The sequence below is a fragment of the Streptomyces sp. NPDC048590 genome (genome assembly GCF_043199535.1).
GTDB lineage: Bacteria > Actinomycetota > Actinomycetes > Streptomycetales > Streptomycetaceae > Streptomyces.
The window spans coordinates 458,883-515,662 of record NZ_JBICWC010000003.1 but is presented as its reverse complement, the minus strand read 5'-3'; the positions used below and the strand labels follow the sequence as shown (position 1 = coordinate 515,662).

49 protein-coding genes and 1 pseudogene (1 of these 50 only partly in view) are annotated in these 56,780 nt (G+C 71.7%); 32 read left to right on the top strand and 18 right to left on the bottom strand.

The features are described 5' to 3' along the window. Positions 1-21 precede the first annotated feature (21 nt). The 3 genes from ACGFNN_RS10600 to ACGFNN_RS10590 all read right to left on the bottom strand — a co-directional run bounded on the left by ACGFNN_RS10600 (position 22) and on the right by ACGFNN_RS10590 (position 2,335). On the bottom strand, positions 22-951 hold the full coding sequence (locus tag ACGFNN_RS10600; protein WP_393554638.1) for an MBL fold metallo-hydrolase: 930 nt from the start codon (positions 949-951) through the stop codon (positions 22-24). Then, positions 948-1,487, bottom strand: a complete 540-nt coding sequence (locus ACGFNN_RS10595; protein WP_362555531.1) for a flavin reductase family protein — start codon at positions 1,485-1,487, stop codon at positions 948-950. Before ACGFNN_RS10595 ends, ACGFNN_RS10600 begins: the two co-directional genes overlap by 4 nt. A 62-nt stretch (positions 1,488-1,549) precedes the next feature. Then, the gene (locus tag ACGFNN_RS10590; RefSeq protein ID WP_393554636.1) at positions 1,550-2,335 is read right to left on the bottom strand and encodes an SDR family NAD(P)-dependent oxidoreductase; all 786 of its coding nucleotides are present in this window, start codon (positions 2,333-2,335) and stop codon (positions 1,550-1,552) included. Between the two features lie 203 nt (positions 2,336-2,538). On the opposite strand from ACGFNN_RS10590, the gene ACGFNN_RS10585 reads away from it, so the two are divergent. From ACGFNN_RS10585 to ACGFNN_RS10575, 3 genes are all read left to right on the top strand, one after another. Continuing rightward, positions 2,539-3,030, top strand: a complete 492-nt coding sequence (locus ACGFNN_RS10585) for an SRPBCC family protein (RefSeq protein ID WP_362555535.1) — start codon at positions 2,539-2,541, stop codon at positions 3,028-3,030. Continuing rightward, positions 3,027-4,163 carry a hydrolase gene (locus ACGFNN_RS10580; RefSeq protein ID WP_393554634.1) on the top strand — a complete coding sequence of 379 codons (1,137 nt, stop codon included), beginning with the start codon at positions 3,027-3,029 and terminating at the stop codon, positions 4,161-4,163. The genes ACGFNN_RS10585 and ACGFNN_RS10580 overlap by 4 nt, the downstream gene beginning before the upstream one ends. A gap of 170 nt (positions 4,164-4,333) precedes the next feature. After that, a complete protein-coding gene (locus ACGFNN_RS10575) occupies positions 4,334-5,599 on the top strand; it encodes a cytochrome P450 (RefSeq protein ID WP_362555539.1) in 1,266 nt (421 codons plus the stop codon). 178 nt (positions 5,600-5,777) lie between these two features. Here the strand turns inward: ACGFNN_RS10575 and ACGFNN_RS10570 are convergent, their stop codons facing one another. Genes ACGFNN_RS10570 through ACGFNN_RS10560 form a run of 3 tightly spaced genes read right to left on the bottom strand, consistent with a single transcriptional unit; the run spans position 5,778 to position 7,949 of the window. Continuing rightward, positions 5,778-6,347, bottom strand: coding sequence for a hypothetical protein (locus ACGFNN_RS10570; RefSeq protein WP_393554632.1), 570 nt, complete (start codon positions 6,345-6,347; stop codon positions 5,778-5,780). Further along, entirely contained in the window at positions 6,340-7,626 is a 1,287-nt protein-coding gene (locus tag ACGFNN_RS10565; RefSeq protein ID WP_393554630.1) for an NAD(P)/FAD-dependent oxidoreductase, read from the bottom strand. The genes ACGFNN_RS10570 and ACGFNN_RS10565 overlap by 8 nt, the downstream gene beginning before the upstream one ends. Continuing rightward, complete coding sequence (locus ACGFNN_RS10560) at positions 7,626-7,949, bottom strand: 2Fe-2S iron-sulfur cluster-binding protein (RefSeq protein ID WP_362555545.1); 324 nt, start codon at positions 7,947-7,949, stop codon at positions 7,626-7,628. The genes ACGFNN_RS10565 and ACGFNN_RS10560 overlap by 1 nt, the downstream gene beginning before the upstream one ends. 202 nt (positions 7,950-8,151) lie before the next feature. On the opposite strand from ACGFNN_RS10560, the gene ACGFNN_RS10555 reads away from it, so the two are divergent. The 3 genes from ACGFNN_RS10555 (at position 8,152) to ACGFNN_RS10545 (ending at position 12,420) form a co-directional block, all read left to right on the top strand. Continuing rightward, positions 8,152-9,639, top strand: coding sequence for an MFS transporter (locus ACGFNN_RS10555; RefSeq protein WP_393554628.1), 1,488 nt, complete (start codon positions 8,152-8,154; stop codon positions 9,637-9,639). A gap of 21 nt (positions 9,640-9,660) precedes the next feature. Then, positions 9,661-11,088 (top strand): alpha/beta fold hydrolase, encoded by a 1,428-nt coding sequence (locus tag ACGFNN_RS10550; RefSeq protein ID WP_393554626.1) that lies wholly within the window; start codon positions 9,661-9,663, stop codon positions 11,086-11,088. 84 nt (positions 11,089-11,172) lie between these two features. Continuing rightward, the gene (locus ACGFNN_RS10545; protein ID WP_393554624.1) at positions 11,173-12,420 is read left to right on the top strand and encodes a cytochrome P450; all 1,248 of its coding nucleotides are present in this window, start codon (positions 11,173-11,175) and stop codon (positions 12,418-12,420) included. Positions 12,421-12,484: 64 nt separating this feature from the next. On the opposite strand, the gene ACGFNN_RS10540 is transcribed toward ACGFNN_RS10545, so the two are convergent. From ACGFNN_RS10540 to ACGFNN_RS10530, 3 genes are read right to left on the bottom strand one after another with little or no spacing between them, the layout of a single operon-like run. After that, on the bottom strand, positions 12,485-13,027 hold the full coding sequence (locus tag ACGFNN_RS10540; protein ID WP_393554622.1) for a VOC family protein: 543 nt from the start codon (positions 13,025-13,027) through the stop codon (positions 12,485-12,487). Between the two features lie 52 nt (positions 13,028-13,079). Further along, the gene (locus tag ACGFNN_RS10535) at positions 13,080-13,853 is read right to left on the bottom strand and encodes an SDR family oxidoreductase (protein ID WP_362556048.1); all 774 of its coding nucleotides are present in this window, start codon (positions 13,851-13,853) and stop codon (positions 13,080-13,082) included. A 54-nt stretch (positions 13,854-13,907) separates the two neighbouring features. After that, a complete protein-coding gene (locus ACGFNN_RS10530; protein WP_393554620.1) occupies positions 13,908-15,422 on the bottom strand; it encodes an amino acid adenylation domain-containing protein in 1,515 nt (504 codons plus the stop codon). A gap of 205 nt (positions 15,423-15,627) precedes the next feature. Here ACGFNN_RS10530 and ACGFNN_RS10525 point away from each other — a divergent pair, with 205 nt between their 5' ends. From ACGFNN_RS10525 to ACGFNN_RS10510, 4 genes are all read left to right on the top strand, one after another. Further along, the gene (locus ACGFNN_RS10525) at positions 15,628-16,473 is read left to right on the top strand and encodes an SDR family oxidoreductase (protein ID WP_393554618.1); all 846 of its coding nucleotides are present in this window, start codon (positions 15,628-15,630) and stop codon (positions 16,471-16,473) included. A gap of 125 nt (positions 16,474-16,598) precedes the next feature. Then, positions 16,599-17,798, top strand: coding sequence for an NAD(P)/FAD-dependent oxidoreductase (locus ACGFNN_RS10520; RefSeq protein WP_393554616.1), 1,200 nt, complete (start codon positions 16,599-16,601; stop codon positions 17,796-17,798). A gap of 47 nt (positions 17,799-17,845) precedes the next feature. After that, positions 17,846-18,073, top strand: a complete 228-nt coding sequence (locus ACGFNN_RS10515; protein WP_362556057.1) for a phosphopantetheine-binding protein — start codon at positions 17,846-17,848, stop codon at positions 18,071-18,073. Between the two features lie 13 nt (positions 18,074-18,086). Next, on the top strand, positions 18,087-19,130 hold the full coding sequence (locus ACGFNN_RS10510) for a ketoacyl-ACP synthase III family protein (RefSeq protein WP_393554614.1): 1,044 nt from the start codon (positions 18,087-18,089) through the stop codon (positions 19,128-19,130). Positions 19,131-19,199: 69 nt separating this feature from the next. On the opposite strand, the gene ACGFNN_RS10505 is transcribed toward ACGFNN_RS10510, so the two are convergent. From ACGFNN_RS10505 to ACGFNN_RS10485, 5 genes are all read right to left on the bottom strand, one after another. After that, positions 19,200-20,306: a winged helix DNA-binding domain-containing protein gene (locus ACGFNN_RS10505; protein ID WP_393554612.1), complete on the bottom strand. Its 1,107-nt coding sequence runs from the start codon at positions 20,304-20,306 to the stop codon at positions 19,200-19,202. Positions 20,307-20,397: 91 nt separating this feature from the next. Further along, complete coding sequence (locus tag ACGFNN_RS10500) at positions 20,398-21,420, bottom strand: zinc-binding dehydrogenase (protein ID WP_393554610.1); 1,023 nt, start codon at positions 21,418-21,420, stop codon at positions 20,398-20,400. Continuing rightward, a complete protein-coding gene (locus ACGFNN_RS10495; RefSeq protein ID WP_393554607.1) occupies positions 21,417-22,661 on the bottom strand; it encodes a cytochrome P450 in 1,245 nt (414 codons plus the stop codon). The genes ACGFNN_RS10500 and ACGFNN_RS10495 overlap by 4 nt, the downstream gene beginning before the upstream one ends. A 33-nt stretch (positions 22,662-22,694) precedes the next feature. Further along, the gene (locus ACGFNN_RS10490) at positions 22,695-23,816 is read right to left on the bottom strand and encodes an epoxide hydrolase family protein (RefSeq protein WP_393554605.1); all 1,122 of its coding nucleotides are present in this window, start codon (positions 23,814-23,816) and stop codon (positions 22,695-22,697) included. Positions 23,817-23,892: 76 nt separating this feature from the next. Then, a complete protein-coding gene (locus ACGFNN_RS10485) occupies positions 23,893-25,119 on the bottom strand; it encodes a cytochrome P450 (protein WP_362556069.1) in 1,227 nt (408 codons plus the stop codon). Positions 25,120-25,302: 183 nt separating this feature from the next. On the opposite strand from ACGFNN_RS10485, the gene ACGFNN_RS10480 reads away from it, so the two are divergent. The 11 genes and pseudogenes from ACGFNN_RS10480 to ACGFNN_RS10430 form a co-directional block, all read left to right on the top strand. Next, positions 25,303-26,349, top strand: coding sequence for a CaiB/BaiF CoA transferase family protein (locus ACGFNN_RS10480; protein ID WP_393554602.1), 1,047 nt, complete (start codon positions 25,303-25,305; stop codon positions 26,347-26,349). A 185-nt stretch (positions 26,350-26,534) separates the two neighbouring features. Next, complete coding sequence (locus ACGFNN_RS10475) at positions 26,535-28,217, top strand: MFS transporter (protein WP_393554600.1); 1,683 nt, start codon at positions 26,535-26,537, stop codon at positions 28,215-28,217. A 189-nt stretch (positions 28,218-28,406) separates the two neighbouring features. Beyond that, complete coding sequence (gene cimA / locus ACGFNN_RS10470) at positions 28,407-30,032, top strand: citramalate synthase (RefSeq protein ID WP_393554598.1); 1,626 nt, start codon at positions 28,407-28,409, stop codon at positions 30,030-30,032. Between the two features lie 29 nt (positions 30,033-30,061). Continuing rightward, positions 30,062-31,096 (top strand): ketoacyl-ACP synthase III family protein, encoded by a 1,035-nt coding sequence (locus ACGFNN_RS10465; RefSeq protein WP_393554596.1) that lies wholly within the window; start codon positions 30,062-30,064, stop codon positions 31,094-31,096. A gap of 90 nt (positions 31,097-31,186) precedes the next feature. Beyond that, positions 31,187-32,173 (top strand): aromatase/cyclase, encoded by a 987-nt coding sequence (locus ACGFNN_RS10460; RefSeq protein ID WP_362556080.1) that lies wholly within the window; start codon positions 31,187-31,189, stop codon positions 32,171-32,173. Then, positions 32,160-32,789, top strand: a complete 630-nt coding sequence (locus ACGFNN_RS10455) for a hypothetical protein (RefSeq protein ID WP_393554594.1) — start codon at positions 32,160-32,162, stop codon at positions 32,787-32,789. The genes ACGFNN_RS10460 and ACGFNN_RS10455 overlap by 14 nt, the downstream gene beginning before the upstream one ends. 106 nt (positions 32,790-32,895) lie before the next feature. Beyond that, entirely contained in the window at positions 32,896-33,087 is a 192-nt protein-coding gene (locus ACGFNN_RS10450) for an acyl-CoA carboxylase subunit epsilon (protein ID WP_362556155.1), read from the top strand. Between the two features lie 127 nt (positions 33,088-33,214). After that, positions 33,215-34,960: a fatty acyl-AMP ligase gene (locus ACGFNN_RS10445; protein ID WP_393554592.1), complete on the top strand. Its 1,746-nt coding sequence runs from the start codon at positions 33,215-33,217 to the stop codon at positions 34,958-34,960. Continuing rightward, positions 34,960-36,693 (top strand): acyl-CoA dehydrogenase family protein, encoded by a 1,734-nt coding sequence (locus ACGFNN_RS10440; protein WP_393554590.1) that lies wholly within the window; start codon positions 34,960-34,962, stop codon positions 36,691-36,693. The genes ACGFNN_RS10445 and ACGFNN_RS10440 overlap by 1 nt, the downstream gene beginning before the upstream one ends. A 74-nt stretch (positions 36,694-36,767) precedes the next feature. After that, entirely contained in the window at positions 36,768-38,018 is a 1,251-nt protein-coding gene (locus ACGFNN_RS10435) for an acyltransferase domain-containing protein (protein ID WP_393554588.1), read from the top strand. Between the two features lie 109 nt (positions 38,019-38,127). Further along, positions 38,128-38,733, top strand: a pseudogene (locus ACGFNN_RS10430) (4'-phosphopantetheinyl transferase family protein); the annotation flags it as partial. A gap of 132 nt (positions 38,734-38,865) precedes the next feature. On the opposite strand, the gene ACGFNN_RS10425 reads toward ACGFNN_RS10430, so the two are convergent. The 4 genes from ACGFNN_RS10425 to ACGFNN_RS10410 form a co-directional block, all read right to left on the bottom strand. Beyond that, positions 38,866-39,480, bottom strand: coding sequence for a response regulator transcription factor (locus ACGFNN_RS10425; RefSeq protein ID WP_362556147.1), 615 nt, complete (start codon positions 39,478-39,480; stop codon positions 38,866-38,868). A 27-nt stretch (positions 39,481-39,507) separates the two neighbouring features. Continuing rightward, positions 39,508-40,716, bottom strand: a complete 1,209-nt coding sequence (locus ACGFNN_RS10420; RefSeq protein ID WP_393554586.1) for a sensor histidine kinase — start codon at positions 40,714-40,716, stop codon at positions 39,508-39,510. Between the two features lie 90 nt (positions 40,717-40,806). After that, the gene (locus ACGFNN_RS10415; protein ID WP_393554584.1) at positions 40,807-43,080 is read right to left on the bottom strand and encodes a TOMM precursor leader peptide-binding protein; all 2,274 of its coding nucleotides are present in this window, start codon (positions 43,078-43,080) and stop codon (positions 40,807-40,809) included. Next, positions 43,077-43,418, bottom strand: coding sequence for a hypothetical protein (locus tag ACGFNN_RS10410; RefSeq protein ID WP_365528576.1), 342 nt, complete (start codon positions 43,416-43,418; stop codon positions 43,077-43,079). The genes ACGFNN_RS10415 and ACGFNN_RS10410 overlap by 4 nt, the downstream gene beginning before the upstream one ends. 263 nt (positions 43,419-43,681) lie before the next feature. On the opposite strand from ACGFNN_RS10410, the gene ACGFNN_RS10405 reads away from it, so the two are divergent. From ACGFNN_RS10405 to ACGFNN_RS10355, 11 genes are all read left to right on the top strand, one after another. Continuing rightward, complete coding sequence (locus ACGFNN_RS10405; protein ID WP_362556139.1) at positions 43,682-44,476, top strand: AfsR/SARP family transcriptional regulator; 795 nt, start codon at positions 43,682-43,684, stop codon at positions 44,474-44,476. 79 nt (positions 44,477-44,555) lie between these two features. Then, positions 44,556-46,190 carry an acyl-CoA carboxylase subunit beta gene (locus ACGFNN_RS10400; protein WP_393554581.1) on the top strand — a complete coding sequence of 545 codons (1,635 nt, stop codon included), beginning with the start codon at positions 44,556-44,558 and terminating at the stop codon, positions 46,188-46,190. 264 nt (positions 46,191-46,454) lie between these two features. Continuing rightward, complete coding sequence (locus ACGFNN_RS10395; RefSeq protein WP_362556135.1) at positions 46,455-47,720, top strand: beta-ketoacyl-[acyl-carrier-protein] synthase family protein; 1,266 nt, start codon at positions 46,455-46,457, stop codon at positions 47,718-47,720. Then, positions 47,717-48,931, top strand: a complete 1,215-nt coding sequence (locus tag ACGFNN_RS10390; protein ID WP_393554579.1) for a ketosynthase chain-length factor — start codon at positions 47,717-47,719, stop codon at positions 48,929-48,931. Before ACGFNN_RS10395 ends, ACGFNN_RS10390 begins: the two co-directional genes overlap by 4 nt. Positions 48,932-49,226: 295 nt before the next feature. Then, positions 49,227-49,496, top strand: a complete 270-nt coding sequence (locus tag ACGFNN_RS10385; RefSeq protein ID WP_362556131.1) for an acyl carrier protein — start codon at positions 49,227-49,229, stop codon at positions 49,494-49,496. A 229-nt stretch (positions 49,497-49,725) separates the two neighbouring features. Next, positions 49,726-51,510: an acyltransferase domain-containing protein gene (locus ACGFNN_RS10380; protein ID WP_393554577.1), complete on the top strand. Its 1,785-nt coding sequence runs from the start codon at positions 49,726-49,728 to the stop codon at positions 51,508-51,510. After that, the gene (locus ACGFNN_RS10375; protein ID WP_393554575.1) at positions 51,507-51,746 is read left to right on the top strand and encodes a DUF6059 family protein; all 240 of its coding nucleotides are present in this window, start codon (positions 51,507-51,509) and stop codon (positions 51,744-51,746) included. The genes ACGFNN_RS10380 and ACGFNN_RS10375 overlap by 4 nt, the downstream gene beginning before the upstream one ends. Continuing rightward, positions 51,725-53,596, top strand: coding sequence for a 2-oxoacid:acceptor oxidoreductase subunit alpha (locus tag ACGFNN_RS10370; RefSeq protein ID WP_393555099.1), 1,872 nt, complete (start codon positions 51,725-51,727; stop codon positions 53,594-53,596). Before ACGFNN_RS10375 ends, ACGFNN_RS10370 begins: the two co-directional genes overlap by 22 nt. A gap of 100 nt (positions 53,597-53,696) precedes the next feature. Beyond that, complete coding sequence (locus ACGFNN_RS10365; RefSeq protein WP_393555098.1) at positions 53,697-54,701, top strand: 2-oxoacid:ferredoxin oxidoreductase subunit beta; 1,005 nt, start codon at positions 53,697-53,699, stop codon at positions 54,699-54,701. A 70-nt stretch (positions 54,702-54,771) separates the two neighbouring features. Then, entirely contained in the window at positions 54,772-55,503 is a 732-nt protein-coding gene (locus ACGFNN_RS10360; protein WP_393554573.1) for a hypothetical protein, read from the top strand. Positions 55,504-56,033: 530 nt separating this feature from the next. Beyond that, positions 56,034-56,780: the 5' portion of a hypothetical protein gene (locus ACGFNN_RS10355; RefSeq protein WP_393554571.1), read on the top strand. 108 nt of this gene lie beyond the right edge of the window; the window shows 747 of its 855 coding nt (coding positions 1-747); it begins with the start codon at positions 56,034-56,036; the stop codon falls past the right edge of the window.

Below are 56,780 nucleotides of genomic sequence, written 5' to 3'. Positions count from 1 at the left end.
GGATGTGCGAAGGACGTGAGGTCAGGCGTGGCAGGCCGGCAGCCCCCCGTGGAAGGCGACCATCTCCTTGAACGAGGCCGCCACGTCGATGCGGGCCCCAGGGGCGAGGCCGTCGAGTTCGGCGTACGCGCGATGCAGGTTCCCCACCAGCCGCTCGGCGTCCAGGAATCCGGCGAACGCGCCGATGTCCGCCTCGCGGGCCGCCCGCAGCGGGCTCAGGCCGCGCCGCAGGCCGTCCTCCGCGAGCCCCCGGAGCAACTGGAGGTACGCCTCCGTCTCGTCGATGAGCTCCGGACCACCGACCGGGCCGTGCCCCGGAACCACGACCGAGGGACCGAGCGACCGCAGCCGCTCCAGCGCCCGCAGCGAACCGGAGACCGAACCCATCAGGATGTACGGCGTCACGCCCGACCAGACGACGTCACCTGTGAAGAGGACCCCGCGCTCGGGCACCCAGGCCACGACGTCGTTCGCCGTGTGGGCGGGTCCCACATGGAGGAGCTCGGTGCACGGCCCGTCACCGCGCAGGACGAGTTCGTCCCGGAAGGTGAGCGTGGGGAGCGTCAGAGGGGTCTCGCCCCACTCCACGTCCGGCCACAGATGCCGCAGGCCGAGCCCCGCCTCCTCGGTGTCGGAGCGGGTGCCCTCGTGGGCCACGATCACCGCACGGGGCGCGAACCGGCCGTTGCCGAACGTGTGGTCGCCGTGGAAGTGGGTGTTGACGACGTAGTCGGGGCCGTCGGGCACGATCCGGGCGACCTCCTGCTGCAGCCGGCGGGTGCGCGCCTCGGTCGCCGCCGTGTCCACCAGGACGGAGCGCCCCGCACCGGCGATCAGGCCGGCGTTGTTGAGGCACCAGCCGCCCTCGGGCTGGACGAAGGCGTACACATCCTCGGCGACCGGGAGCAGACGTCCGGGCGGCGCCACCCGGGGGGCATGTGCCGTCGTCACTCCTGGCCCTCCCCCGCGGAGGTCAGCCGGCCGAAGCGGCCCTGGTGGAAGAGGAGCGGGTCGGCACCGGGGCGGCCCGCGGACAGGGCCACCACCCTGCCGATCAGCAGCGTGTGGTCCCCGGCGGCGTACTCGGCGTCCAGCACACACTCCACATAGGTCTCCGCCCCGGGCAGCACCGCGTTCTTGGTGACCCCCTCCTCGGCGCCGAGCCGCCGCATCGCCGCCGCGCCCTCGGGCCGGTCGGGGCGGCAGAACAGCTGGGCCAGGTCGCGCTGCGCCTCGGTCAGCACGTTCACCGCGAAGCTCCCGGCCGCGGAGATCCGGGGCCGCATCCGGCCGTCGGCCTTCACGGACACCAGGATCAGCATCGGGTCGAGCGACACCGAGGTCAGGCTGTTGAGCGTCATCACGATCGTGTCGTCGCCGCTGCCCTGCGTGAGCAGGGTGACACCGGTGGGGAACCTCCCCATCGCGGTACGGAAGGCGGTCACGTCGGGTTCGGCCAGCAGTGCGCCGGCGGTCACAGCAGGCATGTCAGGTACTCCGATTCTGCTCGTGCCCTCAGGGCCATGGGTTACGCGGGGATGTGCACGGCTCAGTAGTTGCCCAGCCCGCCGCAGACGTTCAGGGCCTGCGCGGTGATCGATCCGGCGGTGTCGGAGGCCAGGTAACCGACCAGACCGGCCACCTCCTCCGGGGTGGAGTAACGGCCCAGCGGGATCTTGCCGTTGAACTTCTCCTGGATGGCCTCCTCACTCACCCCGTAGTGGCTCGCGTAGCCCTGGCGAACGCGCTGCGCCATGGGCGTCTCCACATAGCCGGGGCAGACCGCGTTCACGGTGATGCCGGTCGGGGCGAGCTCCTTGCCGACGGCCTTGGTGAACCCGATGACGCCGTGCTTGGAGGCCGAGTAGGGCGCGGCGAGCTCGACGCCCTGCTTGCCGCCGGTGGAGGCGATGTTGATGATCCGGCCCCAGTCGCCGTCCCGCATCAGGCCGGCCTTGAGCACCTCCCGGGTCACCCGGAACGTGCCGTTCAGATTCGTCTCGATCACGTCGTCCCACAGCGAGTCCTCGATCTCGGCCGTCACGCCGCCGCCGCCGCGCCCCGCGTTGTTCACCAGGATGTCGATCCGCCCGTACTCGGCCACCGCCTCCCGCACGGCCGCCACGATCTGCTCCGGGGAGGTCACGTCGCAGACCGTCCCGGCCACTTCGAGACCCTCCTCGCGGAGCTCCTTGACCATGGTGCGTACGCTCTCCGCGCCGCGCGCCACACCGAACACCGCGACCCCTCGCCGGGCGAGCAGCTCGGTCACGGCCAGGCCGATCCCGCTGGTCGCACCGGTGACGAAGGCGACCCGTCGTCCTGCGTCTGTCATCGTGCTCTCCCCATCTCGTGCCGATCCGGTCGGAGGCTCGACGGTGGGCCCGTCTCCTTGCGGCGTTCTCGGGTGCCGGTGGAACCCCGGTCGAGCCCCTGCCTCCAGCCGGACTCGACAGGGGGCCTAGCGCGGAGGGCCAGCGTGGACGCCAATTCGATGCGGCGACCGGGCGGACACCCGGCTGGAGCGAGGAGGCCCCCGTGCCCGAGCAGACGCAGACCCTGCCCGACGTGAGGAAGTCGGTGACCGTGGCGGCGACGCCCGAGCACTGCTTCGAGGTGTTCACCGAGCGCCCCGCCGACTGGTGGCCGCCGAGCCACATCCTGGTGCGCAAGGAGCGGGCCGGCCTGGCCTTCGAGGCCGGCGTGGGCGGGCGCTACTACGAGTGGGACGTGGAGGGAACCGAGATCGCCTGGGGACAGGTGCTGGCCTGGGAGCCCGGCCGGCGGCTCGTCATGACCTGGCGGATCGACCCCAACTGGCAGTCCATCCCCACCGACGACGGCGCCAGCCGGATCGAGGTGGACTTCGAGGCCGTGGACGAGGGGCACACCAAGGTGTCGCTCGCCCACGTCGAGCTGGACCGGCACGGTCCGGGCGCCGAGCGGATCTTCAAGGCGCTGGACGGGCCGAGCCCCGGCGAGACCCTCGAGCGCTTCGCCCGGGCCGTGGCGAAGGGAGCCGCGGCATGAGCGTCGACACGGGCGCGATCGAGGCCACGGCCCCCACGGGAGCGGGTCTGGCGGAGGCGGCCGACCGGCTGCGTCTGCTGGCCGCCCTGCACGCCGGCGACGCGGACACCGGTCGCGCGCTGTCCCACGAGGTCACCGACGCGATACGGGAGGCCGGCTTCGCCCGGCACTTCGTCGCCGCCCGCTTCGGCGGCGCCGAGGGCTCCTTCGCCGAGCTGACCCGCGCCGTCGTCTCCGTCGGGCAGGGCTGCGCGGCCGCGGCATGGTGCGCCTCGCTCGCCGCCTACTCCGCCCGCTTCGCCGCGCATCTGCCCGAGGAAGGGCACCAGGCCCTGTGGGGCGCGAGCCCCGACACCGTCGTGGCGACGGGGCTGATGCCCGCCGGACGGGCCAGGCCCGAGGACGGCGGTTGGCGCGTCACCGGGAAGTGGGCCTACGTCAGCGGCGTCGACTTCGCGGACTGGGTCATGCTCTGCGCCGCCGTCGGGGGCGGTGAGGGACCGCCGCAGCTGCGCTTCTTCACGCTGCCCAGGCGCTCGTACACCGTGCAGGAGACCTGGGACAGCGTCGGGATGCGGGCCACCGGGAGCCACACCGTCGTCGTCGACGACGTGTTCGTACCGGCCCATCTCTCCTTCGACCGGACCGACATGCTCACCGGGCGGAACGCCACGTCCGGCCTGCCCGCGCACAACGTGCCCTTCCAGGCGGTCGGCGGGCTCACCTTCATCGCCCCGGTCGTCGGCGCGGCCGCCGGGGCCATGGAGGCCGCCGCCGGATCGGTCACCGGCAGGCGGCGCGGCCAGAGCGCCGAGCTCACCTTCGTCCGCGCCTCGGGCCGGATCGACGCCGCGCGGGCTCTCGTCGAGCAGAACGCCCGGGTGCTGGACGAGCGGCTGTTCACCCCCGAGCACATGGCGCGCAACGAACGCAACGCCACCTACGCCGCGGAGACCCTCCGCGAGGCGGTCGCCCTCCTGGTCGGCGCGGCCGGCACCGGCGGTCTCGGCGAGCGCCACGCGTTGCAGCGGTTCTGGCGGGACATCACCTCCGCGACCAGCCATGTCGCGCTCCAGTACGACACGGCGGCGCGGAAGAACTACTCGGCGGTGCTGCTCGGCCCGGCCGAGTGAGCCGAGCCGCCGTCGCGCGGGAGGGGGCGTCCGGGAATCTCCGGGCGCCCCCTCCCGCGTGTGAGGGGCGGCCGGCTCGTCCAGGCCGGTCCACTTCGGTGCGACTTGGCCTCCATCGGAGTTCCCTACGTTGAGGCCCGACCCGTAACGCCCCAAGCGGAGGTTTCGTCGTGACAGTCACCCAGGAGACAGCCACCCAGGAGACGGCGCCCCAGGGCACCGGCTGCCCGGTGGCCGGCACGTTCCCCTTCACCGGATCCAGCTACCGCGGCCCGGCTCCCGCCTACGGCCGGCTGCGCACCGAGCAGCCGGTGGTGAAGGTGCCCACCGCGGGAGGTGTGGACGCCTGGCTGATCACCCGTTACGAGGACGTGCGCCGGCTCTCCGCGGACCCCCGGCTCAGCCGCGCCCAGGCCTGCGGCGAGGGTGCCCCCAGAGTGGGCGGCACGATGCACACCACTCCCGAGATGATCATCTCGCTGGACGCACCCGAGCACTCCCGGCTGCGCAAGCTGGTGGCAGGCGCCTTCACCATGCGCCGGGTGGAGCGGATGCGGGAGAACGTCCAGCGGGTCACGGACGAGCTGCTGGACGACATGGAGGCCAAGGGCGGGACCGTCGACCTCGTCCAGCAGCTCGCGGTGCCGCTCCCGCTGACCGTCATCGGTGAGCTGCTGGGCGTACCCGCCGAGGACCTCAGGGAGTTCGAGCAGTGGGCGCGCGCCTTCGCCACCGTCGACGACCGGGCCGGCGGCGAGGCGTCGCTGCACGCGCTGGGCAAGCTCAGCGAGTACATCGTGGGGCTCATCGCGGAGAAGCGCGCCAACCCCTCCGACGACATGCTGTCCGAGCTGATCGCGGCCCGCGACGACGACGACCGCCTCAGCGAGCCGGAACTCGTGACCTTCGGATTCACCCTGATCGGCGCGGGCTTCGACACCACGGCCAACCAGCTGGCCAACTCGGTGCTCGCCCTGCTGGTCGACCACCAGGAGCAGTGGCGCTACCTGGTCGAGGACCACTCCCGCATCCCCAAGGCCGTCGAGGAGCTCCTGCGGCACGTGAACCTCTTCGCCACCGACACCTCGGGCTTCCCGCGCATCGCGGCCGAGGACATCGAGGTCGGCGACGTGACGATCCCCAAGGGCGACGCGGTCCTGCTGTCCCTGGCGTCCGCCAACCGCGACCCCGAGGTCTTCGACGAGCCGGACCGGCTCGACCTCGGCCGCGAGCGCAACCCGCACATCTCCTTCGGCCACGGGATGCACTACTGCCTCGGCAAGCACCTGGGGCGCATGGAGATGGAGATCGCCATCGAGGGCCTCGTGCGGCGTTTCCCGGACCTGAAGCTCGCGGTGCCGGAGAGCGAACTCCCGTGGCACACCGGCGAGATCAACCACACGCTGACCAGCCTTCCGGTCGTCCGCGGCGCCTGAGCCGTCACACGCGCAGGGCCCCGGTTCCTCCCTTCTCCCGCCGTACGGGGAAGCAGGAGCCGGGGCCCTGCGCGTGCGCCCGGGAGGGGCCGGGGAAAGGGCCGCGCCCGCCTCCCGCTCGTGGGAGCGGGAGGCGGGCGCGTGGCGGGCGTCGCGGGGCCTTCCGGCGCCCGCCCGGTCAGGAGGCCGGCAGCGCGGAGACGCGGGTGGCGGTGGAGTCGACGTCGACCGGCCCGACCAGCGGCTGGTCCGGGGCGACCGTGACGAACGCGTAGGCGGTCGTGTGGAAGGTCCTGCCGGATATCCGGCCCATGTGGACGGCCTGGACGTCGCCCGGGATGGCGCCGCCCTCGGCCCCTCCGTGGTTGATGTAGAAGGCGATCGTGCCGTTCGCCTTCTCCGTCCAGAAGCCCCGCGCGGAGTACAGCGGCTGGCCGTTCTCGTCCGGCGGGCCCTCGGCCGTCAGCTGGTGGTCCGCGCGGAAGACGAAGCGCGGGGTGGTCGTCGACACACCGTCGGGTGCGTGGACGTTCACCGTGAGGTCCCAGACCCCGGCCAGGGACACCTTGGCGGCACGCGGGTGACGGCCCGTCTCGCCGGCGGTCGCCGACGCGGTGCCGAAGCCGGCCAGCAGCGTCAGCACGGCCAGCCAGACACCGAGGACGCGCAGGGGTACCGGAAGGGCGCGCCGGGAGGGCGCGGGGGCGGGAAGCGTCGCGCCCGCGGGCGCCGACGTGGTTTCAGGCATGGACGGTGAGCCTTTCCTGGGTGGTGGTACGGGAAGGTCGGACTGTGGGGGTGCGGGGGAGTGTCTTGAGGTCGAAGCCCGGCTGCCGCACGGTCGCGGGCGACAGATCGGTCCCGGCCGTCAGCAGCCGCCGGGCGATGCCGTGGTCGGCGGGACGGTTCACCGACTCGACGCCGACGAGGCGGCCGGCACGGAAGCAGAAGACGGAGAACCTACCTTCGGCGGGGTCGCCCACGGTGACCGTCTCGTCGTGGCCCGCCGTCAGCCCCGCGATCTGCAGCCGCAGCGCGTACTGCTGGGACCAGAACCAGGGGAGGGCCGTGTAGGCGTACGGCTCACCGCAGATCGCCGCGGCCACGCACTTCGCCTGGTCCGAGGCGTTCTGGACGGACTCCAGACGGATGTGACGGCCCGCGTGCGGGCTGGGGAAGCGGGCGCAGTCGCCGACGGCGAAGACATCGGGGTCGCTGGTGCGCAGCCGCGCGTCGACGACCACGCCGTCCCCGACGAGGAGGTCAGCCGCGAGCGCCAGTTCCTGGTTGGGCAGGACGCCCACGCCGACCACGACGAGGTCGGCCGCGATCCGTTCGCCGCCGTCCAGTTCCACCACCTGTACCCGGCCCTCGCCGTCACCGCGGAACGCGGTCACCTCGCGGCCCGTCAGGACACGCACGCCCCGCGCACGGTGCTCGGCCACGAAGCGGTCCGACACCTCGGGGGTGAGCGCGCGGGCGAGGACGCGGGACTGTGCCTCCACGACCGTCACCGCGTGGCCGAGCCCGCGGGCGGTCGCCGCAACCTCCATGCCGATGAAGCCGGCGCCCACCACGACCAGGCTGCGGGGCGGCCCGCTCAGCCGCAGCCGCAGCTCCTCGGCGTCCGCCAGGCCGCGCAGCGACATGACCCCGGTCAGCGAGGCGCCCGGCACGGGCAGGGTGCGGGGCCGCGAACCGGTGGCGAGGACCAGGCTGCCGTACGGGAGCCGGAGCCCGGACGCCAGCAGGACGGTACGCCGCTCGCGGTCGACGGAGGCCACCCGGTCACCGTTCAGGAGCTGGATGTCCTGTTCGGCGTAGAAGGACCGCGGGCGCAGCGCGATCGCCTCGGCCGGGACCGTGCCCTCCAGGTAGCCCTTCGACAAGGGGGGCCGGTCGCAGGGACCGGGGGCCTCGTCGCCGACGAGAGTGATCCGGCCCTCGAAGCCCCGGCCGCGCAGGGCGCAGGCCGTGTCGAAACCCGCCTGGCCCGCGCCGACCACGACGACCGCGTGCGCGGCCATCAGCTCTGCGCCTCGGGCAGGTGGACCAGCAGCCCGTCGATCTCGTCACCGACGGGCAGCTGGCAGCTCAGCCGGCTGAAATCGGTGCGCTCGCAGGCCGTGCCGTAGAGCACGTCGTCCTCGACGGAGTCCATCTCGGGCAGCGGCAGCGTGTTCGCCTCGTCGATGTACACGTGGCAGGTGCCGCACTGGGCGGAGCCGCCGCACTGGGCCTCGATGCCCTCGACGTTGTTGAGCTTCGCACCGCGCATGACCGTGTTGGGCGCCTGGACGTCGACGACGGTGACGGTACCGTTCGGATGCTTGTAGGTGATCTTGGCCATGACGAGCTCTCCTCGTGGAATGTCGGCCAGCCGTGCGGAACTGAGGCACCGGACTGTCGGACAGGCCCCTGCAGCCCCGGTGGAGCCCGTCTCGACCCGCGCCCGCCCGGCAGGCCGGAGCGCGGCCCCGGCCGGCCGGCGCTCCACCGGTCCTCGACACGCGGTCAGGCGGCTGTCGACGCGGCCGGTCCAGCGTGCCCGCATGACTGTGACCGATCGGACGCCGAAGACGCCCGCCCCGCCCGGCAGGGCCGCTCCACGGACCGGGCTGGTGCTCGTCGCCTGCTGCCTGGGCCAGTTCATGAACGTGCTCGACGCCTCGGTGGTGAACGTGGCGCTGCCCGTCATCGCCGGCGACCTGGACTTCGACCGGCACAACCTCCAGCTCGTCAACAACGCCTACACCGTGGTGGTCTGCGGCTTCCTCCTGCTGGGCGGCCGGCTCGCGGACCTGTTCGGCCAGCGGAGGATCTTCCTGTGCGGGGCCGCCCTGTTCACGCTCGCCAGCGCCGTGGGCGGAGCGGCCGGCGCCCCGGGGACCCTGATCCTCGCCCGCGCCTTCCAGGGGCTGGGGGCCGCCGTCATGGCACCCGCCACGCTCACCGTGCTCGGTACGACCTTCACCGAGCCGGGTGCGAGGGCACGGGCCTACGGATGGTGGAGCGCGGTCTCCGGGACGGCCGGGGCGATCGGGGTCCTGGCCGGCGGAGTGATCACCGAGTGGTTCTCCTGGCGGTGGATCTTCCTCGTCAACGTGCCCATCGGGCTCGCCCTGCTCGCCGCCGTGCGCTGGGTGGTGCCTGAGACCCGCCCGCAGGGCGAGGGCCGCGCGCACAGGCGCCTCGATCTGCCCGGTGCGGTCACCGTCACGCTCGGGCTGACGGGCACCGTCCTCGGCGTCTCGGAGTCGTACGTGTACGGCTGGGCCTCCGCGCGGGTGCTCGGACCGCTGCTCGCCGGCGCCGCCCTGCTCGTCGCCTTCCTGGTGATCCAGGCACGGTTCGCCCGGCACCCCCTGGTCCCGCTCGGCATCTTCCGCAACCGCTCGGTGGCCGCCGCCAACCTCGTCGCCTTCTTCGGGGTCGCCGCGCTCTTCAGCACCTTCTACTTCTTCACCCTGCTCCTCCAACAGGTGCTCGGCTACAGCCCGCTGGTCACCGGTCTCAGCTATCTGCCGCTGTCGCTGGGCATGGCGCTCGGCGGCTGGGGCATCTCCTCCCTCGTGCCCCGCACCGGTCCGCGCCCCGTCCTGCTCGGCGGGCTCACCCTGTCCGCCCTCGCCCTGTTCTGGCTCTCCCGGCTGGACGCGGGAGGCACGTACGCCCTGGACGTGCTGGGCCCCTCCGTCCTGCTCGGCCTCGGCATGGGAGCGGTCCTCAACGCCACGACCAACGCCGCCACCGCCGGACTCCCCGCCCACCAGGCCGGGCTGGCCTCCGGGCTGCTCAACACCACCCGGCAGCTCGGCAGCGCGGCCGGTCTCGTGACCCTCGCCGCCCTGTCCGCGGCCCGCACCGACGCCCGCCTCGCCACGGGGGCGGACCCCGCCGACGCCCTGGCCTCCGGGTACGGACTGGCCCTCACCTGGGCGGCCCTCTTCGCGGTGGCCGGGCTGGCGGCCGCCCTGTTCGTGCCGGTCAGGGCGCGTTCCAGAGGCCCTCGAGGCGCGAACAGCACTCTGGCGGCCTGACGAGAACGGAGGTTCGCGGTGGTGAGCGAGTTCCACACACAGCGGCCGTCATGGGCGCCCGCCCCGGACGACGACCGGACCGAGTACACGACGATCGAGGTCCCCCGCGACTACACGGACCCGGGTGGCGAGCGGATCACCCTCGCCCTCAGCCGCCGCCGCGCCACCGACCCGGCGCGGCGGCGGGGTGTCCTGCTGGCCGTCAACGGCGGTCCCGGCGGCGACTGGGGACACGGCACGGGGCTGCCCGGGAGATTCGCCGGCACCCCCCTGGAGGAGGTGTACGACCTCATCGGCTTCGACCCGCGCGGCACCGGCGGTTCCACCCGGCTGTACGCCGAAGTGGCGGTCCCCGGGCAGCCGTTCGACTCCCGGCCGCCGGACTCCGCGTTCGCCGGACTGGCCGAGGACATGCGGCTGCGCGAGGAGGCCTGCGCACGGGGCGGCGGAGAGCTGCGTCCCCACATCAGCACCCCGAACACCGCCCGGGACATGGACGTGATCCGCGCCGTGCTCGGGGAGGAGCGGATCAGCTTCGTCGGATACGCCTACGGCGCGTACGTCGGAGCCGTCTACGGCAGCCTTTTCCCGGCCGGCCTGGACCGGCTGGTGCTGGACTCGTGCGTCGGCCCGCAGTGGACCTGGCGCGAGCAGTTCCTCCAGCAGGGCGACGCCGTCCGGCGCAACGTCGATCTGTGGGCCGGCTGGACCGGCGAACGGCACGGCACCTTCGCCGTCGGCGCGTCGGCCGGTCAGGTCCTCACCACGGTGGAGGAGGCGGTCACCGCTCTCGAAGCGCTGCCGCGCGACGCCGTACACCTGCGGACCCTCTTCGACGGAGCCGTGGGCAACCGGGCGAGCGACCGCGGCCGCTGGGCCGAGCTCGCCGAACTGGTCGCCGCGGTGCACAGGGCGTCCCGCGACGGCGACCCGGCGCGCTGCCGCGAACTCCTCGCCGAACAGGGCACCTGGCGTCCCGCGGACAGCGAGGGCGACCTGCGCGTCGGTGTGCTGGAAGCCATCACCCTGGAGCACGCCTGGCCGTCCGACCTCGAGGTGTACCACCAGGACATGCGCGAGTTCCGCAAGCAGTTCCCCTACGGCTACGGGGTCCTGAGGGCCTCGCCGTGGGTGGGCGCCTTCCGGGCCTTCGAGGCCGCGGAGGAGCCGGTGCGCATCACGCGCGACGGTTACGCGCCCGGCCTGATCGTCCAGGCCGACGGCGACCCCATGGACCACTACGACGGGGGTGTGGCCATGGCGGAGCTGGCCGGCCACCACCTGCTCACCGTCGAGGACTCGGGGGAGCACGAGGTGTACGTGCTGGGCGGGAATCCACACGTGGACACGGTCGTGCACCGCTACCTCGTGGACGGCGTCCTGCCGCCCCCACGCTCCGTCTGCCCGGGCCGCACCCCCCGCCCGGACGTCCCGGCGGACGCGGCCTGAGCGCTCGCGTCCGAAGCCATCCCTCTCCAGCAGCGCCTCCCGGGGTGCCGCGCGACCGTCACCTGTGGAGGTGCCGTCTTGTCCGTGACCGAGATCGGGAGCGAGTCCCCGGCCGACCAGGACCGGGACATGTTGGTGTTCCCCCTGCCCGGCTCGTCCTACCGCTGCCCCGCGCCGGAGTATGCCGGGCTGCGTGCCGGGCCACCGGTCGTCAGGGTGCGTACCGAGGGCGGTGTCGACGCCTGGCTGGTGACGGCGTACGACGAGGCCCGGGAGGCGCTGGCGGACCCCCGGCTGAGCCGGGCCGAGACCGTGAAGCCCGGCGCCCCCCGGATCGGCGGGGCCATGACCTCGACCCCCGAGATGATCATCTCGATGGACGGGGCCGAGCACTCCCGGCTCCGCCGGCTGGCCGCGGGGGCCTTCACCGCCCGGCGGATCGAGCAGATGCGGCCGGGCATCCAGCGCATCGCCGACGGCCTGCTCGACGGCCTCGCCGGATCCGGAGGACCGGTCGACCTCGTCGACCGGTTCACCGTCCCCATGCCGCTGACCGTCATCGGTGAGCTGCTCGGTGTCCCGATGCGCGTCCTGCGGCTGTTCGCCGCGAACGCACGGGACTTCGTCACCGTCGACGACCAGGGCGAGGACTCGGACTCGGTCAACGGACTCGCCAAGCTGAACGAGTACATGGTCGAAGTCGTCGCCGAGAAGCGCGAGAACCCCAACGAGGACCTGCTGTCGGACCTGATCAGGGCCAGGGACAGCGGCGACCGGCTCAGCGAGACCGAACTGGTGACCTTCGCCTTCACGCTGATCGGCGCCGGCTTCGACACCACGGCCAACCAGCTCGCCAGTTCGGTGCTGGCACTGATCGCGCACCACCGGGACCAGTGGAACTGGCTGGCCGAGGACCGCTCCCGGATCCCGAAGGCGGTCGAGGAACTGCTGCGGCACGTCAACCTCTTCTCCACGGACTCGGCGGGCAACCCGCGTATCGCCGTGGAGGACATGGAGCTCGGAGGAGTGCGGATCGCCAAGGGCGACGCGGTGGTCATCGCCATCTCGGCGGCCAACCGGGACGCCAGGGTCTTCCCCGACCCGGACCGTCTCGACCTCGGCCGCTCCCACAACCCGCATCTCTCCTTCGGCCACGGCATGCACCTGTGCCTGGGCAAGCAACTGACCAGGATGGAACTGGAGATCGCCGTCGACGGCCTCGTCCGGCGCTTCCCGGACCTCAGGCTCGCCGTGCCCGAGAGCGAGGTCCCCTGGCACCTCGGAGGGATCAACCACGCCCTGGAGACCCTGCCGGTCACCTGGGGATCCTGACCCCGGCAACGGCCGAGCCCCCGCCCTTCCGAGGGCGGGGGCTCGACCCGTGTGCGGCGTGAACTCAGCCGATGGGAGCGTCCTGCTGGACCCGGGCCGGATCCGCCCCGGCGATCCAGGCGTCCATGGACGGCTTCATCAGGGTGTTGAGCAGCTCGACCCTGATGCCTCCCAGCCCCCGGTGGTACACCCACATCAGGGCGCCGTCGGCCGCGGCGTCGTTGGAGGCCTCCACGTCGAGACCCAGCCTCACCAGCTCCGCGGACATCGCCTCGATCCGGTCACCGTCGGCCCAGTACCCCACGTGGTGGGCTCCGTTGGCGCCGTCGGAGACCCAGACCGTACCGGGAATCGCCTCCACGAGTTCGAGCCGCGGCTCCTCCAGCGAGAGCACGAAACGCTGGTCCGCGTGCTGGAGGCCGCCCGGGGTACGGGCCGTCACCTGGAGTTCCATCACACTGGTCCAGTGGTAGCCGGCGAGCTCGCCCAGCGTCTTCATCGCCAGCTCCAGGTCCTCCACCACCAGACCCGTGTGGAACAGGGCCTCGGGTGTCAGCACCGGCCCCGGTACGGGGGCCGCGTCCTTGGAATCCGCCGTCTGCGACATCGGTGTGCCGTCCTCTCCTCGATCGGTATCGGTCGTCCGGGCCCGGACGGGCTCAGACCTGCTTCGCCCGCACGAGGTCGGCGCCGCCGTCCATCGTGAGGATCTGGCCCGTCATCCACGCGCTGCTGGGCGCGGCCAGCAGCGTGATCCACTGCGACACGTCCTCGGGTACACCCGTCACGCCCAGCGGCACGCTCTTCGCCGCCTGGGCGAAGAGCTCGTCGACCTGCTCGGGGGCCATCCCGTGGCTCTCGTACACCTCGGTCCTGACCCATCCGGGGGCCACCGCGTTCACCCGGATCCCCCTGGGCGCCAGCTCCAGCGCCCAGGACCGGGTGAAGGTGTTCACCGCGGCCTTGCTCGCCGCGTACACCGAGGCCATCGGCGTGGGGTTGTGGCCGGCCGGACTGGTCACGAAGACGATGCTGCCGCCCGGCGAACGCAAGGCGGGCAGCAGCCGGTTGGTCAGGACCACCGTCCCGAGCACGTTCACGTCGAACAGCCGGCGTGCCGCCTCCGTGTCGATGTCGCCGGCCGCCCCGATGGTGTGGACCCCGGCGTTGTGGACCAGGACGTCCAGGGAGCCACCGAGTCCGGCGAGCGCCTCCGCGACCGCGTCCGCGCCGCTCCCGGTGCTCACGTCGGCGCGGACCGGCACGATCGCCGGGTGGAGCGCCGCCACCTCTGCCAGGCGGTCGGCCCGGCGCCCGGTGACGATCACACCGGCCGCGCCCTGCTTGGCGAAGTCGAGGGCGGTGGCGCGGCCGATGCCGGTCGCACCGCCCGTGACCACGACGTACTGGTTGCTGAACGGATGACTGGTCATGCGCCGTCCTTTCGGGTCGGCTCGGGCCCGGGGCTCACCCGGGGCCTCGGGGGATCAGACGTAGATGGACTTCGACGTCCAGTCGGGGGCGGGCAGCGCCTTGCGGTCGGCCTTGCCGTTGGAGGTGATGGGCAGTTCGGGCAGGGCCACGAAGGCCGCGGGGATCATGTGCTCCGGCAGAAGCCCGCGCACGTACGCACGCAGGGCACGCCGGTCGAGCGCCTCGGCCTCCGGCACCACCCAGGCCACCAGCCGGCGGTCGCCCAGGTGGTTCTCCCGCACGCCGACCGCCGCGCTCCGTACCTGGGGATGCCCGGTGAGGACGCTCTCCAGCTCGCCGGGCTCGATACGGAAGCCCCGCAGCTTGAACTGGCCGTCGTCGCGGCCGAGGAACTCGATGACCCCGTCGGGGCGCCGCCTCGCCAGGTCGCCGCTGCGGTAGTACCGCCCGGTGGCACCGGGCCAGGCCGCCGTGACGAAGGCCTTCTCCGTGAGCTCCGGACGCCGCCAGTAGCCACGGGACACCCCGGCGCCGCCGATCCACAGCTCGCCGGCGGTGCCGTCGGGCAGCGGCAGGCCGGCCTCGCCGACGACCCGGACGTCGACGTTCTGCAGGGGGGTGCCGATCGGCACGGCGTTGCCGAGGTCCTCCCGGGCGCCGATCCGGTGGCAGACGGCGAACGTGGTGGTCTCGGTGGGACCGTAGCCGTTGACGACGGCGCAGCCGGGCACGGCCTCCCGCAGCCGGAGGATGTGCGGGACGGAGAGCACGTCCCCGCCGGCCAGTACCGTGCGCAGCCCGGCGAAGGCCTTCACGTCCACGTCGATCTGCCGGTGGAAGAGCGCGGCGGTCAGCCAGAGGACGGTGACACCCTCGTCGCGCAGCAGGGGGCCGAGCTCCTCGGCCTGGATCTGCCGCGGCGGGGCGATGACCAGGCGGGCCCCGTTCAGGAGCGCGCCCCAGATCTCGAACGTCGCGGCGTCGAAGGCGACCGGAGCCAGCTGGAGGACGCGGTCCCCGGGGCCCAGCTCCACGTAGTTGGGGCCGCTCACCAGGTTGGTGATGTTGCGGTGCTCGACCATGACGGCCTTGGGGCGGCCCGTGGATCCCGAGGTGTACATCAGGGAGGCCAGGTCCTCGGGACGGACCGTGGCCCCCCAGTCCGGCAGCTCCGGGCCCGGTACGGGCCTGACCGGGACGGGCAGCGCGGGCAGGCCGGCGGAGGCGAAGCGCTCCACGTCGTCCGGCTCGCACAGCACGGCACGGACCTCCGCGTCCTCCAGCACCTCGGCCACCCGTGCCGCCGGGTCCTCCAGCCCGACGGGCACGAAGGCCGCGCCCGCCCCGAGCACCCCGAGCAGGGCGGCCACGAGCCCGGGGGAGCGTTCCAGGCAGACCGCGACCCGGTCACCCGCCTCCACCCCGGCGTCCTTCGCGAGCTCCCGCGCCACCCGGCCCGCCCAGCAGTCGAGCTCCGCGTACGTCAGACGGTCCTCACCGGCGGAGACCGCCACGGTGTCGGGGGCCTCGGCGGCCCGACGGCGAAACGCTGCGACTACCGATGTCATCGGCCTGTCTCCTCTCGAGGTACCCGGGGCCGCAGGGTCCGCGAACGGGCTCGAATGCCGGTGGAACCGCTCATCCCTTCGTGCGGGTCGAGGCGCGCACGACCGCCGGCCGGTTCACTGAACCGCCGGTTCCGCCAAGGGCCTTCGGGATCCCGCAGGCCACCCCACCGTCCGGGCCGGTACCGCAATCGATGGGAGTACCACCGTGACCGTTCTCGTCACCGGAGCACGCGGCGACGTAGGCCGCCGCGTCCTGGACCGCCTTCACACCGCCGGCCACACCGTGCGCGCGTCGAGCCGCACACCCGCGGAGCTGAGCGTCCCGGCCGGAGTGGACGTGCGCCGACTGGATCTGAACAGCCCGGACACCTTCGAGGCCGCCCTCCACGGGGTGGACAAGGTGTTCCTCTACGCCGAGGCCGAGGGCGCCAAGGAGTTCTTCGCCGCCGCGCACGGCGCCGGTGTGCGGCACATCGTCCTGCTGTCCTCGTCGACCGTGGAAGGGCCCGACGCTGCGGCCGACCCGCTGGCCCGCCACCACGCGGTGGTCGAGGACGCGCTCTCCGCCTCCGCCCTGCCGTCCACCGTCCTGCGCCCCGGCGCCTTCGCGGGCAACGCGCTGGGGTGGAGCCACGCGATCCGCGGGGGGCAGCCCGTGGAGCTGCCGTACGCGGACGCCCACACCGCGCCCGTCCACGAGGACGACATCGCCGACGTGGCGGCGGCCGCTCTGACCGGTGAGACCCTCATCGGCCGGACCCTCACCCTCACGGGGCCCCGGTCGCTGACCTTCCGCGAGCAGCTCGCCGTGCTCGCGGAGCTCCTCGGCCGTGAGATCCCGGTCCGGGAACTCACCCGGGAACAGGCGGTCGAGGGGATGGGCCGGTTCATTCCGGCCCCGGTGCTCACCTCGCTGCTCGCCCAATGGGCCGCCGCCGTCGGGAAACCGGCCGCGACCACCGGCACGGTGCGGGACGTCACGGGCCGTCCCGGGCGGACCTTCCGGCAATGGGCGGGGGAGAACCTCGGCGCCTTCGCCGCCCAGGACTGATCGAGCGGGTCTCAAGAAGAGACTGCGAAGGTGCCCTCAGATTGCTCCTAGGCGGGTGGGCCGGGCGTCCCACGCCCGGCCCACCCGCCGAACCGAGGGGCATGTCCGTGACTTGGAGGTCCGGAATGTACGACGTCATCGTGGTGGGGGCTCGCGTAGCGGGTGCCGCCTCGGCCCTGCTCCTGGCGCGGGCGGGCCATCGGGTGCTGCTCGTCGACCGGGCGCGGTTTCCCAGCGACACCCTCTCCACGCACTACATCCACCAGCCGGGGATCGCCCGGCTCGCCCGCTGGGGGGTGCTCGACGCGGTCCGCGCCACCGGATGCCCCGCCCTGGAACGCACCGTCTACCAGGTCGAGGACGTCCGTCTGGACGGCGGGACCGTCCCGCACGAGGGCCAGTCGGCGGCGTACGCCCCGCGCCGGTACCTGCTGGACCAGATCCTGGTCGACGCCGCCGTGGCCGCCGGGGCCGAGTTCCGCGACGGCTGCTCGGTGTCCGGGCTCGTGTACGACGGGGACCGGGTCGTCGGGGTGAAGTGCCGCTCGGCGGAGGGCCGGCCGGTCGAGGAGCGAGCACGCCTCGTGGTCGGAGCCGACGGGATGCGGTCCGCGGTGGCCAGGGCCGTCGACGCCCCGTACACGGTCCAGGACCCGCTGATGTCCTGCATCTACTTCACCTACTGGCAGGGCATCGAGTCGGGCTTCGAGCTGTACGAGCGCCCCGGCCGCTGGATCGGCGCGATACCCACCAACGACGACGCCACCCTGATCGCCGCGTACTTCCCCCAGGCGGACTTCGACCGGGTCCGCGGGGACGCGCTGGAGAACTACCTGGAGAACATCCGCACCACAGCGCCCGACCTCCACGCACGCGCGATGGACGGCGGCGAGCGCGTCGAACGGCTGCGCGGCACGGGGGACCAGCAGAACTTCTTCCGCACGCCGGCCGGCCCCGGCTGGGCGCTGGTCGGTGACGCCGCGCACCACAAGGACTCCATCACCGCCCGCGGCATCAGCGACGCCTTCCTGCAGGCCGACCTGCTCGCCGGGGCGGTCGCAGGGGTGCTAGACGACCCGGTGCGGCTCGCCGCCGGCCTGGAGCGGTACGCGGAGGAGCTGCAGGACGAGCTCTTCGAGGGCTACCGCAACACGCTCTTCGTGAGCCGCCTGGAGGTCACCCCCGACCGGCTGGCGATGCTCCGCATGGTCCAGGAATCCCCTGAACTGACGGAACGCTACTTCGCCGTGGCCGCGGGCGGGATGTCCGTCGACGAGCTCTACGACGAGGAACTGCACAGCCGGCTCGAGGTCACGACGGCATGACCCCGGCCGAGCCCCGCCCATCGACGTACAAGACAACGGAGGCACCAGTGACCGCAACGGAGTGGGAGACAGAGCTCTGCCTGCTGTTCGGTGAAGTTCTCGGTATGCCGGACGTCGACGCGCAGGACAGCTTCTTCGACCTGGGCGGGCACTCCCTCCTGGCGTCCAAGCTGACCCGGCGCGTCCAGGAGGCGTTCGGGATCAGGATCCCGGTACGCCGCGTCTACCAGGCGCCCACCCCCGCGACCCTCGCGGCCTACCTCCACGCGTCCTGAAGGAGAGACTGACATGCGCTGGAACGATCTGTACGTCGCCGGTGTGGGCGCGTACCTCCCCGAGCGGATCGAGACCGCCGAGGAGGCGATAGCGGCCGGCCGGTACACGGAGAAGAAGCGGTCGCTGAACGGCTTCCGCTCGGTCCACGTGGCCGCCGATGACGAGACCGGTCCCACGATGGCGGCGATCGCGGGCCGCCGCGCGGTGGCCAGGTCGGGACACTCCCACGACGAGTTCGGCCTGGTGCTGCACAGCTACATCGGGCACCAGGGGCTCGACTTCTGGACGCCCGCGAGCTTCGTGCAGCGCGAGACCGTCGGCGGCACCGGGCCGGCGTTCGAGATCAAGCAGGGCTGCAACGGCATGCTGGCGGCCTTCGAGGTGGCCTCCTCCTACGTGACCTCACGGCCGGACGTCACCGCGGCCCTGATCACCGGCGGAGACGCCTTCCGGATGCCCTACATCGACCGCTGGGGCTCGGACGAGCAGAACGTCGACGGTGACGGCGCCGCCGCCCTCGTCCTCTCCGGCCGCGGCGGGTTCGCCCGGGTCCGTGCCACGTACTCGCACGCGGACCCGTCCCTGGAGCCGATGGGCCGCAGCGGGGCGAGCTGGACGGACGCGCCGCTGTCCGGGGGAGCGCCGGTCGGGGTCAGCGAGCGCAAGTCGGACTACCTGCTCGCCGAGGACATGGACTTCGACGACGCGATCGAGAAGATCTCCGCGAGCGTGCAGCTCTCGATGAAGCAGGCGCTCCACGAGGCCGAGGTGGAGCTGTCCGACGTGCGGTACTTCCTCCACCAGAACCTCGCCCTGTCCATCGTCACCCACGGGCTCTACGGCCTGCTGGGCGTGGACCGGGAGTCCACCACGCACGAGTGGGGCCTGGGCACCGGAATGGTCGGCACCGCCGACCCGGTTCTCGGGCTGAACCGGGTCATGGAGAGCGGCGAGGCCAAGCCCGGCGACGTGGTGGTCCTCCAGGCCGCGGGCGCCGGATACGTGTGGACCACGACGGTCCTGGAGATCCTCGACACGCCGGACTGGTCCGGCTGACCCGCACGGACGTCCCGAAGCGGCGGGGGAGGGACCGGTCTCCGGTCCCTCCCCCGCCGCCGTACGCGGTCAGACGAAGCGGATGTCGCGCGTGGTCGCGGACGCCGCCGCGAAGTCCAGCAGGGCGCCGCCCTCCTCGGCGAGCGCGTCGCGGTCCTTGCCGGCCAGGGCGCCGAACGGCTCGATCACCAGCGTCGCGGCCTTGCGCTTCTGCTCGATCCGCCACAGCCCGCGTACGAAGCCGTCGACGAGGAACGTCGACCTGATCAGCCCGTTGCGGGTGAAGACGAGCTTGCGCTGCTCCTCGGTGAGGATCCGGCCGCGGTCGGCGTGCGACAGCAGGATGTTGTCGAACTCGGGCAGGAAGCGCACCGGCACCGGCATCCCCGGGTCGGGCAGCGGGGCGTCCAGGAGGTCCAGCAGCTCCGCCCCGTTCTCGTCGCGGAAGGAGCGCAGGCGGGGCCTGAGCCGGTCCACGGACTCGGCCAGCCGGGTCATCCCCGACCAGGCCTGGACGTCCTTGACGGTCGCGGGCCCGAAGGCGGCGAGATACCGCTCGACCATCGCGTCCGGTGAGGTGCTCGCGGCGAGTGCGCCGCCCAGCCACGACTCGGCCGTCGTGTGCACGGCCTGGCCGCTCTCACCCCACAGGCCACGCGGCGGCACCTGGACCAGCGGCACGAGGGTCCGCACGGCGTTGGCCAGTGCGGAGGGATCGCGGTCCGGCCAGCGCTCTGCGAGCAGGGTGCCGAGACCGCCCAGGGTGAGGGGTTCCTTCTCCACCAGTTCACGTCCCAGCGCCGCGACCCGAGCCGTGTCCAGTCCCGTGAGCTGCCGGCCGAAGGTCCCCTTCAGGCCCTGCTCCAGTGCGCCCTGGAGCACCGGTCGCAGCGCCAGGCAGTCCTCCGCCGTGACCAGGTGGATCGTGCCCCGCATCAGGGCGATCCTGACCACGTCGCGCCCTTCGACCCGGTCGGCCAGATCCTCGATGCGGAAGCCGGCCAGCCTGGTCCACAGCCCGATGTAGGGCGGATTGGGCGCCTGGGCCTGCATCCCCACCAGATGCGCGACCCCCTCGACGGCCCGCACGCCGGAGCGCTCCAGGAGCAGCTGACGGGCCAGCAGGGCACGGTTGAGCGCCCGTCGGTCCAGCACGTTCGGGTCTCCTGTCACCATGACCGGATCCTTTCCTCGTCGTTCACGAAAAGACGGTGGTGCCCCGGGACGACTCGCACCCCGGGGCACCACCGCAGCACACAGGCCGGTCTCAGCTCATCCTGACCAGCACGGTGCCGCTGTACTTGCGGGCGAGCAGGGCGACGAACGCCTCCGGCAGCCCGGCGACCCCGCCCTCGACCACGGTGTGCGGGAAGACGATCCGGCCCTCGCGCAGCCAGGTGCCGAACTGGGCGTTCCAGTCCTCGATCTGGTCGGGCGTGTGCAGGGTGGCGAATCCGCGCAGCGTCAGGTCCTTGGTGATGGCGGACATCAGGGGCAGCCGCGGGCTGCCCCCGTCGCCCGAGCCGTGCTGACCCGACAGGGCCCCGCACAGGGCGAACCGGGCGCCGCGGGACGCCACCTGGACCGCGGCCTCGAACTGTTCGCCGCCCACGTTGTCGAAGACCACGTCGAGGCCGTCGGGCGCGAGCTCGGCGAGCTGGTCGGCGACCGGGCCCTCGTGGTAGTCGAACGCGGCGTCGAAACCGAGTTCCTCCACCAGGAAGTCGATCTTCTCCTTCGAGCCGGTGGACCCGATGACGCGCTTGGCTCCGCGCAGTTTCGCTATCTGCCCGGCCAGCGCGCCGACCCCGTTGGTGGCACCCGAAACGAACACCGTGTCGCCCTCGGCGACCGCCGCCGTGCCGACCATGCCGTGCCAGGCGGTCGGGCCCTGGGACAGGAAGTACTCCGGGCCCGGCAGCAGGGAGCGGTCGCGCTTGAAGAACCCGTGCGCGTCGCCGACGGCGTAGTCGCGCCAGCCGGAGAAGTGCTCCACGAGGTCGCCGACCGCGAGAGAGTCGCTGTTCGAGGCGACGACCGTACCGACGGTGCGGCCCCACATGGCCACGCCCGGCTGGAAGACCGGGATCGGCAGCTTCGTGTCCGGGTTCATCTGGTCACGGGCGACCGATCCCAGGGTCATCCAGTCGTTGCGTACGACGACCTCGCCCTCGGCGGGCGCGGACAGCTCGGACTCGCCGAACTCGAAGTGGTCCAGGGTGACATCGCCCTCGGGGTAGGCCGCGAGACGGACCTCCCTGCTGACGGCGGGAAGCTCGACGCTGCTCATGTGGTGCTCCTTCGCAGGTGGACGGGGAGGCTGATCAGGTTGTGGTTCACGTCTCCGGCCCTCCAGAGCAGCTCGCTCTCCGGCACGGCCAGCCGGGCGTCGGGGTAGCGGCGGGTCAGCTCCTCCAGGGCGACGGCGAGCTCTACCCGTGCCAGCGGAGCGCCCAGGCAGTGGTGGATGCCGTAACCGAAGGCGAGATGAGGGTTCTCGGCGCGGCGGAAGTCGACGGTCTCCGGGTCGGTGAAGACCGAACCGTCCCGGTTGGCGGAGGCGAAGGAGAGGAACACGGCGTCGCCGGCGGGGATGACCGTGCCCCCGATCTCCACGTCCTCGGTCGCGATCCTCGGGAGCCCGGAGGTGTCGTTGCCGGTCAGATTGACCGTGCGCAGCAGCTCCTCCAGCGCGGCGGGTACGTCCTCGGGGTGCTCGCCGAGCCGGAGCCAGACGTCCGTGTGCCGGTCGAGCAGCGTCAGGACGAAGTTTGAGATCTGGCCGGCCGCGGAGTCGAAGCCGCCGCCCAGCAGGGTGTACCCGAGTCCTACGAGTTCCTCGAAGCCGAGCCTGTCCTCGCCGTCGCGGGCGGTGATCAGGTCGGAGAGCACGTCGTCGGACGGCTCCGCCTGCTTGCCCGCCACCAGCCCGGCGATGTAGGCGCCGAGGTTCTCACGCCCCTCGACGGCCAGCTCCTCGGGCCCCGACACGTCGGCGAACTGCCGCACCCAGGTGAGGAACCGCTCCCGGTCCTCCTCCGGCACACCCAGCAGCTCGCAGATGACGGCCATGGCCAGCGGAGCTGCGAACCCCTCGACGAGATCCACCGGACCGCCGTCGGCCTCCTTGTCCAGGGTGTCCAGGAGCCGGCCGGCCAGCTCCTGGACCCGCGGCCTCATCCCCTGGATCCGGGCCGGTGAGAAGGCCTTCTCCGCCAGCACGCGCAGCCTGGTGTGGTCCGGCGGGTCCAGCGAGATGATCATCCCGGGCGGGGCCTGGAACAGACCGCTGAACGAGGGGGCCTCTGGGGCGTAGGAGGCGGCCCGGCTGAAACGGGTGTCGTCCAGCACCGACCTGATGTCCTCGTGACGGGTCACCAGCCAGGCGTGACCGCCCCCGCTCCACCGCACCCGCACCACCGGGCGTTCGGCGCGCAACCGTGTGAAGAGCGGGTCGGGTCCGCGGTAACTTGTGCCGGGGAAGGGGAACTCGGGCAGCTCTTCACTCACCCCGGGTGTTCGGGCGGTCATGGGCAGTGCCTCCAGAGGGAAGGTCGCGTCGTCTCAGGTCAGGGTGCGGAAGAAGGAGCGCAGCTCATCCACGAGCAGCTCCGGCTGCTCCAGTGCGGGGAAGTGCCCGCCGCTCTCGTGATCGGTCCAGCGGCGCAGGTCGGTGAAGCGGTTCGCGCACCAGGCGCGCGGCATCCGGCCGTCCTTGGGGAAGAGGGAGCAGGCCGTGGGCACGTCGACCCTGCCGAGCGCCATCTTGTTGTGGCTCTCCCAGTAGATCCGGGCGGACGAGGTTCCGGTGCCGGCCAGCCAGGCCAGGGTGACGGCGTCCAGCAGCCGGTCACGTGGGATGACCTTCTCGACGTCGCCGTCGTGGTCGCTCCAGGCCCAGTACTTCTCGGTCATCCAGGCCAGCTGGCCCACCGGCGAGTCGGCGAGACCGTAGCCGAGGGTCTGCGGACGGGTGGCCTGGAGGACGGAGTAGGCGCCCTCCTCGCTCTGGAAGCGCTTGAGCGCGGCCAGTCCGGCCAGGTCGCGCTCGTCCAGCTCCACCTGCTCCTGCGGAGGCCGGGCGAAGGGCATCGTCAGATGGATGCCCATCAGGTGCTCCGCGTCGCTCTCGCCCAGGATCCCGGTCAGGAAGGAACCCCAGTCGGTGCCGTGCGCCGCGTACCGGTCGTAGCCGAGCAGTCCCATCAGCCGGGCCCACGCGGCGGCGGTGCGCTCCACGGTCCAGCCCGTCCCGGCCGGCTTGTCGCTGAAGCCGAACCCGGGAAGCGACGGGCAGACGACGTGGAAGGCGTCCGCCGGGTCCTCCGGGTCGGTCAGCGGCCCGATGATGTCGAGGAACTCGACGACGGAGCCCGGCCAGCCGTGGCTGATCAGCAGGGGCCTGGCCTGCGGGTGGCGTGAACGCACGTGCAGGAAGTGGATGCCGAGACCGTCGATCTCGACGCGGTACTGCGGCAGGGCGTTCAGCCGGGCCTCGGTCGCCCGCCAGTCGTAGGTGTTCCGCCAGTACGCGGCGAGATCCTGGAGATGGGCCAGCGGCACACCCTGGGACCAGTCGTCCACGGTCTCCTTGTCGGGCCATCGGGTCCGGGACAGCCGCTCGCCGAGGTCGGCGAGATCCGCGTCGGGGAACCCGACTCGGAAGGGCGTGGGTGCCGCGCTCATACGTCTTCCTCCTGGACTGCCGCCGGGGCCTGGTGCCTCGGCACACTACGGACGGCTGCTCGAGCACGGGTCGACCTCACCACTTGACGGGCAGCTCCCACAGCCCGTAGATCACCGCGCCCTCCTTCCGGGGTATCTCGAGGAAGGGCTTGGCGAGCTGCAGGGTCGGGATGCGCTGGAACAACTTGCTCCAGACGATCTCCAGTTCGAGCCGGGCGAGGTCGGCGCCGATGCAGTGGTGCACGCCGTGGCCGAAGCCCAGGTGCTTGCGGCTGCCGCGGGTGATGTCGAGCTTCTCCGGTTCGGGGAAGACCTCGGGGTCGCGGTTGGCGGCGAGGCCGAGGCAGAGGATGCCGTCGCCCTTGCGGATGGTGGCGCCGCCGATCTCGATGTCCTCCAGGGCGACCCGGGGCACGGCGGTGTCACCGATGGTCGCGAACCGGACCAGCTCCTCGACGGCCGGCTTGACCAGCGAGGGGTCGTCCAGCAGCAGCTTCAGCTGGTCGGGGTTCTCCAGCAGGCAGGCCGTGCCGAGCGAGATCTGGCTGGCGGTGGTCTCGTGGCCGCCGTTCATCAGCAGCCGGACCATGTTGAACAGGTCGCGGTCGGTGTACTCCTCGCCGGACGCCTCGTAGTCGGCCATGGCACGGCTGAGCAGGTCCTCGCCGGGCTCGCGCTTCTTCAGCTGGATGAGGTCGCTGACGTACGCGTTGACCTCGACGATCGCGGCCTGACGCTCCTCGGTGGTGCTGTGCCCGCCGAGCAGGGCGGTGCCGTGCTTGATGAAGAACTCGTGCCGGTCCTGCGGGATCCCGAGCAGTTCGCAGATGACGGTCATCGGCACCGGGAGCGAGAAGGCGTGGTGGAAGTCCACCCCCGGCTCCATGGCGAGCAGCTTGTCGAGGTGGTCGTCGACGATCTCCTCGATCCGGGGCCGCAGCCTGCGCACCTGGCGGCTGGTGAAGGTGAGGGCCGCCTTGCGGCGTGTGTCGCTGTGCTCCTTGCCGTCGTAACCGATGAAGGAGGTCTCCGTGCGGTACTCCGGAGGAGCGATGAAGTAGAAGGGGAAGTTGTCGTGCCGGCGCGAGGCGCTCACCCGGGGGTCCGTCAGCAGCTGCCGGATCGTGTCGTAGCCGGCGACCGTCCAGATGCGGAGGCCCGAGCCGGTGAGGGTGACCTGCGAGACGTCCTTCTCGACGATCTCCGCGTACTCCTTCGGGGGAGTGAAGGGGCACTGCCGTTTGTAGGGGAAGGTGCTGGTCTCCGCCTCGGCGGCGTCTCGCTCCGTAGCGCTGGTGGTCACGGTGGATCCTTCCTCGTGGGTAACCGTTCCTCGTGAAGGACGTCAGGGAATCTGACGGCACGAAGTTCCCGGTGCACGATGCCACCGGCCGCTCGGGCACAGCTGGAGCCCGGACGGCCGCGCGCGGTCCCCGCCCGAGGGAGGCTCGACCGGGCCTCCGGGTCCGCTCCCTAGCCTCCCGGGATGCGCATCACAGCGAGTGAGAACCGGTCCGTCGAGACCGGGCCGCTGAGCGGTCTGCGGGTGGTCGAACTGGCCGCGATCGGGCCCGCGCCCTTCGCCTGCATGGTGCTGGCCGATCTCGGCGCCGAGGTGATCCGGGTCGACCGGGCCGACGGGCGCCGCTCGTTCGAGGAGTGGCACCAGGTCCTGGACCGCGGACGCCGGAGCGTCGCACTGGACCTGAAGAACCCCGGTGACGTGGCGGAGCTCCTGGACCTCCTGGAGAGCTCGGACGTACTCGTCGAGGGCTTCAGGCCGGGAGTGGCGGAGCGCCTCGGGATCGGCCCGGAGGTGTGCCTGGACCGTAACCCGGGCCTGGTCTACGCCCGGATGACGGGCTGGGGCCAGGAAGGACCGCTCGCCCGCACCCCCGGGCACGACATCAACTACCTCGCGCTCAGCGGCGCGTTGCACGCGATCGGTGAGACCGGCGGCCCGCCCGTCGTCCCGGTGAACTTCCTCGGCGACTTCGGGGGCGGCTCGATGTTCCTGGTCGCCGGCGTCCTCGCGGCCCTGTACGAACGCCGCAGGACCGGCCGGGGCCAGGTCGTCGACGCGGCGATCGTGGACGGCGCCGGCGCGATGCTCGGCATGCTGGTCGGGATGGACGCCGCGGGACAGTGGCGGCACGAACGCGGCAGCAACCTCCTCGACGGAGGCGCGCCGTTCTACACCTGCTACGCGTGCGCCGACGGCGGATACGTGGCGGTGGGGGCGCTCGAGGAGCGCTTCTACGCCGCGCTGCTGACGGGACTCGGACTGGACGGCGCGGCACTGCCCGACCGCGGTGAACCGGGCAACTGGCCCGAGCTGCGCAGGGTATTCGCGAACCGGTTCCTGACCGCCGCCCGGGACGACTGGGCCAGGGCGTTCGAGCACACCGAGGCCTGTGTCACCCCGGTGCTGAGCACCTCCGAGGCGGCGGCGCACCCGCACCACGAGGCACGCGGAAGCGGTCCCGCCACGGTGGCCCCGAGGTTCAGCCGTACTCCAGTGGAATTCCACTGACGACAGGCATCCTGCCCTCCGATGGTCCCAGGCTGTCCGGCCACGTGCCCCACCCCCCAAGGACTGACCCGGTCCCCCAGAGATCTGAGAGGTACACCATGGCTATTTCCTCCGAGCAGGCTTCGTCCACTGAGACGGAGGTGACAAGGGACGAACCGGCGTCGGATACGGGAACCGGGGCGGCGGTGCCCGACCCGAAGCGCTGGATGGCCCTGCTGGTACTGCTGGTCGCCGCCTTCATGGACATGCTGGACGGCACCATCGCGAACGTGGCGGCGCCCGCCATCCAGCAGGGGATCGGCGGCGGTTACTCCGTCATCCAGTGGGTGCTGGTGGGCTACCAGCTCAGCTTCGCGCTGCTGCTCATCCTCGGCGGCCGGCTCGGCGACATCTACGGCCGCAAGCGGATGTTCCTCCTCGGCGTCGTCGGCTTCACCGTCGCCTCGCTGGGGGCCGGACTCGCCCAGGAACCCTGGCAGCTGGTCGCCTCCCGCATGGTCCAGGGCGCGTTCGCCGGCATCATGGTCCCCCAGATCCTGGCCATCATCCACGTCACCTTCTCCGCCAAGGAGCGGGCCGGCGCCTTCGCGATGTACGGCGGTGTGGCCGGTCTGGCCGCGGCGGTCGGCATGGGCGCGGGCGGGCCGCTGGCGGAGTGGGACCTCTTCGGCCTCGGCTGGCGCCTGATCTTCCTCATCAACATCCCCGTCGGCATCCTCGGGATGATCTACGCACCCCGTGTGCTCCGCGAGTCCCGTGCCCCGCACGCGCTCAAGCTCGACGTCCGGGGCGTCGTCCTGGCCACCGCGGGCCTGCTGCTGCTGATCTTCCCGCTGCTCCAGGGCCGGGAGATGGGCTGGCCGGTGGGCGGCTTCGTCTCGATGGCCGCGTCGATCCCGGTGCTGGCCGCGTTCGTCGTGTGGCAGCGGAAGAAGACCCGGCTGGACGGTTCGCCGCTGGTGGAGCTGGCGCTGTTCCGCATCCGCAGCTTCTCCTCCGGTCTCGGGGTCAACCTGGCCTTCTACATCGGCATGGGCATGTTCAACATCGGCTGGACCGTGTACATGCAGGTCGGCCTCGGCTGGTCGCCCATGCGAGCGGGCCTCACCAGCCTTCCGTTCTGCATCGGCGCCTTCCTCACGTCCTCGGCGGCCATGGTCGTCCTGGTGCCCAAGTTCGGCCGCAAGGTGCTCCAGGCGGGCGCGGTCGTCGCCGTCGCCGGCTCCCTCAGCTTCCTCTGGGCCGCCGGTCACTACGGCAGCGGGATCAGCTCCTGGCAGCTCGTGGTGCCCATGCTCCTGGTCGGTCTGGGCTTCGGCCTGATCGCGGCGCCGCTGCCGCAGATCGTCATCTCCGAGGTTCCGCAGAAGGACGCGGGATCGGCCTCCGGGATCGTCCACACCAACGCCCAGCTGGGCTTCGCCGTGGGCGGCGCCCTGGTCAGCGTCGTCTTCTTCGCCGGCCTTGTCGGCAACACCGGGTCGGCCATCGACGACCAGGAGACCGCCCTGCGCAAGGAGCTCGTCGCCACCGCGCAGCTCACGCCCGGGGACGCGGACGCCACCGTCGCGGCCTACCGGACCTGCGCCGTCGACCGGGTCGAGGAGAAGGACCCGTCCGTCGTCCCGCAGAGCTGCCTCGTGCCCGCCCTCCAGGACGAGCGATCGGCCCAGGTCCTGGGCGACTACTCCAAGGACGCCACCGGCACCTCCTTCGCCGGAAGCCTGCAGACCACCCTGTGGGTCTTCGGAGGGATCGTCGTCCTGGCCTTCCTGCTGATGTTCGCGATCCCGCGGCAGATGCGGCTGGAGGCGCCCGAGGACGAGGAGGAGCCCGGCAAGGCCCCCGAGGCCACGCCGGCGGCCTGACGACGACACCACCGTCACACCCGGTCCGGTGCGGCGGGAACGGGCGGCCTCTGCCGCCCGCTCCCGCCGCACCGTCGTGTGCGCGGTCCATCACCGCTCCAGCCTTACTCCGGCCCGCAGCCGGACCGTAGGGGCAGCATCCGGACAGCAGCCGGCCGTCTCCGGCGCACACAGGACAAGGGAGGGGCGATGGCCGAGCAGAGCTTCCAGCTCTACGACACGACCCTGCGTGACGGTACTCAGCAGGAAGGCATGGTGCTGACGGTCGAGGACAAGCTCGCCGTCGCGCGGCGGCTCGACGACCTCGGAGTCGGCTTCATCGAGGGCGGCTGGCCCGGCGCGGTGCCCAAGGACACCGAGTTCTTCCACCGCGCCCGTACCGAACTGGACCTGCGCAACGCCGTGCTGGCCGCCTTCGGCGCGACCCGCAGGCCCGGCGTACCCGCCCCCCTGGACCCGCAGGTACGCGCTCTCCTGGAGGCGGAGACCCCGGTGGTGACCCTGGTCGCCAAGAGCCACACCGGACATGTGCGCAACGCGCTGCGCACCACCCTCGCCGAGAACCTCTCCATGATCAGCGGCACGGTGCGCCACCTGGTCCACGCGGGCCGGCGCGTGTTCGTCGACGCCGAGCACTACTTCGACGGCTACCAGCTCAACCGCGAGTACGCCCTCGCCGTGGTCCACGCCGCCGCGGAGGCCGGAGCCGAGACCGTGGTGCTGTGCGACACCAACGGCGGCTCGCTCCCCGACGAGGTGCGGTCCGTCGTCGCCGAGACGCTCGCCCTCACCGGGGTCCCGCTGGGCATCCACTGCCACAACGACACCGGATGCGCCGTCGCCAACACCATGGCCGCGATCGACGCGGGTGCCGTCCACGCGCAGGGCACCGCTCACGGTTACGGCGAACGCTGCGGCAACGCCGACCTGTTCACCGTCATCGCCAACCTGGTGCTCAAGCGCGGACGCGAGGTCGTCCCGCTGGAGAGGCTCTCCCAGCTCGCCGCGGTCGGCCGGGCCGTCACCGAACTCACCCAGGTCCCCGGCGACGTCGCGGCACCGTACATCGGAGGCTCGGCCTTCACCCACAAGGCGGGACTGCACGCGTCCGCCCTGCGGGTCGACCCCGACCTCTACCAGCACACCACCCCGGAGCTGGTCGGCAACACCATGCGCACCCTCGTCTCCGACATGGGTGGCCGGTCGTCGATCGAACTCAAGGCGCGCCAGCTCGGATACGACGTGGAAGCGGGCTCCGACGAGGTTGCCCGCGCCGCGGCGCGGGTGAAGGAGCTGGAGAACAGGGGCTACAGCTTCGAGTCCGCGGACGCCTCGTTCGAACTGCTGCTGTGCGAGGAACTCGCCGGCGGTCCCGGGCCCCACCCCTTCGAGGTCGAGGCATGGTCCGTCGGGGTGTCCGGCACCCTGGGCGGCGAGGTCCGCACGGAGGCGACCGTACGGCTCCGCGTCCAGGGCCGGAGCGTCACCGCGACCGGGCAGGGGAACGGTCCCGTCAACGCGCTGGACACCGCGCTCCACACCGCCCTCGACCCCTGCTTCCCGGCCCTGGCAAGGCTCGAACTGGTGGACTACCGGGTCCGGGTGCTCAACGGGGAGACCGGCAGCGGCGCCCGCGCCCGGGTGCTCATCTCCTACCGCGACGGTGAGCGCCGCTGGGGCACCGTCGGCGTGGACGGCAACACCACCGCCGCCAGCTGGCGTGCGCTCCTGGACGCCGTCCACTACGTCCTGCTCGACCGGTCCGACCGCCGGGTCCAGGAGACCCCGCCGCTCGCCGCCGTCACGAGCCGGTAGGCCGCCCCGATCCCGAACCTGGAGTGACAGTGCGTCTGGAAGACGTCTACGTAAGGGGAACCTCGACCCGGCTTCCCTCCCGCATCCCGGTCGCCGAAGCCGTCGCCTCGGGGGCCTGCCCGCCCCGGGTGGCGGCAGGGGCCGGCATGGAATCGGTGGCCTACTCGCCCCACGAGTCCGCAGCCGAAATGGCGGCGACCGCCGCGAGGACCGCCCTTGAGCGGGCCGGCACCGAGGGCGGCGACATCGGCCTCCTGCTCCACGCGGACACCTACCACCAGGGCCAGGACCTGTGGCCCGTCGCCTCCTACATCCAGCGGGAGACCCTCGGCAACACCTGCCAGGCCGTCGAGATCCGGCAGATGTCCAACGGCGGGCTCGCCGCCCTCGACCTGGCCACCGCCTATCTCACCGCCGGGCACGGCCACGGTGACGCGCTGCTCACCACCGCCGACCGCTTCTGCGCCCCCGGCATCGACCGCTGGAACACCGACCCCGGAACCCCGTACGCCGACGGCGCCACCTCGCTCGTCCTGTCCAGACGCGGCGGCTACGCACGGCTGGTCTCGCTCGCGACGCACGCGGACCCCGAACTCGAACCGCTGCACCGCGGCGACGACCCGTTCACCGCGGCGCCGTTCGGCCACCGCATGCCCGTGGACTTCGAATCCGCCAAGCGCTCCTTCGTCGGCCGCACCGGCCTCTCCTACGCCGTCACCCGGGCCCACGCGGGCCAGCAGACCGTCATCAAGCAGGCGCTGGCCGACGCCGGCAGCGAACTCGCCGACGCCGACTGGGTGGTGCTGCCGCACTTCGGGCAGCGGCGTCTGACCTCCATCTACTACAAGCCGTTCGGCATCGACCCCGCCCGCACCACCTGGGACTTCAGCCGCACCGTCGGACACCTCGGCGCGGGCGACCAGTTCGCCGGCCTCGACCATCTGACCGTCTCGGGCCGGGCCGCACCCGGCGACCGGGTCGTCCTGGTCAGCGTCGGCGCCGGGTACAGCTGGGGCTGCGCCGTCCTGGACATCCTCGAACGCCCCGGCTGGGCCGCCGCGTAGGCGGGTCCACCGGTTCTCCAGTACCGCTTGAGCACTTCATGTCAGCCTTGTGATCCGCCTTGCCGCGGACTGTCGAAGGGAAGGTCTGCCGTGGCGCCGACCGTTACGTCCGAAAGCGCAGCACTCCACGTCACCGAGCACTCCATCACCGTGGGAGCGTCACCCGACGCCGTCTACGCGCTGGTGGCCGATGTCACCGAGTGGCCCCAGGTGTTCGGACCGACCGTGCACGTGGAGGTGCTGGAGGAGGCCCCCGCCGAGGGAGGCGAGCAGCTCCTGCGCATCTGGGCCGTGGCCGGCGACAAGGTCCGCACCTGGACCTCACGCCGGATCCTCGACCCCGTGGCCCGCACCATCGGCTTCCGGCAGGTCGTCACGGCCGCGCCGGTCGCCTCGATGGGAGGCGAGTGGCGTGTGCGGGAGCTGGAGGACGGCACCACCCGGGTCACCCTGCTGCACGACTACCGTGCCGTCGACGACGACCCGGCCGCGGAGGAGCTCATCGAGAGCGCCGTGGACGGCAACAGCCGTGCCGAGCTCCTCGCCCTGAAGAACACCGCGGAGCTGGGCGACGCGCGCGAGGAACTCCATTTCACCTTCAGCGACTCGGAGACCGTCTTCGGGGCCGCCGGAGACGTCTACGCCTTCCTGGACCGCGCCGACCTGTGGCCCGAGCGGCTGCCGCACGTGGCCCGCCTCGACCTCACCGAGGACGAGCCCGGTATCCAGCACATGGACATGGACACCCGCAGCCCGGACGGCTCCACGCACAACACCACCTCGGTCCGGGTCTGCTTCGAGGACCGGGACGTCATCGTCTACAAGCAGCTCCGGGTGCCGGTCGCGATGGCCGGCCACACCGGCCGCTGGGTCATCGAGTCCCTGGGCGACGGCACGGTCAGGGCCACCTCGTGGCACACGGTCACCCTGGATCCCGCGGGTGTGCGTACCGCCCTGGGACCCGAGGCCACCCTCGCGGAGGCGCGCTCGCTGGTGCGCAGATCGCTGGGCACCAACAGCTCCACCACCTTGCGGTACGCCAAGCAGTTCGCGGAGGAAGCGCGTGCACAGTCGTAGTCAGGACGAAACCGTCACCGTGGTCAACCGGTTCGAGGTGAAGGGCAGCACCGAGAAGTTCGAGCGCGAGTTCCGGGATCACTCCCACTACCTGCGCGGACGTGAGGACTTCGACTTCCTGGTGACCGTCCAGCTCGTCGAACGCCCCGAGGTGATCGTGCACTTCGGGCACTGGCGGACCATGCGCGGCTTCCTGAACACACTCCACGACGGCACCTTCCAGGACCATGTGGAGAAGCTGGGCCCGATGGCCGACACCGAGGTGGACCAGGCCGTCAGCGTGGCGCGTCACCTGAAGGAGAACGCGTTGGTCGGGGCGGAGACCGTGGTCCTCACCCGGGCCCGGATCCTCGGCGACCCGTCGCACTTCGAGCGGCGTTTCGCCGCGACGGCCGAACTCTTCGGACGGCTCGGCGGGTTCGGCGGCAGCGACCTGCTGCGCTCCGTCCTCGTCCCCGGCGCCTACACCGGCGTCCAGTGGTGGCGTGACGGCGAGGCCTGCGAGCGCGCGCTGGCCGACAGCGGGTACACCGAGCAGGTCAGGCGGATGCGGGAGACGGCCGACGTCGTCGTGGAACGCACCCGCCACGTGGCCTACGAACGCGGACTGGGCTGAGGTCCGTACCGCTCCACCGGCGCCGGAGCCGAGGACCACGAGGTCCTCGGCTCCGGCGCGTCCCGGGCGCGAGCCCCCCGCGAGCGGGTGGGAGCAGGCTGTGCGCATGGCGAATCCGATGCGCATCACCGTGCTCCGCGGCCGGCCCGACGAGGCGGAGCTCGCGGCCGTGACCGCGGTGCTCCTCGCCCTCGCCCGCCGGTCGGGCGAACCGGACGAGGAGACCAGGGCGGCCTACGCCGGATGGACCGTCAAGCGCGGCGGCTACCGGGACCCGGCCGCCTGGACCGCGCAGTGAGGCAGAGCCGGCCGCACATCCACGCGCGAGGACGAGGACCCCTCCGGGGCGCCCTCCCGCCTTGCCGACAGCAGAACCGGCCGTCGCCCGTCCCCCCGGACGGGGCGACGACATGGGAGGGGGAGTCGTGACAGATCACCGGAGCTTTACGGAACACATGCAGGCGCAGGCCGCCGAGACGCCGGACCGGGAGGCGCTGGTCCTTCTCTCCGAGACCGGCGGCACGCTGTCACCACGCACCGTCGACTACGCGGAACTCGACCGCTGGGCCCGCACCCTGGCGACCGCACTGCGCCGGCACGCGGAGCCCGGCCAGAGGGTGCTCATCGCCCACCGCTCCCGCGCGCTCTTCGTCACCGGCTTCCTCGCCTGCCTGTACGCCGGCGTCGTCGCCGTGCCCGTGGCACCGCCGGGCGGACGGGGCCACCACGACGAACGCATCGCCGGGATCGTCAAGGAGGCCGCCGCGGTCTGCGTGCTCACCTCGACGGAAGAGGCCGCGGAGGTGTCGCAGCTGCTCGCACGCACCGGACACGGCTCGGTCGTCTGCCTCCTGGCCGACGGACCGGCGGCCACCGCCGCCACCCAGGAGCCCTGGCAGCCCTTCGTCCCCGAACCGGACACGGTCGCCTACATCCAGTACACCTCGGGCTCCACCCGTGACCCCCGCGGGGTCACCGTCACCCACCGCAGTCTGCTCGCCAACCAGCGGGCCATCCAGGAGGCCCTCGGTACCCGGCCCGGCATCCGGATGGGCGGCTGGCTGCCCCTCCACCACGACATGGGACTCGTCGGCCAGCTCCTGCACGCGCTCTGGCTCGGCGGCACCGCGGTGCTGATGACACCGGCCGCGTTCGTCAAGCGGCCCGCGAACTGGCTGGAGACGGTCTCACGCTACGGGCTGACCGTCAGCGGAGCCCCCGACTTCGCCTACGAGATGTGCGTACGGCGGATCAACGACTCGCAACTCGCGGGTCTCGACCTGTCGCGCTGGGAGGTCGCCGTCGACGGCGGCGAGCCCATCGACCCCGCCACCCTCGCCGCGTTCGCCGAGCGGTTCGCCCCCGCCGGACTGCGGCCGGGCGCGCTCGCGCCCTGCTACGGCCTGGCCGAGGCCACCCTCATGGTCTCCGGCACCCGTACCGCCCCGGCCGCCGCCGCCCGCACCGTCGACGCCGCCGCGCTGGAGGCCGGCCGCATCACCGCACCCACCGGACCCGGGCGCGCCCTCGCGCACTGCGGACCCGCCGCCTCCGCCGACGTGCGCATCGTCGACCCGGACACCCGCCGGGAGCTGCCCGACGGCCGGATCGGGGAGATCTGGGTCCGCGGCGAGAGCGTGGGTCCCGGCTACTGGGCCCGGCCCGCCGAGACCGCGGCGGCCTTCGACTGCCGCATCGAGGGCGGTGGCGGCGGCTACCTCCGCACCGGGGACCTCGGGGCCGTCGACGACGGCCTGCTGCACGTCACCGGCCGTCTCAAGGACATGATCGTCATCGCCGGGCGCAACCTCTACCCGCAGGACCTGGAACGCACGGTGCAGCAGGTCAGCGGCCTCTTCGGGGCCGCCACGGCCTTCGCGGTGCCCGGCCCCCGCGAACGCGTCGTCATCGTGCAGGAGCTGCGTGCCCGCAGCCGGTACGACATCGACCTGGCGGCTCTCGCCTCCGCCGTCCAGCAACGCCTGAGCGAGGAGTACGAGATCCGCGCCGCGGGAGTGCTGCTGGTACGTCCCGGCACCGTACGCCGGACGACGAGCGGCAAGGTGGAGCGGGCGGCTATGCGCCGCCTGTACCTCCGCGGGGAGCTCACCCCGCTGCACCGGCGGACCGAGCCCGAGGCCGAGTCGCTGCCCGCGGTGGGGAGGCAGTGATGACGACGGCGGAGGACCGGATCGACGCGCTGGAGAAGGCATTCGGTCCCCTGGACGACCCCGCGAACCCCCGCGGCACCGCGGCCCTGCTCGCGGCCGACGAGAAGGGCGAGGTACTGCCGGCGGCCGAGCACGTGCTGGACGCGTTCGACCTCAACGCCGAGTTCGTGCCCGTTGAGGTGGGCGGCCGGCTGGACCGGATGGACGTGCTCGGCCGGATCCTGCGCCCCGTCTTCCGCCGGGACGCCTCCCTCGGCTTCGGATACGGGCTCAACTGCTTCTTCGCCACCACCCCGGTCTGGACCGCCGGCGACGCCGGACAGCGCGGGCTCGCCGCCAGGCTGCTCCTCGGCGGCCGGCGCGTCGCCGTCGCCCGGCACGAGGTGGCCCACGGCAACGACTTCGTACGGGACGAGTTCACCGCCCGTACGGTCCCCGGAGGCCTGGTCCTCGACGGCAGCAAGTCCGCCATCGCCAACGCCTCCCGCGCCACCGGCCTCGTCATCTTCGCCCGCACCGAGGGCGCCGCGCGCGGACGCAGCCACACGGTGCTGCTGCTCGACCGCGACGAACTGCCCCCGGACCGGGTCGAGGACCTGGCCCGGCGTACCACCACCGGCATGCGCAGCACCGAGTTCGGCGGCCTGCGGATCACGGACTGCCTCGTCCCCGACAGCGCCGTGATCGGCTCCGTCGGCGACGGCTACGAACTGTCCCTGCGGTCCTCGCTCCTCATCCGGGGCCTGATCCCGTCCATCGTGCTGGCGGGGGCCGACACCGCGCTGCGCACCGTCGCCAGGTTCGCGGCGCGGCCGAGGGAGGACGGCCGTTCGTCCCTGGACGTGCAGCACGTGCGCGACGTCCTCACGGGCGGCTTCCTCGACCTGCTGGTCATCGACTGCCTCGCCCTGGTCGCGACCAGGGCGCTGCACCTGCTGCCCCGGCAGATGAGCGCCTACGCGGCGGCCGCGGCGTATCTGGCGCCCAAGCTGGTCACCGAGAGCATGGACGAGATGTCCTCGGTGCTCGGCGAGGAGACGTTCGCCCAGGACGGCGCGTACGGCATGTTCCAGAAGCAGCGCCGCGACCTGCCCGTCACCTCGCTCGGGCACGCCGGCAGCGCCGGGCGGCAGGTCAGCATCCTGCCCCAGCTCCCGTACTTCGCCCGGCACGCCTGGTTCGCGGACCCCGAGCCGCCGCCCGAGCTGTTCCGCCCGTACGGCCCGCTGCCGCCGCTCGACCTGTCCCAGCCCGTCCTGCTCGGCGACGGGGACCCGCTGTCCGCCTCCCTGGTCGCCTCCACGGATCTGCTGGAAGCGGCGGGAGGGCCGGGAGACGAAGGGGAGGGCGGGTCCACCCTGCGTTTCCTGGCCCGCGCGCTCACGGGGGAACTCGTCGATCTGAAGAAGGCGTTCGAGAAGGTGCCGCAGGGCGACCGGGAAGCCCTCTCCAATCCGTACAGCTTCGGCCTGGCGGACCGCTACACCCTGGTGCTCGCCGGAGCGGCCGCCCTCGGGGTGTGGCGCGAGCAGCGGCGGGCCCCCGCCCCGGGTGCCGACGCCTTCCTGGCCTCCCCGGCCTGGGTCACGGCGGTGCTCTACCGGCTGGTCAGACGGCTCGGGCTGCCGCTGCCGGACCGGCCTGCCGACTGCGAACGTCTCGCGCTGGACGAGGCCATGGCCCGGCTGCACAACCGTCGCAGCTACGACCTCTACAGCTCCCCGCTCGCCTGACCCCCCAGGCGGACGACGACCCCCCCCGTACACCCGGGCGCCCCCCGCCCCAGAGCCCGACAGGGAGCAGACTGATGCAGGACCAACCGCCCCGCGCGCGTGACGACTTCGCCGTGGCCCACCGGGAGTGGATGCGCGAACGGGTCGCGCACTACCTCGGGCGTCCGGTGGACGACACCGTCTCCCTGGCGGAGGAGGGCCTCGACTCGGTGGCCGCCCTCAGCCTCTACGGAGACATCGAGGAGGAGTTCGGCCCGCTCATCGAGCCGGACGACATCTGGGCGTACCCCACCGTCCGCCAGCTCGCGGACTTCATCGCCATGCGCGACGTGGACCCGGGCGAGAGCCGGGTCCGCGCCGCGTTCGTCTTCACCGGGCAGGGCTCCCAGCACCCGGGTATGACGTCCGGGCTCTATCTGAACTCCACCGGCTACCGGGCCTTCCTCGACGAGGCCGACGCTGCGATCAGGCCCTGGACCAAGCAGTCGATCGTCAAGCTGATCCTCGCCGACGACCCGGCCGTCCACCGCACCGCGCTGACCCAGCCCGCGCTCTTCGCCGTCGAGTACGCCCTGGCCAGGACGCTGGAGGAGGCGGGTGTGCAGCCGGTGGCCGTACTGGGCCACGGAATAGGGGAGTTCGCCGCCGCCACCGTGGCCGGCGCGCTCACCCTGGCCGACGCCGCGAAGCTGGTGTCGATGCGCGGAGCCTTCATGGAGTTCCTGCCTCCGGGCGGCGGCATGATGGCCCTCTGCGTCACACCGTACGAGGCCGCCGAACTCGTCGCCGCCGAGCCCGCCGTGGGCATCAGCGCCATCAACGCCGCGAAGGCGATCGTGCTGTCCGGCGACTGTGCCGCCCTGGAGCGCATCGAGGCCAGGGTGGGCGAGACCGGCATCCGCTGCCGGCACCTCGCGGTGTCCCACGCCTTCCACTCCCCGCTCATGGCCCCGGTCGTGCCCAAGTTCGAGGCGATCGTCCGGCGGCTGTCCGGTGGCGCCGCACGGGTGCCGTTCTACTCGACGGTCTACGGCCGGCTGGCCACCGAGCCGCTCTACGGCCCGTACTGGACCGAACACATCACCGCGCCCATCCGGTTCGCCGACGCCGCACGCAGCCTGCTGGGACAGCAGGCGCCCACCCACGTCGTCGAGATCGGGCCCCAGGCCGTGCTGACGCCGTATCTGCGGAGGATGGGCGGAGGGCCACGCGGTCCCGTCTGCATCCCCGTGTGCCAGGGGCCGGCGAGCGACGCCGTCGACCTGGCCGGTGTGATCTCCGCCCTCGACGCGGGGCCGCTCTCCGCGGCTCTCTCCGGAGCCTGAGGTGGGGGCACGGGTGGGGCGCCCGCTGCCCGCCGAAGGCCCCGGCGGGCCCTGGGACGACATCCGGGGCGAGCTCGCCCGCACCGGCAGTGTCGTGATCCACGCGACGATGTCCGCCTGGCGTCCGCAGGAGGACGACGAGGCCGGCCTGCGCCGCCGGCTGGGACGGGACTGGCGCCGTTACGAGAAACTCTCCCAGCCCCGGATGCGCGACAGGTTCGTCGCGTCCCGGCTGTTCCTGAGGCACGCCGCCGCGGCGGTACTGGGCACGGGCCCCGACCTCGTGGACCTGGCGTACCAGCCGGGCGGGCGGCCCTATGTGCGGGGCTGCGACCAGATCGACGTCAGCCTCAGCCACACCGAGGAGATGATGGTCGTCGGCATCACGCGCAGGGGGCGCATCGGGGTCGACGTGGAACGCGCCGACCGGCGGCTCGCGCACACCGGTTCCGAGCGCCAGGCCTGCACCCCGTACGAGAAGGACCGCCTGGACGCGGGCGGGGAGGCGGCGCGCAACGACACCATGGTGCGGCTGTGGACGCTCAAGGAGGCGTACAGCAAGGCGCTCGGGCAAGGCCTCCGGTTCCGTTTCACCGAGTTCGGCTTCGCGCTCGACGGGGACCGCGACGGCACCCGGCTGGTCAGGCCGGACGGTTCGCCGGTCCCCGGCTCGGAGTGGCAGTTCGGCACGTTCCGGGCCGGGGAGGGCTACGTCGTGAGCGTCGCGGTCTGCGACACCGGGTTCGGGGAGCTGGCGGACCTGTCGGTCGGTACCACCCTGGACGACGGCATGCTCGACGCGTTGCTGGGCGCGCCTGGCGGGGCCGACGGGCCTGTAGGGGCCGGGTCAGGGGAGCCAGCCGGCTTCCTCGGCGATCCGGATCGCGTCGATGCGGTTGCGCGCGCCGAGTTTCCCGACGATGGCCGTGAGGTAGTTGCGGACCGTGCCCTTGGACAGGTAGAGGCAGCCGGCGATCTCGGCGGCGTCGGCGCCCCGGGCGGCGAGCCGTAGGACCTCCAGCTCCCTGGGGGACAGCGGGTTCTCCGGCGAGTCCCAGGCCGTGAGGGCGAGCTGGGGGTCCACGACCCTGCGTCCCGTCGCCACCGACCGCACGGCGAGAGCCAGTTGGTCCGGCGGCGAGTCCTTGAGCAGGAAGCCCGAGACATGGGCGGACAGGGCACGCCGCAGGGTGCCGGGGCGTCCGAGACTGGTGAGGATCAGGGTCCGGCAGCTCGGGAGCTGTTCGTGGAGTTCGGCCGCGGCGGTCAGGCCGTCGATGCCGGGAAGGTCGACATCGATCACCGCGACGTCGGGCTTGGCGTCGAGCGCGGCGGAGACGATCAGATCGCCCCGGTCCACGGCGGCGACCACATGAAGATCCGGTTCCAGCTGGAGCAGGGCAACCAGCGCTCCGCGAATCATGTGAACATCCTCGGCGAGGAGGATTCTCACGGACAGCATCATTACCCCCGGTCAGATGATGTGAGGTCAGGCGACGGCGGATCTCTCCGGGGGCGTGGGCCCGAGGGCGAGCGCCTCGATGTCGTTCTGCGGCCTGATCGGGGCCCAGACCTCGAGGTGGAATCTGCCGTCGCCCTGGAGCCCCGCGGTCAGTCCGCCGCCGATCGCGGCGAACCGGGTCCTCAGGTTGTCCAGCCCGCTGCCGCCACCGGCCCCCGCGGTGAAGAGGTGACTCGGTTCGTGCGGGTGGTCGTTGGTCATCCCGAGACGGACCGTGGTGTCGTCCAGCTCCGCCTTGATGCTGCAGATCCGCACCCGGCTGTGCCGCAGGATGTTGGTGACCCCCTCACGGAGCGCGGTGGCGAGCACGGTGTCGACGACCGGATGGAGCCGGCCGCACTCCACGGTGACGTCCGCCCGGATGTCCGCGGCGGCGAGCACGGTCCCCGCCGACTCCGCCTCCTCGGACAGGGACATGTCGCGGTAGCCGCTGGACACCAGCCGGACGTCCGCCAGTGCCTGACGTGCCACCCGCAGCACCGAGGCCGTCTCCTCGCGCGCCTTGTCGGGCCGGGTTGCGATCAGACGGTGTATCAGTTCCCCCTTGAGCGTGATGGCGGAGAGGCTGTAGCCGAGCAGGTCGTGCAGATCGCGGGCGAACCGCAGCCGTTCCTGCGTCACCGCCATCCGCGCGAGCTCCTCACGGGTCGCGTGCACCTCGTGCACCAGGTCGGTGAGGCGGGTCAGGCCGTAGATGACGAGCCCGGTCAGGATGCCCGCGATCGTGAAGTACAGCACCAGGTCGATCGTCGCCCCGGCCAGGAGGTTGTATACGGGGATGAAGGCGATCAGCGCCCCGTAACTCGGCCAGGCGTAACGCGCGGGAAGGGTGAGGAGCAGCGAGGCCGCGAGAGGCCCCTCCATGCTGCCCCAGTTGGTCCCGAACCAGACGAGCGGCGCGAAGGTGAGCACCGCCTGCAGGCCCAGGACCAACGCTTTCCGGCCGGTCGGCCAGCTGCGGGCTTGCGGGGAGGAGACCGCCAGCTGTACGCCGAACACCATCAGCACCAGCCCGACGCAGACCACGAGTTCGAAGGTCTCGGGGCGGGTCCGTACGACGTTGAGCACTGTCATGGTGCCGTAACAGAGCAACGCGGTCACGATGATCGCGCGAGCCAGCCGCGGGGCCGGCGCCTGCGAACGTGGTGAGAACGGAACGATGTTCCGTGTGGGCATCGCCGCCTCCTCGCCAGGTACCTACAGTGGCGGACGCATCCTATGTCTCACCGTTGTCCGTGAGCCAGCAGTCCTCGGGCCCACCGGGTTTCAGACGAACAGCGGTACAGGGTTGATTTGTTCGTACGCAAGCGGTTGCTCGTGTCGTCCGAGTTTCACTGGAATGTCGAACAATCGCCCCGGGGCGAAACGCGCCCAGAAGTGCCGCATCCCCGGAATGATCACCTTCACTACGGGAAGTCCCACGTCGGGGCGTGTCTGGTCGAGGACGAGCATCTCCATTCCGTGGCTCCGTACGAGCGTTTCGGCCAATTCGATGTCCTCGCGCAAGTCGTCCCTGGCGGCGAATTCGTAGGAGCCGGGGGTGCGTGAGCTTTCGGCCGGATCTGCGCGCAGGTATGGCTGATTTCCCACCGTCGCATTGCGCCACCAGGCACTCATCTCAGCGTCCGCGGTGCGCATTTCGCGAGAATCGCCGTCGGGAGGCAGCAACTGGGCCATCTCCGTGACCGCCCTGCGCAGGGCAAGCCGGGGATCGAAATGAGCCCCGAAGCCGAAGGAGATCCCCTCGGCCGTGCCGCCGGTGCGCCTGGACAGTGCCGCCATCACCGGTATGCCGAAGTCCGCCGTGAGATCGAGGACCCAGACGTCCCTGCCCAGGCGCGCGTACGCCTCACGGGTCCTGGCCAGCCACGGTTCGTCGAAGGCGTCGAGGTCCACCGCCGGCTGCCGGGTCCGGTTGTACCACCACAGGGCGACGGCGTCCCGTTCCACCACCTCGAGGAAGCCCTGGACGACGGCGTCCTCCAGGCTGCTGCCGGCCGCGTTGCCGTTGGAGTCGGCCCACGGGGCGCCCGCCGCGCCGTCCGGTCCGGGGCCGAAGTAGAGCATGGAGGTGGGCAGCAGCCGGTGCCTCCCGGAGGTGAGGGACCAGACCGGGGTCCAGTCGGCGGGCGCCGCCGGGTCGAACGGCGGAGGAACCTGCTGGAAACGGGAGTGCCGGGCGTTCCAGCGGTCCCGGTCCCGGAACTGCCGTGCGTCGAACAGCTGGCAGGAGTTGGGGTGCAGGGCCGCCTCTCCCAGCCCGGCCAGGGTGTCGCGGACTGTGGGCTCGTCACCCTGCCGGGTCCCGCAGTAACGTTCCAGCGCTTCGCAGAGCGCCCCCACCTCGGCCTCCTGGGGCGTGGTGCCCTTGCCCCCGCTCTGGCCCCGCAGCCCGCCACGCAGACCGGCCAGCGAACGGCTGTCGCCCAGAGCCATGTTGCGCCCGGCCACGTACCGGTTCAGGCCCTCGGGGGAGCCGGGAGCCGGACGAAGTCCGGAGACGATCCCGGTGACCGGGCCGGCCAGGTGCCGGTAGCGCGCGAGGACCGCCTCCGCGCTCTGCGCCCGGTGGTTGCCGCCCACCGTGTGCAGCTTGGGACTGGACCTCGGCACGAAGGGTCTCCGTACCCGCTCGGGGACGAGACCCGGATCCCCGCACACCCGGCACTGCGGGCGGCGGGCCACCGGATGCCGGCTGGTGTGCAGGGTGCGGGTGTCGAGGGTGCAGATCGCCTGCTGGCCCTCGTACCGCACGCCCGCCACCCACTTCGTCGCCTCCAGCACCGCGGTCTGGAGCCCGAGGGCGCGCACGGTGGCGAAGGACACCTCGGGCACCTGGACCGTGCCCGCGAGGCCCAGGGCGTGCAGCACCGGAGCCCTGGACGCCCGGTGACCGCGCAGCCGGTGCGCCAGACACTCCCAGCAGGCACCCTGCTCCGATCCGAACACCGGGCCCACCCAGGTCTCCGCCCCGCCCGGCTTGGCCGGCAGCCAGGCCCGGCCCGACTCCCGGTGCCGGGCGTCCACCTCGGCGAGCCGGGGATCGAGGTAGTCGTCGCAGAGGACCAGGGAGAGTGCCGCCGGCTCCTCGTCGCCGGGTCCGGTCAGCCGCAGCCCGGCGGCCAGGCACTCCGCCCTGGCCGCGCCCGGATCGGCGCGGCCGAGGACCACCAGCTCCACCGGCGTCGTACGGAACGACGCGCAGGCGCTGGGGCCGTGGACACCGGCGTACTCCCAGTACGCCTCCGTTCCGGCGTCGGTGGCGGGATCGTGGTAGCCGATCAGATCGGCGCGTGCGAGCTGGGCGATGATGTCCGCCGCGGTGGCGGGCGGCAGCGTCGCCGCCGCGTCCCGCAGCACGTCGGAAAGGGTCCGGGTGCCGTCCAGCAGGGCCGCGAGCTCCTGAACCTCACGGCCCTGCAGGGCGGTCGTCCCCTGCTCCGACAGCAGGTAGACGGCGTCCCCCTCGATCGCCTCCACCCGCAGATGCCTCTTGAACCCCACGGGCAGCTCCGTGCCCGTCCCCCCGGTCACGGTCATGCAAGCGCCGTCCCGGCCTCTTCCCCGGGCAGCGGCGCCATGCCGCTGTAGCACCCGTAGAGCGTGACGGTGCCCGGACGGTCCAGGTGGTCGATCACCAGGTCCCGGTCGGTGGAACCGGCCGGTCTGTACTTGTGGACGTCGCCGTAGACCGGCTCCGTCGCGGGCAGTCCGAACTCCGCCAGCACGGAGACCGGGTCGTTCGTGTAACGCTGGGCCAGCTCGGGCTCCAGCCCGGCCCGCGCCGTCAGGAGGGCGAACCGGTGATCGGAGGAGAGCGGCCGGGCGGCGGTGCCGGCCGGGGCGTCGTGCGCGGAGACGTGCATGGTGGTGTTCATGGATTTCCCCCTCAGAGTCCGTGATACGTGACCGAATGCGATTCCGTCGTTCACTCGTTTCCCGAGTGGCAGGATTCTGTGGCCCACCGTGTCGCACCGCACAGTGCGAGGCTCACCACCGGGGCATGACATTTTCATGTGCGTCCTCGTGACCACCTCACTGGGAGCCGGACACCGCTGGTGTCAGGCTCGGCCAGGACTCCACAAGTTGACGCCGGCGCCGTCCGGCCGGTCTTACGGAGCACGAGACGGAGGAAGCACTCATGGAGATCAAAGTCCTGGGACCACTCGCAGCCCGTGAGAACGGGGTGTCCGTCGTACCCACCGCCGCCAAGCCGCGCCAGATCCTCGCCCTGCTCGCCCTGCAGTCCGATCGCGTCGTCCCCGTGGGGACGCTGATGGAGGAGATCTGGGGTGAGGACATCCCGCGCAGCGCGGCGACCACCCTGCAGACCTACATCCTCCAGCTGCGCCGCAAGATCTCGGCGGCGATAGACGGCGACCCCGCCCGCCAGGCCAAGGACGTCCTGGTCACCCAGCACGGCGGGTACCTCCTCCAGGTGCAGCCGGGGCAGGTGGACGCCCACGAGTTCGGCCAGCTCACCGCCTCCGGGCGGGCCGCGCACGAGGCGGGCGACCACTACGCGGCCTCCGATCTGCTGGGCCGGGCTCTCAAGATGTGGCAGGGCCCCGCACTCGTCGACGTGCGGGTCGGCACGGTGCTGGAGCTGGAGGTCCTCCGCATGGAGGAGGACCGGATGGCCGCCCTGGAGCGGCGCATCGACGCCGACCTCGTCATCGGTCGGCATTCGGAGATCGTGCCCGAACTGCGCGTCCTGGTCGCCCGGCACCCGATGCACGAGAACTTCTGCGCCCAGCTGATGACCGCGCTGCACCGCTCGGGCGGCGCCTGGCGTGCGCTCGAGGCCTACCAGCGGCTGCGCGTGACCCTGGTCGCCGAGCTCGGCCTGGAACCGTCGGCCCGGCTGCAGCGCCTGCACCAGGCCGTACTCTCGGCGGATCCCGCCCTGGACCTCCCGGTCCCGGCCTCCGGCTGAACTGGGGCGGGAGACGGCCCCGGAGGCCTCCCGCCCGGCCCTCCAGCACGTCTCGAGCAGGCGTTCCTACGTTCGGCCGATGACGATCCTCGATGATCTGACGGCCGCGAAGGCCGCACCCGCCACGCCCGCCGTCTCCGCCTCGTCCGCGGCCCAGGCCGCACCCGACCTGCGCAGGTCCACCGCCGAACTGCGCCGTCTCAAGGAAGAGGTGAGCCGCGGCCCGGACCCGGCGGCGACCCGTCGGCAGCACGAGAAGAACAAGCTCACCGCGCACGAGCGGCTGGAACTCCTCTTCGACGAGGACACGTTCACCGAGATCGAGCCGCTGCGTCGGCACCGGGCCTCGGGCTTCGGCCTCGAAGCGCGCAAGCCGCACGGTGACGGGGTCGTGATCGGCTGGGGGCTCGTCCACGGCAGGACGGTCTTCGCCTACGCGCACGACTTCCGGGTCTTCGCCGGCGCGCTGGGGGAGGCGCACGCCGCGAAGGTGCACAAGGTGATGGACCTCGCGGAGGCCGCCGGAGCACCCTTGGTGAGCCTCAACGACGGTGCGGGCGCCCGCATTCAGGAGGGCGTCACCGCGCTGGCCGGCTACGGGGGCATCTTCCGCCGCAACGTCGCGGCCTCCGGGGTGATCCCGCAGATCAGCGTGATGCTCGGCCCCTGCGCGGGGGGAGCGGCCTACTCACCGGCGCTCACCGACTACGTCTTCATGGTCCGGGACTCAGCGCAGATGTTCATCACGGGCCCCGACGTCGTACAGGCGGTGACAGGGGAGAAGATCACCCACAACGGCCTGGGCGGGGCCGACGTGCACGCCAGTGTCTCGGGCGTCAGCCACTTCGCGTACGACGACGAGGAGAGCTGCCTGGAGGACGTGCGCTTCCTCATCTCCCTGCTGCCGTCGAACAACCGGGAGCTGCCGCCGGCGGTGGCGTGCGAGGACCCCGCCGACCGGCGCACCGACGCCCTCGCGGACCTGGTGCCCGCCGATCCGGGGCGCAGCTACGACATCCGCGCCGTGATCGAGGAGATCGTCGACGACGGGGAGACCTTCGAGGTCCACGAGGCGTGGGCACCCAACATCGTGTGCACCCTCGCCCGCTTGGACGGGCATCCCGTGGGCATCGTCGCCAACCAGCCGGCCGCGCTGGCCGGGGTGCTCGATATCCACGCCAGCGAGAAGGCCGCCCGCTTCGTCTCGACCTGCGACTCCTTCAACATCCCGCTGGTCACCCTCGTCGACGTACCGGGCTTCCTGCCGGGCGTCGACCAGGAGCACGACGGCATCATCCGGCACGGCGCCAAGCTGCTGTACGCGTACTGCAACGCGACCGTGCCGAGGATCTCCCTCGTGCTGCGCAAGGCCTACGGCGGGGCGTACATCGTCATGGACTCCCGCTCGATAGGCGCCGACCTCGCCTTCGCCTGGCCGACGAACGAGATCGCCGTGATGGGGGCGGAAGGCGCCGCCAACGTCATCTTCCGCCGCGAGATCGCCGCCTCGGACGACCCCGACGCGCTGCGGGCGCAGCGCATCGAGGAGTACAGGACCGAGCTCATGCACCCCTACTACGCGGCCGAACGCGGGCTCGTGGACGACGTGATCGACCCCGGTGAAACCCGCGGGATCCTCATCCGTTCGCTGGCCATGCTGCGCTCCAAGCACGCCGAAGTGCCGTCCCGAAAGCACGGCAATATCCCTACATAGTGGGGTGATCGGCCAGATCCACGCGCGCACGAGTCTCGGTCTAGGGCACAGACGTTCCATGGCTGCACCGGAAGGGCGGCACGCCACGAACGAGCGGCCGACCGGTCCGGCCGGCCGGGGGGTTCACAACCCGAACCGCCCCGGCCGCCGAACACCGCCTCACGATCAGCAGTGACACGGACGAAGGGATCGACAGTGACCCCCACAGTGCCAACCGGCAGGTGCGCAGAGCCGCACCAGGCCCCGTCGAAGGCCAGGTAGACCATGCGCAGAGTCGCCATCACCGGCCTGGGCGTCGTGGCCCCCGGTGGGGTCGGTGTCAAGGAGTACTGGAACCTCCTGACGGCGGGCCGCACCGCCACCCGGAGAATCTCCTTCTACGACCCCTCGCCGTTCCGTTCGCAGGTCGCCGCCGAATGCGACTTCGACCCCCTGGCCGCCGGACTCTCCCACCAGGAGACGCGCCGGCTCGACCGGGCCTCCCAGTTCGCGGTGGTCTCCACCCGGGAAGCCCTCGCCGACAGCGGACTCGACCTCTCGGCCCTCGACCCGGGCCGCGTCGGCACCGCGGTGGGCAGCGCGGTCGGCTGCACCACCAGCCTGGAACGCGAGTACGCGGTCGTCAGCGACGGCGGCCGCAAGTGGAACGTGGACCACGAGTACGCCGTACCCGAGCTGTACCGGCACTTCGTACCCAGCTCCATCGCCGCCGAGGTCGGTCTGGCGGCCGGGGCGGAAGGCCCCGCGGCGGTCGTCTCCACCGGATGCACCTCCGGTCTCGACTCCCTGGGCCACGCGGTGGAACTCATCCGCGAGGGCACCGCCGACATCATGATCGCCGGTGCCACCGAGGCCCCGATCTCACCGATCACCTCGGCCTGCTTCGACGCCATCCACGCCACCACACCCCGCAACGACACCCCGGAGAGCTCCTGCCGGCCCTTCGACCGCACCCGCAGCGGACTCGTCCTCGGCGAGGGCGCGGCGATCCTGGTCCTGGAGGAGCTGGAGAGCGCCCGGGCCCGCGGAGCCCACATCTACGCCGAGATCGCGGGCTTCGCCTCCCGCTGCAACGCGTACCACATGACCGGTCTCAAGCCCGAGGGCCTCGAGATGGCCGAGGCCATCGACGCCGCCCTGGCCGAGGCCCGGCTCGCCCCGGAGGCACTCGACTACATCAACGCACACGGCTCCGGCACCAAGATGAACGACCGCCACGAGACCGGTGCCTTCAAGCGCAGCCTCGGGGAGCACGCGTACCGCACCCCGGTGAGCTCCATCAAGTCGATGATCGGGCACTCGCTCGGCGCGATCGGCTCCCTGGAGATCGCGGCCTGCGCCCTCGCGATGGAGCACGGCGTCCTGCCGCCCACCGCGAACCTCCACGAGCCCGACCCCGAGCTCGACCTCGACTACATCCCGCTGACCGCCCGCGAGAAGAAGACCGACGCGGTCCTCAGCGTGGGCAGCGGTTTCGGCGGATTCCAGAGCGCCATGGTGCTGGCCCGCCCGGAGAGGAGCACCGTATGACCACCGCCGTGGTGACCGGCCTGGGCATCACCGCCCCCAACGGCCTGGGAACCGAGAACTACTGGAAGGCCGTACTGGCCAGCGAGTCCGGCCTCGGACCCGTCACCCGCTTCGACGCCACCCAGTACCCCTCCCGGATCGCCGGGGAGGTCGGCGACTACGTCGCCGAGGACCACATCCCCAGCAGGCTGATGCCGCAGACCGACCACATGACGCGCCTCGCGCTGACCGCGGCCGACTGGGCGCTCGCGGACGCCGGCATCGACACCTCGGAGATGCCCGAGTACGGCATCGGCGTGGTCACCGCCGCCTCGGGCGGAGCCGTCGAGTTCGGCCAGCGGGAGCTCCAGAACCTGTGGAGCAAGGGCAAGGAGTACGTCAGCGCGTACCAGTCCTTCGCCTGGTTCTACGCCGTCAACACCGGCCAGATCTCCATCCGCCACAAGCTCCGCGGCCCCAGCGGCGTGCTCCTCACCGAACAGGCCGGCGGCATCGACGCCGTCGGCCACGCCCGCCGCCACATCCGCAAGGGCTTCCCCGCCGTCATATCCGGCGGTGTCGACGCGGCCATCTGCCCCTGGGGGTGGGTGCCGCAGATCGCCTCCGGTCTGATGAGCACCGTCGACGACCCGGCCCGCGCCTACCTGCCCTTCTCCGAGGAGGCAGGCGGATACGTCCCCGGAGAGGGCGGCGCGATCCTCCTCGTCGAGGACGCCGAATCAGCACGTGCCCGGGGCGCCGCCACGGTCTACGGCGAGATCTCGGGCTACGCGTCCACCCTCGACCCCGCCCCGGGCAGCGGCCGGCCGCCCGGCCTGCGCCGCGCCGCCGAGAACGCCCTCGCCGACGCCGGGATCTCCGCGAGCGACATCGACGTCGTCTTCGCGGACGCCTCCGGAGTACCCGAACTCGACCGGGCCGAGGCCCAGGCCCTCACGGAACTCTTCGGCGCGCACGGCGTCCCCGTCACCGCGCCCAAGACCATGACCGGCCGGCTCCTCGCGGGCGGCGCCGCCCTCGACGTGGCCACCGCGCTGCTCGCCCTGCGCGACGGCGTCATCCCGCCCACGGCCAACGTGGCGTCCGCCGCACCCGGGCACACCATCGACCTCGTCACCGAGGCCCGGGAGAAGGAGCTGCGTAACGCGCTCGTCCTCGCCAGGGGCCACGGAGGCTTCAACGCGGCCCTGGTCGTACGCCGAGCCCGCTGACGCCGAGCGCCCGCCGGTGTGTCCGGTGGAGCGCCGCACCTTGGACGGAGCACTGCTCCACGGGGCGAACCACCGCTCCACCGGGGCTACAAGGCCCCACGAGCCCGAGAGGTTCCACTGGCCGTACGGCGACCCCACGAGCGCCATCGGCCCCCTACCGGCGCCACACCGGCCCCCCCCAGCCCCACCGGCCGACCGATTTCACCAGCTGGATCTCACCAGCCGCACGGCAGCCCACGCCCCACCAGTAACGGCGACACCATCCAAGCGCCCAACCGAGAGGACGGCACCGACCATGAGCACCACGACCGCCACAGTGACCCTGGCCGACCTGACCCGCATGCTGCGCGAGAGCGCCGGCGAGGAGGAGGGCATCGACCTCGACGGTGACGTCATCGACACCCCCTTCATGGAGCTCGGTTACGACTCCCTCGCCCTGCTCCAGGTCATCGGCCAGATCCAGCGCGAGTACGGCATCGAGATCCCGGACGACGCCGTCGTCGACGCCGAGACCCCGGGCGCCCTCCTCGCCCTCATCAACGCCGGCGCGGCCACCGCGGCCTGAGCCGGTCTCCACGGCCGCCCCGCCTCCCATCCCCCGGGCGGGGCGGCCGTGACACCTCGCGCACGACCCGCGGCAGCACCCCGCACCTCCGTACGTCTCCGTGCACCTCAGGGCTGACGGCCTGCCACCCCTTGCGGGCAGCGTCGGAGATCCCGCCCCCGCCCCGAGGCCGACGCAACGCCCCGGCAACGCACCGACCGGGCCTGAGCCGGGCCCACGAGGAGGAACCATGTCGATCACTTCACAGAGTGCGGTGGTCCGCCGGCTGATCGTCAGCCCCGGCTCCGCACCCCGGAACCCCAGCCGGATCACCGCGTCCGCGGCCGGAGTGTCCGCGGTGCTGCGAGCCTTCGGCCGCGCCCCCGAGGACCTCCCCGCCCGTACGGTCGTCCTCGTCGGCGCCGCCACCGTCGACGCCGGTCTGCGCCCCGAGCACGAGGGCTTCACCGTCGGCACCGAGCCCACGCCCGCACGCGCCCTGCGCCGGGCGCACCGCGAACTCCACCTCGGGACGGCCGACCTCGTCCTGGTCGCGGGATTCGGCGAACCCGACCCCCAGACCATCACCGTCTACGCCGTCAAGCGAGCCGCCGAGGCGGTCGCCGAGGGCGACGCCGTCCTCGGCGTACTGGACGTCACCGCCCCGGCCGACGAGGACACCTCGCCACCGTTGCGCCCGCTGCCCCAGCCCCCCAGGGCCACCGACCCCGACCGCCACCGGCTCGTCCTCTGGTCGGGCCGCAACTCCGAGGACGAGCAACGCGTACGCGGTGAACTCCTGCCGATGCTCGACGGCCTGCACCGCGAGATCTTCCCCGCCCTGCCGACCGCGGTGCCCTGCGGAACGGCCCCGGGGCCGGTACGCGGAGCCGCGGTCGCGGTGTCCGCCCTCGCCGCCCGCGCGGTGCACCAGGCCCGTACCTCCGACGCCTCACGCCCGAGGCCGGTCGTCCTGCTCTTCCCCGGCCAGGGATCCCAGCACGCCCGGATGGCCGCCGGCCTCTACCGGGCCGAGCCCGTCTTCACCGCGGCGGTCGACGCGGCCCTCTCCCACATGGGCGACGAGGGCCACCGGGTCCGCTCCGACTGGCTCGACCCCGCCCGCGCCACCATCGGCATCGACGACGTACGCCGGGCCCAGCCCCTGCTGTTCGCGATCGACTACGCGCTCGGACGCCTCGTGCTCAGCTGGGGCGTCCGCCCCGCGGCCTTCCTCGGCCACAGCGCCGGGGAGCTCGTCGCCGCGACGTTCGCCGGAGTCGTGTCCCTGCGCGACGCGGCCCGGATGGTCCTCGCCAGGGTCCGGGAGGCGGTGAAGGTACCGGAGGGCGGCATGCTCGCGGTCGCCGCGAGCGAGGAGCAACTGCTCCCGTACCTGACCGGGGACGTCGGCATCGCGGCGGTGAACGCCAACCAGCAGGTCATGCTGGCCGGTTCGAAGGAGCCGCTCACCGAGGTGGCCGCCCGCCTCAAGGCGGACGGGCACACCGTGGTCACGGTGCCGGCGACCAGCCCCTTCCACTCCCCGGCCATGGCACCGGCCTCCGACGCGGTGGAGATCGCGTACCGCGACATCCCGCTGCGCGAGCCGAAACTGCCGTTCTACTCGGGCTACACCGGCACCATCATGAGCGGGGAACAGGCGTGCAGCCCGCGGTTCTGGGCCCGCCAGATCACCGACACGGTCCACTTCAGGGACGCTCTGGACGAGCTCCTGGCCGCCGACGACGTCCTCCTCGTCGAGGCGGGCCCCCGGCAGACACTCACCGCCTTCGCCCGCCGGCACCGGTCGATCCGCCTCGGAGCCGGCGCGGTCGCTCCGCTCCTCCCGGCTCGCCCCGGAACGCCGGAGGCCGACCGCCAGTCGGTGCTCACCGCGGCCGCCCGCATCTGGACCGAGGGCCACGACCTCGACCTCAACGCCGTGGCCAGACTGTGGACCTGGGGCGAGGAGTGCGTCGAGAGCACCGAGGACCTCCCCGAGCGCGCCAGGGCGGAGGCACAGCCCGCATGAAGCACGTCAGCACCTACGTGACGAGAGCGCTGCGCGAGGTCTACCACTCGCTGACCGCGGTGGGCTGGGTCTGGCTGGGCCTCCCCACGATGGGGCCGCCGATCCCGATGGCCCCGGCCCGCCTGGACGAACCACCTGCGGGCCATCCGGAACGCCTCTGCGCCGACGTTCCACTGACCAGCACGGAACTCGCCCTGCAGAGGCAGCTCGTGCAATCGATCAGGGAGACACAGTGAAGGAAGTCCGTCGTCTGGATCGTGTGATCATCCGGTTCGCGGGTGACTCGGGTGATGGGATGCAGTTGACGGGGGACCGGTTCACGTCGGAGACGGCGTCGTTCGGGAACGATCTGTCGACGCTGCCGAACTTCCCGGCCGAGATCCGGGCGCCTGCCGGGACGCTGCCGGGGGTGTCGTCGTTCCAGCTGCATTTCGCGGATCACGACATCCTGACCCCGGGGGACGCGCCGAACGTGCTGGTCGCGATGAATCCGGCGGCGTTGAAGGCGAATATCGCCGATGTGCCGCGGGGTGCGGACATCATCGTGAACACGGACGAGTTCACGAAACGTCCGATGGCGAAGGTCGGATATGACCAGTCGCCGTTGGAGGACGGTTCTCTGGAGGCCTACAACGTTCATCCGGTGCCGTTGACGACGTTGACGATCGAGGCGTTGAAGGAATTCGGTCTTTCCCGTAAGGAGGCCGAGCGGTCGAAGAATATGTTCGCGCTGGGCCTGTTGTCCTGGATGTACAACCGTCCGACCGAGGGGACGGAGACATTCCTCCGGTCGAAGTTCGCGAAGAAGCCGCAGATCGCGGAGGCGAACGTGGCGGCGTTCCGGGCGGGCTGGAATTTCGGTGAGACGACGGAGGATTTCGCGGTCTCCTACGAGGTGGCCCCGGCGTCCCAGGCTTTCCCGACGGGCACCTACCGCAACATCTCGGGGAATCTCGCGTTGTCGTACGGGCTGATCGCGGCGGGCCGGCAGGCGGATCTCCCGGTGTATCTGGGGTCGTATCCGATCACCCCGGCCTCCGACATCCTGCACGAACTGAGCAAGCACAAGAACTTCGGTGTGCGCACGTTCCAGGCGGAGGACGAGATCGCCGGGATCGGTGCGGCGCTGGGCGCGGCGTTCGGTGGCTCCCTCGCGGTGACGACGACGTCGGGCCCGGGGGTGGCGCTGAAGTCGGAGACGATCGGCCTGGCCGTCTCCCTGGAACTCCCGTTGCTGATCATCGACATCCAGCGCGGCGGGCCCTCGACGGGGCTGCCGACGAAGACGGAGCAGGCCGATCTGCTGCAGGCGATGTACGGGCGTAACGGTGAGGCCCCCGTTCCGGTGATCGCGCCGCGGACTCCGGCGGACTGTTTCGACGCGGCCCTGGACGCCGCCCGGATCGCCCTGACGTACCGGACCCCGGTGTTCCTGCTGTCCGATGGGTATCTCGCCAACGGGTCCGAGCCCTGGCGGATCCCGGAGATCGACAGTCTCCCCGACCTGCGGACCCAGTTCGCGACCGGACCCAACCACGAACTCGCTGACGGTACCGAGGTGTTCTGGCCCTACAAGCGGGATCCGCAGACCCTGGCCCGCCCCTGGGCGATCCCCGGCACGCCCGGTCTGGAACACCGGATCGGCGGGATCGAGAAGCAGGACGGCACCGGGAACATCTCCTACGACCCGGCCAACCACGACTTCATGGTCCGCACCCGCCAGGCCAAGATCGACGGGATCGAGGTCCCCGACCTCCAGGTCGACGACCCGGCCGACGCGCGCACCCTCGTCCTGGGCTGGGGCTCCACCTACGGTCCGATCACCGCGGCCGTCCGCCGACTCCGCGCCGCGGGCGACACCATCGCCCAGGCCCACCTCCGCCACCTCAACCCCTTCCCCAGGAATCTCGGCGAAGTCCTCGACAGGTATGAGCGAATCGTGGTCCCGGAGATGAACCTCGGACAGTTCGCCATGATGCTCCGCGCCAGATATCTGGTCGACATCCACTCGTACAACCAGGTCAACGGCATGCCCTTCAAGGCCGAGCAGCTCGCCACCGCCCTCAAGGAGACCATCGATGCCTGAGACCGACACCGGCGAACTGCTGCCCGACGAGCTCGGCTCCGGCGAGACACGCCCCAACGAACTGCTCCAGCTGGTGCCCAAGGCCGAGGGCAAGCAGTCGATGAAGGACTTCAAGTCCGATCAGGAGGTTCGCTGGTGCCCGGGCTGCGGTGACTACGCCGTCCTGGCCGCCGTTCAGGGCTTCATGCCCGAACTCGGCCTGGCCAAGGAGAACATCACCTTCGTCTCCGGCATCGGCTGCTCGTCCCGCTTCCCGTACTACATGAACACCTACGGGATGCACTCCATCCACGGCCGCGCCCCCTCCATCGCGACCGGCCTGGCCACCTCCCGCCGCGACCTGTCCGTCTGGGTCGTCACCGGCGACGGCGACGCACTCTCCATCGGCGGCAACCACCTCATCCACGCCCTGCGCCGCAACGTCAACCTCAAGATCCTGCTCTTCAACAACCGGATCTACGGCCTCACCAAAGGCCAGTACTCCCCGACCTCCGAAATCGGGAAGATCACCAAGTCCACCCCGATGGGGTCGCTGGACGCCCCCTTCAACCCGGTCTCCCTCGCCCTCGGCGCCGAGGCCACCTTCGTCGCCCGCACCGTCGACTCCGACCGCAAGCACCTCACCAGCGTGCTCCGCGCCGCGGCCGACCACCCCGGCACCGCCCTGGTGGAGATCTACCAGAACTGCAACATCTTCAACGACGGCGCCTTCGAGGTCCTCAAGGACAAGGAACAGGCCCAGCAGGCCGTCATCCGCCTCGAACACGGCAAACCGATCCTCTTCGGCACCGACGACCACCCCAAGGGCGTCGTCCGCGACCCCCTCACCGGCGACCTGACCATCGTCGAGGTCACCGAGGCCAACCAGTCACAGATCCTCGTCCACGACGCCCACAACCCCAGCCCCACCACCGCGTTCGCGCTCTCCCGCCTCGCCGACCCCGACACCCTCCACCACACCCCCATCGGCATCCTCCGCAGCGTCGAACGCCCCGTCTACGACACCCTCATGACCGACCAGCTCGACAACGCCGTCGAACAACACGGCAAAGGCGACCTGAACACCCTCCTGACCGGCCAGGACACCTGGACCGTCATCGGCTGACTTACCGTTAAAACCCCCACGACCGATCGAATGGACGTGCGGTACGTTTCTGTCACTCGAAGGGGGCGAAGTGACCAAGCTCAACCAGATCATCGCCGTGGAGAAGGGTGTCAAGAGCAAGTCGCTCCAGGACATCACCGCGGCCCATCACAAGGTGCAGAAGCCGGCACTGCTGGCAGGCATCTCGCGTACGTACCAGCCGAAGGACGAAGAGGGCGAGCAGCTCCCGCCCGAGTCCGCGCGGGTCCAGGTCAAGGCGGAGGAGGCGCTGCGTGAGATGTCCGCGTCGCTGACCCGGCTGTTCGACGTGACCGCGACGAAGGACTGGGCGAACTGCGAGGCCCGCGCGGACGTCACCGTCGAGGGACGCACGATCGTCGGCGACGTCCCGGTCAGCTACCTCCTGTTCCTGGAGAAGCAGCTCACCGACCTCCACACCTTCGTGAAGAAGCTTCCCGTCCTGGACGCTGCCGAGTCCTGGTCGCTCGACCCCTCGACGGACTGGTGGAAGACCGACCCGGTCCGCACGATCCGGACCAAGAAGGTCCCGCGCAACCACGTCAAGGCCGAAGCGACCGACAAGCACCCGGCGCAGGTCGACGTGTACTACGAGGACGTGCCGATCGGGTACTGGACGACCGTGAAGTTCTCCGGAGCGCTTCCGGCGCGACGGGTCAACGAACTGCTGGAGCGGGTCGAGAAGCTCCAGCACGCGGTGAAGTTCGCCCGCGAGGAGGCGAACGGAGCCGAGGTCACCGACCGGCGGGTCGGAGACGCGGTGTTCGGCTACCTGTTCGGCTAGGGTCGGACGGCAGGCGGCACACCCCAAGAACGCCCCCGCGCCAATGTCGTGGGGGCTGCGCACCCTGCACGAGACGGAATTGAGGTCCGTCCCGTGTGACGAGCGCAAGCTGAAACTGACGTTCAGCCTGAAGACGCGGTAACGGTGGAGGTTCGAGTCCTCCCCCCGGCTCCACCTGCCGGGGTGGCCCAACATGGCAGAGGCAGCCGCGATCAATCTCAGACTCTCGCTCCAGCTTCAGTATCGCCGCCGATTGCCAGATCGACCGAGTGCGGACGAACACCGCTGGATGCTGGTTCGAATCCGGCCTGCGCCTCTACGTGGCGCGGTAGTTCAAAGGCAGAACACAACGGTATGACGACTGATCCGCACTCTTAAACGGCGCTGGCAAGCGCAATTGGGTGGCAACCCCAGGGGCCCGGGAGCTGGATACGACTCCCGGGCTCCGCCACGCCCACCCAACGCGTCCTCCTGGCTCGGAATGATCGGTTCGGGGGATACGGGGCATCTGCCGGGAGTACGTTCTCGTCATGTCTGCCAGGAAAGTGATCGAGAACCCGGAGGAGAGCTTCTCAGCCTTCCTCCTTCGCGCCGCACGCCTTCCCGGTGTATGCATCGACAGGGAGACGTATCTCCGGACGGCTCTGTCCCGTCACTGCTCGGCGTACGAGGTCCGATCCGCCGTGGCGAGCACCCCCGCGGCGGCCGGCATCTCTCTCGACGTGTTGGACAGGCTGGCCAACGAGGCGATCCGCTACGAGACCGCGAAGGTGAGCGCCCTCTCAGCGGCTGCCGGGGTACCCGGTGCCATGGCCCTCCCCGCGACGGTGCCGGCCGATCTGGCCCAGTACCTGGGCCACATGCTGCGCATCTCGCAGAAGCTCGCCTACCTCTACAGCTGGCCCAACCTGTTCTCCGGCGAGAGCGACGAGCTCGACGACGCCACCAAGGGGGTCCTCACCCTTTTCTTCGGAGTGATGTACGGGACCCAGGCCGCCAACGCCGCTGTGGGGAAGGTCGCCAAGGCGATCTCCGAGCAGGTCGCCAGGGAACTGCCGAAGCGGGCGCTGACCCAGGGGGTCGTGTACCCCGTAGTGAAGAAGGTCGCCGCCTATCTCGGCGTCGAAATGACGAAGCAGACCTTCGCGAAGTCCGTCTCGAAGGCCATCCCGCTCGTCGGAGCCGCCGTGTCCGGCACGCTCACACTGGCGACCTTCCTCCCCATGTCCAAGCGGCTGAAGACGCACCTCTCCGGCCTGGATCTCGCCAGGCCCGCA

What these genes read in the sequence shown, in the direction of transcription:
- ACGFNN_RS10595 (WP_362555531.1), bottom strand. Translation starts at nt 1,487, where the DNA reads ATGCCTGCTGTGACCGCCGGCGCACTGCTGGCCGAACCCGACGTGACC.
- ACGFNN_RS10590 (WP_393554636.1), bottom strand. Translation starts at nt 2,335, where the DNA reads ATGACAGACGCAGGACGACGGGTCGCCTTCGTCACCGGTGCGACCAGC.
- ACGFNN_RS10580 (WP_393554634.1), top strand. Translation starts at nt 3,027, where the DNA reads ATGAGCGTCGACACGGGCGCGATCGAGGCCACGGCCCCCACGGGAGCG.
- ACGFNN_RS10570 (WP_393554632.1), bottom strand. Translation starts at nt 6,347, where the DNA reads ATGCCTGAAACCACGTCGGCGCCCGCGGGCGCGACGCTTCCCGCCCCC.
- ACGFNN_RS10565 (WP_393554630.1), bottom strand. Translation starts at nt 7,626, where the DNA reads ATGGCCGCGCACGCGGTCGTCGTGGTCGGCGCGGGCCAGGCGGGTTTC.
- ACGFNN_RS10560 (WP_362555545.1), bottom strand. Translation starts at nt 7,949, where the DNA reads ATGGCCAAGATCACCTACAAGCATCCGAACGGTACCGTCACCGTCGTC.
- ACGFNN_RS10555 (WP_393554628.1), top strand. Translation starts at nt 8,152, where the DNA reads ATGACTGTGACCGATCGGACGCCGAAGACGCCCGCCCCGCCCGGCAGG.
- ACGFNN_RS10540 (WP_393554622.1), bottom strand. Translation starts at nt 13,027, where the DNA reads ATGTCGCAGACGGCGGATTCCAAGGACGCGGCCCCCGTACCGGGGCCG.
- ACGFNN_RS10535 (WP_362556048.1), bottom strand. Translation starts at nt 13,853, where the DNA reads ATGACCAGTCATCCGTTCAGCAACCAGTACGTCGTGGTCACGGGCGGT.
- ACGFNN_RS10530 (WP_393554620.1), bottom strand. Translation starts at nt 15,422, where the DNA reads ATGACATCGGTAGTCGCAGCGTTTCGCCGTCGGGCCGCCGAGGCCCCC.
- ACGFNN_RS10520 (WP_393554616.1), top strand. Translation starts at nt 16,599, where the DNA reads ATGTACGACGTCATCGTGGTGGGGGCTCGCGTAGCGGGTGCCGCCTCG.
- ACGFNN_RS10510 (WP_393554614.1), top strand. Translation starts at nt 18,087, where the DNA reads ATGCGCTGGAACGATCTGTACGTCGCCGGTGTGGGCGCGTACCTCCCC.
- ACGFNN_RS10505 (WP_393554612.1), bottom strand. Translation starts at nt 20,306, where the DNA reads ATGGTGACAGGAGACCCGAACGTGCTGGACCGACGGGCGCTCAACCGT.
- ACGFNN_RS10500 (WP_393554610.1), bottom strand. Translation starts at nt 21,420, where the DNA reads ATGAGCAGCGTCGAGCTTCCCGCCGTCAGCAGGGAGGTCCGTCTCGCG.
- ACGFNN_RS10495 (WP_393554607.1), bottom strand. Translation starts at nt 22,661, where the DNA reads ATGACCGCCCGAACACCCGGGGTGAGTGAAGAGCTGCCCGAGTTCCCC.
- ACGFNN_RS10490 (WP_393554605.1), bottom strand. Translation starts at nt 23,816, where the DNA reads ATGAGCGCGGCACCCACGCCCTTCCGAGTCGGGTTCCCCGACGCGGAT.
- ACGFNN_RS10480 (WP_393554602.1), top strand. Translation starts at nt 25,303, where the DNA reads ATGCGCATCACAGCGAGTGAGAACCGGTCCGTCGAGACCGGGCCGCTG.
- cimA (WP_393554598.1), top strand. Translation starts at nt 28,407, where the DNA reads ATGGCCGAGCAGAGCTTCCAGCTCTACGACACGACCCTGCGTGACGGT.
- ACGFNN_RS10450 (WP_362556155.1), top strand. Translation starts at nt 32,896, where the DNA reads ATGGCGAATCCGATGCGCATCACCGTGCTCCGCGGCCGGCCCGACGAG.
- ACGFNN_RS10440 (WP_393554590.1), top strand. Translation starts at nt 34,960, where the DNA reads ATGACGACGGCGGAGGACCGGATCGACGCGCTGGAGAAGGCATTCGGT.
- ACGFNN_RS10435 (WP_393554588.1), top strand. Translation starts at nt 36,768, where the DNA reads ATGCAGGACCAACCGCCCCGCGCGCGTGACGACTTCGCCGTGGCCCAC.
- ACGFNN_RS10425 (WP_362556147.1), bottom strand. Translation starts at nt 39,480, where the DNA reads ATGCTGTCCGTGAGAATCCTCCTCGCCGAGGATGTTCACATGATTCGC.
- ACGFNN_RS10420 (WP_393554586.1), bottom strand. Translation starts at nt 40,716, where the DNA reads ATGCCCACACGGAACATCGTTCCGTTCTCACCACGTTCGCAGGCGCCG.
- ACGFNN_RS10415 (WP_393554584.1), bottom strand. Translation starts at nt 43,080, where the DNA reads ATGACCGTGACCGGGGGGACGGGCACGGAGCTGCCCGTGGGGTTCAAG.
- ACGFNN_RS10410 (WP_365528576.1), bottom strand. Translation starts at nt 43,418, where the DNA reads ATGAACACCACCATGCACGTCTCCGCGCACGACGCCCCGGCCGGCACC.
- ACGFNN_RS10405 (WP_362556139.1), top strand. Translation starts at nt 43,682, where the DNA reads ATGGAGATCAAAGTCCTGGGACCACTCGCAGCCCGTGAGAACGGGGTG.
- ACGFNN_RS10400 (WP_393554581.1), top strand. Translation starts at nt 44,556, where the DNA reads ATGACGATCCTCGATGATCTGACGGCCGCGAAGGCCGCACCCGCCACG.
- ACGFNN_RS10395 (WP_362556135.1), top strand. Translation starts at nt 46,455, where the DNA reads ATGCGCAGAGTCGCCATCACCGGCCTGGGCGTCGTGGCCCCCGGTGGG.
- ACGFNN_RS10390 (WP_393554579.1), top strand. Translation starts at nt 47,717, where the DNA reads ATGACCACCGCCGTGGTGACCGGCCTGGGCATCACCGCCCCCAACGGC.
- ACGFNN_RS10385 (WP_362556131.1), top strand. Translation starts at nt 49,227, where the DNA reads ATGAGCACCACGACCGCCACAGTGACCCTGGCCGACCTGACCCGCATG.
- ACGFNN_RS10380 (WP_393554577.1), top strand. Translation starts at nt 49,726, where the DNA reads ATGTCGATCACTTCACAGAGTGCGGTGGTCCGCCGGCTGATCGTCAGC.
- ACGFNN_RS10375 (WP_393554575.1), top strand. Translation starts at nt 51,507, where the DNA reads ATGAAGCACGTCAGCACCTACGTGACGAGAGCGCTGCGCGAGGTCTAC.
- ACGFNN_RS10365 (WP_393555098.1), top strand. Translation starts at nt 53,697, where the DNA reads ATGAAGGACTTCAAGTCCGATCAGGAGGTTCGCTGGTGCCCGGGCTGC.